We start from the raw sequence: 57,671 nt of genomic DNA, 5'->3' as shown, positions 1-57,671 counted from the left end.
TGACCCGGGTGTTTCGCGATGTGGCGCTGGCCACCGACGATCACGCCGCCATGGCGGCCCGCCTCGCCGCCCTGGCGGCATCCTATGCCGGCGCCCCGCCGCCCCTGTCCGAGAGGGAGGTGGCGGATGCCCGCGCCTTCCTGGCCTGGCTCGGCGAGGGCCACTTCACCCTGCTCGGCCTGCGCGAGCACGGCCTGGCCGGCGACGAGCACGCGCTGGTCGAGGGCTCCGGCCTCGGGCTGCTGCGCGATTCCGCCGTGGCGGTGCTGCGGCGCGGCGGCGCCCTCGTGGACATGACGCCGGAGATCCGCGCCTTCCTCGAAGGCCCGCAGGCGCTCATCATCACCAAGGCCAGCGTGAAGTCGCGGGTCCACCGCGCGGCCCATCTCGACTACGTCGCCTGCAAGCTGTTCAGCCCCGACGGCCGGCTCACCGGCGAGGTCGGTATCGTCGGCCTGTTCAACGCCAGCGCCTACACGCTGCCCACCCGCGAAATTCCTTATCTTCGCGAAAAAGTGGCGCGGGTGGCGGCCCGCGCCGGCCTCGACCCGATGAGCCATGCGGGGCGCGGCCTCCTCGACGTGCTGGAGACCTATCCGCGCGACGACCTGTTCCAGATCGATGCCGACCGGCTCTACCGCTTCAGCCTCGCCATCGCGCATCTCGCCGACCGGCCGCGCCTGCGGGTGCTGTCGCGGCCCGACCGCTTCGGCCGCTTCGTCTCGCTCCTGGTCTACGTGCCGAAGGATCGCTACGATTCCACCGTCCGGGCGCGGATCGGCGCCTACCTCGCCGCCGAGTATGGCGGCCGGCTCTCGGCGGCCTATCCGTACTTCCCGGACGGGCCGCTGGCGCGCACCCACTTCATCATCGGCCTGCCCGAATCCGGCGCGCCCGAGCGCGATCCCGCCGCCCTGGAGGCCGGCATCGCCGCCCTGGTGCGCACCTGGGGCGACGCGTTGCGGGTCGCGCTCGCCGAAACCCTCGACGGGCCGGAGGCCCGCGCCCTGGCGGCCCGCTACGGCGAGGCCTTCTCGGCGGCCTATCGCGAGAGCTTCGCCCCGCGCGTCGCCATCGCCGACATCATGACTCTGGAGCGCCTGAGCTCCGAGCGCCCGCGCGCCGCCGATATCGGCCGGCGCGCCTCCGACCCGGACGCGCAGATCCGCCTCAAGGTGTTTTCGCGCGGGGCGTCGCTGTCGCTCTCCGAGCGGGTGCCGGTGCTGGAGAATCTCGGCTTCCGCGTCATCAACGAGCGGACCTATCGCATCCTGCCCCCCGGGACCGACGAAGGCTCCCGGGTCTGGCTGCACGACATGCTGCTCGAGCGCGCCACCGGCGCCGCCATCGATCTCGGCCGCCTCGAGACCCTGCTGGAGGACGCCCTGCTGGCGCTGGGCACCGGATCGGCCGAATCCGACGGCTACAACCGCCTCGTGCTGGAGGCGGAGCTGCCCTGGCGCGCGGTGTCGGTGCTGCGGGCCTATGGCCGCTACCTGCGCCAGCTCCGCATCCGCTACGGCCAGGACTACCTCGCCGCCACCCTCGGCGCGCATCCGGACGTCGCCCGGTCCCTCGTCGCCCTGTTCGAGGCCCGGTTCGATCCGACGCTGGCGGGCGATCGGGAGGCCCGGCAGGCGGAGATCCGCGCCGAAATCGAGACGGCGCTCGCCGCCGTCACCAGCCTCGACGAGGACCGCATCCTGCGCCGCTTCGTCAACCTGATCGAGGCGACCCTGCGCACCAACTTCTTCCAGGTCGCGCCGGGGGGCGGACGCCGCGAGGCCCTGGCCTTCAAGTTCGCCTGCGCCCGGGTCAGCGGCATGCCGTTGCCGCGGCCGCTCTTCGAGATCTTCGTCTATGCGCCCCGCGTCGAGGGCGTGCACCTGCGCTTCGGCTACGTGGCGCGCGGCGGCCTGCGCTGGTCCGACCGGCCGGAGGATTTCCGCACCGAGGTGCTCGGGCTGGTGAAGGCCCAGCAGGTGAAGAACGCCGTGATCGTGCCGGTGGGCGCCAAGGGCGGCTTCTTCCCCAAGCGCCTGCCGCCGGCCTCCGACCGTCAGGCCTGGATGGAGGAGGGCACGGCGAGCTACCGGATCTTCATCCGCACGCTGCTCGAACTCACCGACAACATCGTGGGTGACGCCATCGCGCCGCCGGCCGACACGGTGCGGCACGATTCCGACGACGCCTACCTGGTGGTGGCGGCCGACAAGGGCACCGCCACCTTCTCGGACATCGCCAACGCCCTCTCGGCGGAGCGCGGCCACTGGCTCGGCGACGCCTTCGCGTCGGGCGGCAGCCAGGGCTACGACCACAAGGGCATGGGCATCACCGCGCGCGGCGCCTGGGAGGCGGTGAAGCGCCACTTCCTGGAGATGGACATCGACACCCAGAGCGACCCGATTACGGTGGCGGGCGTCGGCGACATGTCCGGCGACGTGTTCGGCAACGGCATGCTGCTGTCGCGCACCCTGCGCCTCGTGGCCGCCTTCGACCACCGCGACATCTTCCTCGACCCCAACCCCGACGCGGCCGCGAGCTTCGCCGAGCGCCGACGCCTGTTCGACCTCGGGCGCTCGTCCTGGCGCGACTACGATGCCGGCCTGATCTCGCCCGGCGGCGGGGTCTTCGCCCGCAGCCTGAAGACCATTCCGCTCTCGCCCGAGATCCGGGACGTGCTGGGAATCGCGGACGCCGAGGCGACGCCGGCCGACCTGATGCAGGCGATCCTGACGGCGCCGGTCGACCTGCTCTGGTTCGGCGGCATCGGCACGTATATTCGCGCCACCACCGAATCCGACGAGGAGGCCGGCGACCGGGCCAACGACGCGGTGCGCATCACCGGGGCCATGCTGCGCGCGAAGGTGATCGGGGAGGGCGCCAATCTCGGGGCGACCCAGCGCGGGCGCATCGAGGCGGCCCGCCACGGCATCCGCCTCAACACCGACGCCATCGACAATTCGGCCGGGGTCAACACCTCCGACGTCGAGGTGAACATCAAGATCGCCCTGATGAGCCCGGAGCGTGACGGCCGCCTCGGCGGGCAAGACCGCAACGCCCTCCTGGTGGCGATGACCGACGAGGTCGCCGCCCTGGTGCTGCGCAACAACCAACTCCAGACGCTGGCCCTGTCGCTGGCCCAGCATCGCGGCCTGTCCGAGACGGGCTTCGCCATGCGGACCATGCAGGCGCTGGAGGCGGACGGGCGCCTCGACCGCACTGTCGAATTGCTGCCGGACGATGCGGCGATCACCGAACGCATGCGCAAGGACGAGGGGCTGACCCGGCCGGAATACGCGGTGCTTCTCGCCTACGCCAAGCTCGCGCTCTACGACGCGTTGCTGGCGAGCACCGCCCCGAACGACCCCTATTTCGACCGCGAGCTGCAGCGCTACTTCCCCGCCGCCCTGCGCCAGCGCTTCCCCGACGCGGTCAACGGCCACCGCCTGCGGCGCGAGATCATCAGCACCGCGCTCTCCAACATCATCGTCAATCGCGGCGGCCCCTCGCTGGTCACCCGCCTCGTCGAGGAGACGGGGGCGGATGCGAGCGCCATCGCCAAGGCCTACGCCATCACCCGCGACGCCTACGGGCTGATGGAGCTGAATCTCGCCATCGACGGGCTCGCCGGCGCCATCGGCGGACAGGCGCAGATCGCCCTCTACGCCGAGGTTCAGGACCTCCTCGTCGGCCGCATCGTCTGGTTCCTGCGCAACCTCGACCTCTCGGGCAGCGTCGCCCCGATCGTCGCCCGCTACCGCGAGGGCATCAGCGCCCTACAGGCGGCTCTGCCGGCGGTGATGGGCGAGGCGGTGAACCGGCAACTCGCCGCCCGCGAAGCCGAACTCGTCGGGCTCGGGATGGCGGAGGCGCCGGCCCGGCGTCTGGCGGCCCTGACCACCCTGACCTCGGCCCCCGACATCGTACGCATCGCCGAGACCGGCGGCGGGGCCATGCCCGAGATCGCCGCGACCCACTTCGCCCTCGACCGGGCGCTCCAGCTCTCGGACCTAACCGGCGCGGCCCGGGCGGTCGCCACCGGCGACACCTACGACCGCATCGCCCTGGAACGCGCCATCGCCACCATCGCCACCGCGCACCGGCAGCTCACCGCCGAGATCGTCGGCACCGTGGGGGCCGGCGCGGACGCGGTGGAGGCCTGGAGCCGGAGCCGGGGCGCCGCCCTCGACCAGGCCCGCGCCACCCTGGAGGCGGTGACCGCCTCCGGCCTCACGGTCTCCAAGGCGACGGTGGCGGCGAGCCTGCTCGCGGATCTGGCGCGGCCGAAGGGCGGGGCGATGGCCGGCTAGAGTCTTTCGTTTTCGCGAGTCTTTCGTTTTCGCGAGTCTTTCGTTTTCGCGAGTCTTTCGTTTTCGCGAGTCTTTCGTTTTCGCGAGTCTTTCGTTTTCGTTTGTCTGGTCGGGATCACCGGTTTCCCCTGATCCCTGACCATTTCTAACGCGCGAGGACGCGCGCCGCGTCTTTCGTGGTCCCGACCGCGCGGGAGACGTCGCCGATGGACTGCGCGATCGCCTGGATGTTCTGGGAGATCGCCGCCACCGCGCTCGCGGCGTGCTGCATGTTGCCCGACATGTCCTGGGTGACGACGCTCTGCTCCTCCACCGCCGCCGCGGTGCTGACGACATAGTCGCCGATCTGGGCCACCGAGCCCTGGATGGTCTGGAGGGCGTCGCCGACCTCCTTCGAGACGGCCTGGACGTTGTCGATCTCGGCCGCGATCTGCTCGGTGGCGCGGGCCGCCTGGTTGGCGAGGTTCTTCACCTCCTGCGCCACCACCGCGAAGCCCCGGCCCGCCTCGCCGGCCCGGGCCGATTCGATCGTCGCGTTGAGCGCCAGCAGGTTGATCTGGCCGGCGATGCTCTGGATCAGGCCGACGATGCCGGTCATCGCGCTGGCGGCGTCGGTGAGCCGCCGGGTCTCGGCGGCGGCCGCCGCGACCTGGCCCTGGGCGGCCTCGGTGGCGGCGCGCGAATGCGTCATGCTCTGCGAGATCTCGGCGACCGAGGCGGCGAGTTCCTCGGAGGCCGCCGCCATGGTCTGGACGTTGTCCGCGGTCGTGCCGGCCGCCGTCTCGGCGTCCCGCGTCTGGGTGTTGGACAACAGCACGGCGCTGTCGATCTCGCCGAAGTTCTGGGCAATCAGCCGTCTCAGGTCGTCGAGGAGGGTGACCTGAGCGGTGATGTCGGTGGCGAACTTGACGACCTTGTAGGGGCGCCCGGCCGCGTCCAGGATCGGGTTGTAGGAGGCCTCGATCCAGATCTCCCGGCCGCCCTTGGCGATGCGGCGGTACTGCGCGGCCTGATACGTGCCGGCGCGCAGGCTCGCCCAGAACGCCGCATAGGCGGGGCTGTCGCGCTCCTCCGGCCGCACGAACATGCGGTGATGCTGGCCGACGATCTCCGGCAGGCTGTAGCCCACCGCCGCCAGGAAGTTCGGGTTGGCCTCGAGCACCACCCCGTCGAGGGAGAACGAGATCACCGCCTGGGCCTTGTGCAGGGCGGCGATCTGACCCTCGCGGTCGGCGTCCTGCATCTTCTGCCGGGTGATGTCGGTGGCGAACTTGACGACCTTGTAGGGCTTGCCGGCGCGGTCGAGGATCGGGTTGTACGACGCCTCGATCCAGACTTCGCGCCCGCCCTTGGCGATGCGGCGGTACTGCGCGGCCTGATAGGTGCCCGCGCGCAAACTCGCCCAGAACGCGGCGTAGGCGGCGCCGTCGCGCTCGCCCGGCGCGACGAACAGGCTGTGGTGCCGGCCCCGGATCTCGGCCAGCGGGTAACCGATCACCGCCAGGAAGTTCTCGTTGGCGGTGATGACGGTTCCGTCGAGATTGAATTCGATGATGCCATGAGACTTGTCCAGGGCCGCCAGCTTCGCGTCCGTCTCAACCGACGCCTTGTTCCGCAGACCCAACATCCGTCGCCCCAACGTGAGAACCCTGAAGGATTCATGCCGCAACTGCGCGCCGTCCCGTCCGAAGAGCGGCCGTGTTGCTCAAAGAATGTTGCATACAAAAATTAATTATTGGAAAATTGGGCCGGGTTTCGTGACGATGCAGCAACCAAAGGTCGGTTCCGAACCTCAACGTTCACTGCGGGAAAGCTGTGGGCGATCAATCCAAATCTTCATCCGCACGATAAAGGCTCCGGCGCAGCGATTCAGCACTGTCCTGTCGCCTGAGAACTGCGATCCTTCAGGATGTCCGGCGTCTGTTCTCAGCATCCCCGTGCCGTGCCGGGCGCGACCCGACGCCGACCGGCGGCGCACTCCGAGCGCCACAATGCCGTCGACCCGTCGCAAGGCGTGTTGGAACTCGCGGGCGGTTGGTGTATGAGCCTGCCCCAAGTGCAGTTTCTGCGCCGATTCGAGGCCGTCTGACGGACGTCCCGCCCGGGGTAATCCTGGGTCCGGGACGTTTTGCAGTTCGCGTCGCGGGGCTCCGTTCGGGTCTCAAGGGTCGGCGCCGCCCAACAAACACCGTTTCAGAGGATTGAAACCGTTGCAGGTACTCGTTCGCGACAACAACGTCGACCAAGCCCTCCGCGTCCTGAAGAAGAAGATGCAGCGTGAGGGCATCTTCCGCGAGATGAAGCAGCGCAAGGCTTACGAGAAGCCCTCCGTCCGCAAGGCACGTGAGAAGGCTGAGGCCGTGCGCCGCGCCCGCAAGCAGGCTCGCAAGACCGCGATCCGCGAGGGCCTGATCGCCGCGCCGAAGCCGAAGCCCCGTTTCGGTGCCGGTGCGCCGCGTCGTCCGGGTGGTTCGCCGTTCGCCCCGACGGCCCCGACCGTGCTGCCGCCCGCCGGCAACGCCTGACGCCGCAGCGCGGCGCGGCGGGACGTATCGCCCGCCCCGTGCCGTCGCCTTGCGTGTCCCATCGATCTGCAAAAAGCCCGGCCGCTCGGCGGCCGGGCTTTTTCGCGTGGGTTGACCCGTCCGGGAGGACCCGTCTCAGGCGGCCCGGGCTGCCTCGGCGGCGTGCTCGGCCTGGACCAGCACATCGAGGGCGCGCCACGGCTTCTGCATGTAGACCGCCTGGGCCGGCAGGCTGCCGCCGCCGCGCGCATCGCCACCCGAGGTGAGCACCACCCGGACGTCCGGCCAGCGCCGCTCGACGGTGCTCGCGAGGGCGATGCCGTCCATGCCGGAGCCGAGGCGCACGTCGGCGAAGAGTAGGGCGACGTTGCCGCCGGAGCGCTCCAGCACGGAGATCGCGGCCTCGGCCGTGTCGCAGGCGATCACGTCGAGGTCGCTCTCCTCCAGAACCGCGGTGGCGAGATTGCGGACGTCGGCGTCGTCCTCGACCACGAGGGCGATCGGGCAGGGGGTGTGTGAGCGATCCATGGAGTCTCCTCGTCGGGCATCTGGGTTTCTGAACGAAAGGGGCGCGGGAACGGGCGCCGGGCAATGAGCCGGGATGAACGTGACGCAGCACACGGTCGGCGGACGGCTTTCTGCGGCCCGTGCCGACGGAATTCGCGGTGATCCTGTCCGTCGCGACCCTGTCGCGGCGCTGATTCTTTCGCAGTGATGCTGCGCCGCCACGGTGTGATCGGCAAGAGTCCCAATGGCGAGCGTTTGAACGGCGAGAGGCTGATCGGCACAGTCTGACCGATCAGAATCCGAATCGCTGAGCCGGCTCTGTGGTTCCCGCGGTCGAAAAATCGGTCTTCGCCGTATTCCCGCCGGGCTCCCGTGATGAGGATGGGGGAGTGGATGGGGGCGGCTCGCCCCTCCCGGCGCGAGAGCGGTGCGTCTCTTGCATGGCTCGCCTCGCAGGAGGTCGAGACCGGTGCTCACGTTAACGATGCATTCACCATGTTCGCTCGAACCTGACCATCGAGCCTGTGGACGTGGTTGCATGAGACGGACGCTGCCCTAGGGGCGGCGGTCGGTTCGGCGGGTCATTGGGATCAGGGGGTGTTTGTCCGTCATGTGCCGCTTTCTCGCCTATTCCGGTGAGCCGGTCTTCCTGACCGACCTCGTCTGCGCACCGACGCACTCGCTGGTCTACCAGTCGCTTCACGCGGCCGAGGCGAAGACGGAGACCAACGGCGACGGGTTCGGCATCGGCTGGTACGGCGAGCGGGTCGATCCCGGCCTCTACCGCGACGTCTGCCCGGCCTGGTCGGACGAGAATCTGGTCAACCTCTGCCAGCAGGTGCGGGCGCGGATGTTCTTCGCCCATGTGAGGGCTTCGACCGGCACCGCCACCACCCGGGCGAACTGCCATCCCTTCGCCCACGGTCGGCACCTGTTCATGCACAATGGCCAGATCGGCGGCTACGGGCGCATCAAGCGCCGGATCGAGGCGCTGATCCCCGACGCGCTTTACGACCAGCGACGCGGCAGCACCGATTCCGAGGCGATCTTCCTGCTGGCCCTGGCCAACGGCCTCGCGGAGGACCCGGTCGGCGCCATGCACAAGACCCTGGCCACGGTGCGCGAGCTGATGCGGGCCGCCGAGGCGACCGAGCCCCTGCGCTTCACCGCCGTCGTCACCGATGGCGACACCCTCACGGCCTTCCGCTGGGCCTGCGACAGCAGCCCGCCCAGCCTGTATTACCGCCAGACCGACACCGGCCTCGTCGTCGTGTCGGAGCCGATCGACGGCTGCCGCGACGGCTGGACCGTGGTGCCGAAGGGCGCCACCCTGCAGGCGCGAATCGGCGGCTCCGTCGTCGTCACCGGCGCCAGCGCCGCCGAGCGCATCGCCGCCTGAAGGGACTCGGCCGCGCGATCCACGGCGGCGCGATCCACGGCAGGGTGAGTCGTCGGTGCAGCGTGATGCGTCCCGCGGCTTCCCGCGTCAGGCGCCCCAGCCATCGCGGGATAAGGGTTGCGGGCGGCGCGGGATGGGCGGACAAACCGGCTCCATCGCCATGCGGGAGCCGCCGATGACGTATCCGAACGTGACGCTGCACATCGCCGGGAGCTGGACCGACGGGTCCGGCGCCGAGACCCTGCCGGTGTTGAACCCGGCCACCGGCGAGACCCTGGGCACGCTGGCGGTCGCGACCCGCGACGATCTCGACCGGGCGCTGGCGGCCGCCGCGCGCGGCTTTGCCCTCTGGCGCAGGGTCTCGGCCTTCGAGCGCGCGAAGGTGCTGCGCCGCGCCGCCGATCTTCTGCGCGAGCGGGTCGAGGCCATCGCCCGCATCATGACCCTGGAACAGGGCAAGCCGCTGGCCGAGGCGCGGGTCGAGATCCTGGCCGGGGCCGACGTCACCGACTGGTTCGCCGAGGAAGGGCGCCGGGCCTATGGCCGCATCATCCCGGCGCGGGCGGACGGCGTCGTCCAGATGGTGCTGCGCGAGCCGGTCGGGCCGGTGGCCGCCTTCACGCCCTGGAACTTCCCGATCAACCAGGCGGTGCGCAAGGTGGCGGCCGCCCTCTGCGCCGGCTGCTCGGTGGTGCTGAAGGGACCCGAGGACACGCCGGCGAGCTGCGCCGCGATGATCCGGGCCTTCCTCGATGCCGGGGTGCCCGGCGACGTGCTCTCCCTCGTGTTCGGCGATCCGGCCGCGATCTCCGGCTACCTCATCCCGCATCCGGTCATCGCCAAGATGTCGTTCACCGGCTCGACTCCGGTGGGCAAGGAACTCGCCGCTTTGGCCGGGCGCCACATGAAGCGGGCGACGATGGAGCTTGGCGGCCACGCGCCCGCGATCGTGTTCGCGGATGCCGACGTGGACAAAGCCGTGGCCGTGCTCGGCGCCAACAAGTTCCGCAATGCCGGCCAGGTCTGCGTCGCGCCGACCCGGATGCTGGTGCACGATTCCGTCTACGACCGGTTTCGCGATGGCTTCGTGGCCTTCGCCGAGGGCCGCAAGGTCGGCGACGGGCTCGACCCCGAGACCACCATGGGGCCGCTCATCCATGCCCGCCGCCTGGAGGCCATGGAAACGCTCTGCGCCGATGCCGTGGCGCAGGGTGCCACGCTGCGCACCGGCGGCCAGCGCATCGGCAATCGCGGCACCTTCTTCGCACCGACCGTGCTGTGCGACGTGCCGGTGAGCGCCCGCATCATGAACGAGGAGCCTTTCGGCCCGGTGGCGCTGATCCAGCGCTTCTCCGACGACGCGGCCGCTTATGCCGAGGCCAACCGGCTGCCCTATGGCTTGGCCGCCTACGCCTATACCCGCTCGGCGGCCCGGGCCGTCGAAGCCGCCGCCCGGATCGAGAGCGGCATGGTCGGCATCAATCACCACGGCCTCGCCTTCCCCGAGACACCGTTCGGCGGCGTCAAGGAATCCGGCTACGGCAGCGAGGGCGGCTCGGAGGCGCTGGAGGCCTACCTGACGACGAAGTTCGTCAGCCAGGCGAGCGTCGGGGGGTAGGGGGCGAAGTCGCGGGTCGTCCCTGCCCCCTCTGTGGCAGGGAGACGATCCATGCGCGCCCCGACTTGCCCCCTCTCCGGCAAGCAGAGGGGCCCCGCGCAGCCTTCGGCCTCCCGAAGCGGACGTGGCCGGCCGCTGATGAGGCGACAATAGGGGCGACGGAGGAGGGAACGGTCGGGTGCCGCCCGACTGGGGGCGCGCTTTTCACAGGCAACGCAGCGGCAGAGGGCACCGCACCGTCATTCCGGGGCGCCGCAGGCGAGCCCGGACCCGAAGGGGCGCGCCAGCGGCGCGCAATCCAGAGCCGCTGACCGTGCAAAGTCGTGTATCACCTGCGTGTCTGGATCCCGGGCTCCGCTCCGCGGCCCCGGGATGACGGGGTGCTGCCGATTCTTTCTTGGCTGCCGTGGCCTGCGCGCGCCGGCTTTGCGCGACATCGACCCGCGGACTGCGCCCATGCCGTGCGGGCGGATGAGGTCGCCGGATGCCCGACCGCTCAATAATGCGGCGGCGGGGGTTCCGGTGCGCCCGAGCCGGGGCGGTGGGAGGCTTGCTCCACTTCCTCGACGAGCTTGGCGATCTGCCGGGTGAGGGCGTCGATCTGGCGCCACTGGGCGGTGATCGTGGTGTTGAGGTCGTCGATCACCACGTCCTGTTCGGTCAGGCGCATCTCCAGGGCGTCGATGCGGGCGGAGAGGTCGGTCATCGCAGGGTTTCCGGGGCGTGGTCGGGCCGCTCCACCAGGGCAGGCCCCAGGGCGATGCGGCCGTCGAAGACGAAGCAGTCGCCGGTCCAGCGGTTCTCGGCCTCCGGCACCGTCTCGAGGTAGCGCAGGATGCCGCCGGCCAGATGGCGCACATCGGCAAAACCCTTCGCGCGCATGTAGGCGCCGGCCTTTTCGCAGCGGATGCCGCCGGTGCAGAACATGGCGACCCGAGGATGCGCCGCCGGATCGAGGCCGGCGACGTAATCGCGAAAGGCGCTGAACCGGGTGATGCCCGGATCGACCGCGCCGGGGAAGCTGCCGAGGGCGACTTCGAAGGCGTTGCGGGTGTCGATCAGCAGCAGGCCGGGCGTGTCGAGAAGCGCGTTCCAGGCCTCCGGCGCCACGGGGGTGCCGGCGCCGGCGGCCGCATCGGTGGCGCCGTCGTCGAAGGTGACGATCTCGCGCTTGACCCGGACCTTGAGCTGCCGGAACGGCGGCGCCTCGGCCCGGGACAGCTTGCATTCGAGGCCGTGCAGGCGGTCGCCGAACGGCGGTCCGGCCTGGAGCGCGGCGAGGAAGCCCGCGATCGCCTCGGCCGAGCCCGCCACCGTGCCGTTCAGGCCCTCCGGCGCCAGCAGCAGGGTGCCGGTGATCCCGAACCCTTCGCACAGGGCCTGGAGCGGGGCCTGCAGCGCGGCGACGTCCGGCAGGGCGACGAACTTGTACAGGGCGGCGACGGTGAGGGGCATCGGGTCGGGCAATCGCGGGACTTCGGGAGGCGTTCGGGGCGGAAGAACTCGGGGCGGAAGAACTCGGGGCGGAAGAACTCGGGGTGGAAGAACTCGGGGTGGAAGAACTCGGGGTGGAAGAACTCGGGGTGGAAGTATCAGAGACGAGGACCTACGGGGCCGCGCCCTCGACCCGGCGCAGCACGAAGGTGGTGCCGACCTCCGGGTCGCGGCGCCAGCGCCCGTCGCCGGCGGCGATCAGGTTCACGGCGTGGCCGCGGCGGGCGTTGAGGGTCAAGTGTCCGTTGGCGAAGCGCCAGGAGACCGGATCGAACACCGTGAGGCCGCCGTCGCGGCAGGAATCGAGGATGCGGACCGGGGCCGGCGCGGTGCCGGGCGTCAGGGCGATGCGGCAGACGTCCTGCTCGCGGTAGCGGTCGAGGGCATAGATGCCGGGCGCCGGGGCGTCGCCGGCCGGCTCGGGCTGGGCCGGCGCGGCGCTGCGGGCGTCCGGGGCGGCGCTGCCGGCGCCGGGGCTGGTGGGCACCGCATCGGTCGGCGGCACCATCGCGACGATCTGGAGCGGCACGAGGCTGAAATGCTCCTCGCCCGCGGCCGCCACCAGACTGCGGGCATCGACCCGGGCGGCGAATTGCAGCACCGGCCGGACATCCTTGTCGACGAGCCGGAGGTTGCCGTCCGCGAACAGCCAGCCGGCGACGCCGTTGAGGATCGGCAGGGCGCGGCGGCACCCCGCCGGGAAGGACAGGCGTCGCCCGGCCGGCCCGCTCGCGCCCGACAGGGTCAGGACGCAGCGCCGGGTGCTGCCGTCGCGCGACAGGTCCCAGGTCCCCGGCACCCCGGCGATGTCGCGCGGCAGGCTCTCGACGAAGGGCGTCCCGGCGGCGGAACTCGCCTGTTCTGCCGGCGTCGCCGGCTCGGCCAGTCCGGGCGCCGTCTCCTGGCTCGCGGCGGGCAGGGCCGGGACGAGGAGCGTGGCGCTCAAGCCGGCGAGGCGCAGAGCGCGGCTGACCACGACGGCGCGGCTCATGCGCGGGTCCCCCCGGTCCAGGAGGTCTCAGGTAGGGGGGTCTCGGGCACGGGCGTCTCGGGCACGGGGGTCAGCGGCCCCCGGCCGTCGAAGAACGCCGTCAGGTTGTCGACCACGAGCCGGCCCATGGCGGCGCGGGTCTCGACGGAGGCCGAGCCCACATGCGGCAGCAGCACCACCTGGTCCATGGCCACGAGGTCCGGCGGCACGTGCGGCTCGTGCGCGAAGACGTCGAGGCCGGCGCCCAGGATCGTGCCCGCCTGCAGCGCCCGGATCAGCGCCGGTTCGTCGACGAGGCTGCCGCGGGCGACGTTGATGAGCAGGCCCTGCGGCCCGAGCGCCGCCAGCACCGCCGCGTCGACGATCCCGTGGGTGTCCGGGCCGCCGGGCGCCACCACCAGGAGCACGTCGGAGGCCTCGGCCAGACCCAGGAGGGTGGGGTGGTAGGCGTAGGGCATGTCGGCTTGCGGCCGCCGGCCGTGATAGGCCAGGGCGACGCCGAAGCCTTCCAGGCGGCGCGCGATGGCGCGCCCGATCCGCCCGAGACCGAGGATGCCGACGGTGCGCCCGCGCAGGGTCGGGGTGAGCGGGTAGGTCCGGCTCGGCCAGTGCCCGGCGCGCAGGTGCCGGTCGGCCTGGGGGATCTGACGGACGGTCGCCAGCAGCAGACCGACGGCGAGGTCGGCCACCTCGTCGGTGAGCACGTCGGGGGTGTTGGTCACCACGATGCCGCGTTCGGCCGCCGCCGCCGTGTCGATGGTGTCGTAGCCGACCCCGAAGCTCGCCACGATCGCGAGGCCGGGCAGGCGCGCCAGCAGGGTCCGGTCGACCGGACCCTGCGCGCCCGTCGCCAGGCCGCGGATGCGCGGGCCGATCTCGGCCAGGAACCTGTCCGGGTCGGGGGCGGTGTCGAGGCGGTGCAGGGTGAAGCGCTGCGCGACGGCGTCCATGACGTCGGGATGCATCGCTTTCAGCATCAGGATGTCGACGGGCTGCATGCGGCGGATCTCGGCGACGGTGTCTTGTGAGGGCGCGGCCCCCGGACCGGGGACGATGGCGACAGCTTTAGGCGCGCGGTCCGGACCGGTCCAGTGACCTGCCCGAACAGCACCGGGCGGGATCATCGCGCGCCGCGCGGGCTCTTTTCACGCTGCGCGGGCTTCTCGCGCGCTGCGCGGGCTTCATGCGGCCGCCTCCGGGCTGCCATCCGCCCGATGCAAGCAACGCCGCGGTTTCGCGCGAGGCACCTTTCGCTGCGCGCCTTGGAACACTACTAAAGGAACACGCCGATCCGTTTTTGACGAACAACCAGAACAGCCACGCCATGACCGCGCCGCGCACCCTGTACGACAAGATCTGGGACGACCACGTCGTCGATGTCGAGCCCGATGGCTCCACGCTCCTCTACATCGACCGCCACCTCGTCCACGAAGTCACCAGCCCCCAGGCCTTCGAGGGTCTGCGCGTGGCCGGGCGCCGGGTGCGCCATCCCGAGAAGACCCTCGCGGTGGTCGACCACAATGTGCAGACCTCCGATCGCCGCTTCGGCATCGAGGACCCGGAAAGCCGCATCCAGCTCGAAGCCCTGGCCGAGAACGTGCGCGACTTCGGCATCGAGTTCTACGACGCGCTGGATCGCCGCCAGGGCATCGTCCACGTGATCGGGCCGGAACAGGGCTTCACCCTGCCGGGCCAGACCATCGTGTGCGGCGACAGCCACACCTCGACCCACGGCGCCTTCGGGGCGCTCGCCCACGGCATCGGCACCTCGGAGGTGGAGCACGTGCTCGCCACCCAGACGCTGCTGCAGAAGAAGGCGAAGAACATGCGCGTCAGCGTCGACGGCACCCTGCCGCCCGGCGTGACGGCCAAGGACATCATCCTGGCGATCATCGGCGAGATCGGCACGGCCGGCGGCACCGGCTACGTCATCGAATATGCCGGCTCGGCCATCCGCGCCCTCTCGATGGAGGGCCGGATGACGATCTGCAACATGTCGATCGAGGGCGGCGCCCGCGCCGGCCTGGTGGCGCCGGACGCCACCACCTACGCCTATGTCGAGGGCCGGCCGAAGGCGCCCAAGGGCGAGGCCTTCGCCCGCGCCAGGGCCTACTGGGAGAGTCTGGTCACCGACGAGGGCGCATATTTCGACCGCGAGGTGCGCCTGGACGCCGCCAATCTGCCGCCCATCGTCAGCTGGGGCACCAGCCCGGAGGACGTGGTCTCGATCTTGGGCGCCGTGCCCGACCCGGCCCAGATCGCCGACGAGAACAAGCGCCAGTCGAAGGAGAAGGCCCTGGACTATATGGGCCTGACCCCCGGCACGAAGATCACCGACATCACCCTCGACCGGGTGTTCATCGGCTCCTGCACCAACGGCCGGATCGAGGACCTGCGGGCGGTGGCCCAGATGGTCGAGGGCCGCAAGGTCCACGCCAACGTCTCGGCCATGGTGGTGCCGGGGTCCGGCCTCGTGAAGCAACAGGCGGAAGCCGAAGGCCTCGACCGCATCCTCAAGGCGGCCGGGTTCGACTGGCGCGAGCCGGGCTGCTCGATGTGCCTCGGCATGAACGCCGATCGCCTGAGCCCCAACGAGCGCTGCGCCTCGACCTCGAACCGCAACTTCGAGGGCCGCCAGGGCCATCGCGGCCGCACCCACCTCGTCTCCCCCGCCATGGCGGCGGCGGCGGCGGTGGCCGGCCGCTTCGTCGACATCCGCGAGTGGCGCAGCGACGCCTGAGCCACAATCGAAGGGCCGGTCGAAAATCCCGCACAATCCGGATTGACGACCGGCCCCACCCCGCCTAAACGAAATCCGCGTCGGCGCCGCAAGCGGCCCCGACGAGCCCAGGTGGCGGAATTGGTAGACGCGCTGGTTTCAGGTACCAGTCTTGCAAGAGGTGAAGGTTCGAGTCCTTTCCTGGGCACCATCAGCTGGCTCAGCCGCTGATCCGCACAACACATGTGATCGATAAGGTTTGAGCGCAGGCTCGCTGTGAGACGGGGTCGGTCCGACACTCGCTTCGATCAAGTATTCCGATTTAGAACTCGTTATCGCTCTTGGCGCGCATCTGGCCGAGATAACTGAAACGCGGCCGGCAGGACGCTCGCGGATAGTCTTGGCGATGGACCTTGCATGCGCTCGGTCCGCGAGGGGCCGACGCCGGTCTGTCGCGATTGCGTTCCCAAGCCAGCGAAAAACCGCTTGGAGCGGCCACCCGGCGCCCTACCTTGCTTCCCATGACCGAGCCGCCAGACGACAATCTCGACCATTACGCCCTGGGCTTCTACGCACCCGGCAAGGGCCTGCGCCGTGAGGATTGCCCCTATGCGGAGGGCACCGAAGCGCATGGGCAGTGGACCGCCGGGTACGATGCGGCGCTCCAGGAGAAGGCGGACGGCGCGGCGCCGTAGCGGCCCCGTTCGAGGCGACGGCGCGCGAACACCCGAAAAGCAACCTTGTGCCCGGAACGTGGAACGGGGCGTGGCGAACTCTGTTGCCGCGCAGCACGCGACCCACGCCCCCCTTTGCGTCGCGTGCGGCACCCGCGTGGGTGTTCCTCCTTCGACTTGGGCCGCTCCTGTCCGGGGGCGGCCTCTTTTGCGAGGCTCGTCCGCGTGGCGGCAGGGCCGCGTTCGGCACCTCGGGGCATCGACCCGGGTGATGCGCGGCCATGGGGCCTCGGCGCAGTGGGGGCGGTGCCAGAACATCGCAGCTGGGCCGGGCGTTACCCTGGGCGTGCTTCACGCCAAACATCAGGGAGAGAGACCATGAAGGCCGTCGCGCTTGCGCTCGCCACCACGCTTGTCCTGTCCTCGGGGGCCATCGCCGCCGAAGGGGGCTCCGGGACCACCAGGTCGGGCACCCTCAACAGCACCGGCCCGAACGACGCCGGCGCCGGCGCCTCGCCCGGTGCGGCGGGAAGCGGCCCTTCGACCGGCGACAAGAGCCGCTCGGGCACGGCCAACAGCACCGGGGCCAACGATGCAGGCTCGGGAGCGTCACCGGGCGCGGCCGGCAAGGGGACCAGCGCCCCCACGCGCTGACGATTCAGCGGACCGGACAAGCACGGCTGGGCCGAAGGCTGGGGTTCGGCCGTGCCCATCCCCATCTCGGTTGCGGAGGCGGGCCACCCGGATGGTCTCGCGACGGGCAAGGGACGGGCTTCGCATGCAACGCTACTTCTTCCACACACATATCGGGGACGACGTGGTGGTGGACCCGGACGGCCGAGAGCTGGCGAGCGCCGATGCCGCTTGGGACGCCGCCCGGATTCTCGCCCGGCAACTGCTTCAGGGCGCCGACAGCGACCCCGCGCTCCTCACCGCCGTCCTGTTCGTGGAGGACGAAGCGCGGGAGATCATCCTTGAATTTCCCCTGAGCGAGGCGCTCATCGAGCAGCCGGTCCCCGAACCCGAGCGAGGGGGCGGCACGCTCCACTGACGGCGTCCGAATTCGGTCTCGTCCCCCGCGCCAGGGCGGAGTCCCGTCCGCCTGCGCGGTGCTCCGCGCCATCGCCACCGCCCGCCCGAACCTGAACGGATGCTGCCGGGGCGCTTCAGCCGCGATGCAGCGTGGATCTGCCAATGTCTTCCTCACGGCCGGGACATCCCCGGCTGGGCCGCAGGCCGGTTTTGGCGCGGGTCTCGGCGCGGCTTTGGGCGAAGCATCAGGGGTTCGGCGATGAACAGGTTTGCAGCGTTGACGGCCGCGGCGCTCGTTGCCGCCGGCGCCCTCGGAGCGCCGAAGGCTGAGGCCCGGGGCGGTGGGGGTGCCGTCGCGGCCGGCCTCATCGGGGGGCTCGCCGCCGGCGCCCTCCTGGGGGCCGCCGTCTCGCAGGCGGCCCCGGTTGACGGCTATGGCTATGCCCGTCCCGCGCCGGTCTACGGATATGACGACGCCGTACCCCCGGTGGTCCGCTATCGCCCCGCCCGGGTGGTCCCGCAAGACGACTTCGCCGACGCGCCGGTCTACCGGTATCCGCGTCGCGCGCGCTTCGATCACGATCGATTCGAGGGGTACGACCGCCCCGAGGGGTACGGCTATCGCCGCGCGGGGTATGGATACCGTTCCGAGGGATATGGCTTCGGCCGGGATTGCGACCGACCGCATGGCGACGGCCGCTGGTAGGCGGAGAGACGGGCGGGGCGCACCGAGCCCGAAGCCGTCGGGCACGAACCCGGCGGCTTCGTTCGGATTCGCGGAGTCTTCGCCCGCAGGGCATCGCCCCGCCGGCCGGGCCGGCGGGCGCGCCGCGCGCCTTCGGGACCGCTTGACCGCGCGCCCTCGCGGGCCGACACGGGTCCGATCTCACAGGAGCATTCTCCGCCCCACAGGAGCAATCATGGCTGGCCTCAAGGACAAGCGCGGCTTCATCGACAAGGAGCGCCTGGACCTCTCCGAGCGGAAGGCCGTGGATTTCTGGATGAAGCGCTGGGGCGTCACCCAGGACCAGATCACGGCGGCGCACCGCAAGGTCGGGCGGATGACCAAGGACATCGCGGCCGAACTCGGCAAGAAGCGTTAGAGGAAGCGCCGGAGTTTGTCGGGGATCCGTGGAAACCGGTCATCCCGACAAGACAAACGAAGACGTCTGGGCGCGCCGATCGCCGCCCCGAGGTTTGCGACGGCGCGGTTTCAGTATCCGCGCCCGCGGTCGATCCCCACCGGCACCTGTCCGGTCCGGCGGAATGCGGCGACCGTTTCGGCGACGATGGCGGCGGCGGAGTCCAGGCTGGTCGGAGCGGCGACATGGGGCAGGATCGTGACGCCGGGCTGCGACCACAGGCGATGGGTCTCGGCCAGCGGCTCCTCCGGGAACACGTCGAGGATCGCATGCGCGAGGGGGCCCGTCGCCAGGGCGGCGATCAGGTCGTCCTCGACCACGTGCGCGCCGCGCCCGAAATTCACCAGGGCCGCCCCCTCGGGCAGGCACGCGAAGGCGGACCGATCGAGGAGGCCGTGGGTCTCGGGCGTCAGGGGCAGGAGGTTGACCAGGATGTCGGCCTCCGCGAGGCACGCGGCCCATCCCTCCGGGCCGGATGAGACCGGGATCGCACCGGCGGGCCGGCCCGACCGGCTCCAGCCCTGGACCGGGAAGCCGATCGCTCGGAGCAATTCGGCCGAGGCCCGGCCCATCTCGCCCAGGCCCAGGATCGTCACCCGCCGGGCGCTGGCCGGTCGAACCGGGTGCTGGCGCCAGAGTCCGGCGCGCTGCTGGGCCGCGTAGCGGGGAAAATCCCGATGCCAAGACAGCACGGCCGCCGCCACCGCCTCCGCCATGGCGCGTGCCAGGGTCGGATCGACGAGGCGCCGGACCGGCACGTCGGGCAGGGCGGGATCGCGGAGCAGGCGGTCGACACCGGCCCACAGGCTCTGGACCCAGCGCAGATGCGGGAAGGCGCAGGCCCATCCGGGCACCGGGTTCGCCACGATGGCGATCTCCACCGCGCCCGCATCGGAGATCGCTTCGGGCTCGAGGATGCGCTCCGCCGGCATGGCCCGGGCGAGGCAGTCGCGCCAGGCTGCGTTCTCGTCCGGGGGCAGGCTGGTGACGAGGACCAGGGGAGACGTCATGGCCGGGGGCTTCTCTCGGGAGGCATCTTCACGGGCGGCATCTTTCCGGGCGGCATCTTTACGGGCGGCATCTTTACGGGCGGCTTGGCGCGGCGAGGAAGCTGGTATGATGCATGCCTCATGGCACGCGTCGCAATCTGACCGTCAGGGATACATGTCCATTTCTTCGTCCGTCTCCCGATTTTCTTCCATCTCCGGATTTTCTTCCATCTCCGGATTTTCTCCCATCTCCCGATTCTCCTCGGTCTTCAGGCTCTCGTCCCCTCGGAGACTGCCGATCGCCGTCGCGATCTGCCTGGCTCTGCCGGCCTCGCCGGCCGCGGCGCAGGGCGGACCGCCTGGGGCGTTCGCCGTCGAAGAGGCCTCCATCGCCGAGGTGCGGCAGGCGCTGGCCTCCGGGCGGATCACCTGCGTGGGCCTGGTCCAGGCCTATCTCGACCGCATCGCCGCCTACGATCAGGCCGGGCCGGCTCTGCGCGCGATCCGGGCGGTGAACCCGAACGCCCTGGCGCAGGCGCAGGCCTACGACGCCGACCGCGCTGTCGGGGCTGCCGGCGCCTCCAAGCCTCTCGGCTGCGTGCCCCTGCTGCTCAAGGACAATTACAACACCGCGGAGGTGCCGACGACCGGCGGCTCGGCATCCTTGGAGGGGGCGCAACCGGCGCGGGACGCGACCGCCGTCGCCCGGCTGCGCGCGGCCGGCGCCATCGTGCTCGCCAAGGCGAACATGCAGGAATTCGCCCTCGGGGGCGTCTCGGTCAGTTCGCTGGGCGGCCAAGTGCGAAACCCCTACGACCTGACCCGGACCCCCGGCGGCTCGAGCGGGGGCGTCGGCGCCGGCATCGCGGCCGATTTCGCCCTCGGGGGCCTCGGCAGCGACACGGTCAACTCGATCCGCTCGCCGGCCTCGGCCAACAACCTGGTGGGCCTGCGCGTCACGCAAGGACTGATCAGCCTCGCGGGCATCATGCCGGTCTCGAAGACGCAGGATGCGATCGGGCCGATCACCCGCACGGTCGCGGACGCGGCGGCGCTGCTGCAGGCCATGGCGGGCGTCGATCCGGCCGATCCGCTCACCGCGGCGGCGGCCGGCCGGGTTCCGGAGCGCTATGCCGATGCGCTCAAGCCCGATGCCCTGAAGGGCGCGCGCCTCGGGGTCGTCACCGCCCTGTTCGGCACGAAGCCCGAGCACGCCGAGGTCAATCGCGTCATGCGCCAGGGGCTCGATGCCCTCGCGGCGGCCGGCGCCACCCTGGTGACCGTCGACGATCCCGCCTTCGAGGCCGATGCGCTGAACCGCGACGACGACGTCCAGACCTACGAGTTCAAGGCTCTGATGAACGCCTACCTCGCCACCATCCCGAATGCGCCGCAGACGAATCTGGCCGGCATTCTCGCCTCGGGCCAATTCCATCGCGCCGCACTCGAAAAGTTCCTGACCGGCGCGGAGGCGCGGGCGGACGGAATGGCCGATCCCGAATACGCGGCGCGGCTCGGACGGATCGCCGCCTTCAAGGCGCATGTGGCAGCGGTGTTCGAGGCCCAGACCCTCGACGCCCTGGTCTATCCGCTGCAGAAGCGGCTGGTGGTGCCGATCGGCGAACTGAATCAGGCCGACCGCAACGGCATCGTCGCCGGGCTGACGGGCTTTCCGGCCATCGACGTGCCGGCCGGGTTCTCGGCCGCGAGCGCGACGGCGCCGGACGGCGTTCCGATCGGCATGGATCTGCTCGGGCGGCCCTGGAGCGAGGCGAAGCTGCTCGGCCTCGCCTACGCCTTCGAGCAGGCGACGAAGCTGCGCCGGGCCCCGGCCAGCACGCCGCCGCTGACGGCGTCGGATCGGCGCTGATCAGACCGCGACGGTCGGGGCCGGCACTCCATCCCGGAGCCGCCACAGCGACACAGCGAGATGGGACCGGTAGGGGGCGAAGGGGGCCGTGAAGGCCCGGGTATCGAAGGCTTGGGTAGCGGTGCCGTCGGTCAGGCGCCGGAGGCACCCCACGGCGGCAACGTCGCCGGCCGGCCAGATGTCCGGGTCGCCGTAGTGGAAGATGCCGATCATGTCGGCGGTCCATTGTCCGACGCCCTTGATGCTGCGCAGGATCGCGGACCGTTCCGGGTGGGGCAGGGTGGCGAGCGAGGGGCCGAACAGGCCCGCCTCGTCCGCCAGCCTGATCGCCTGGACGGCCCGGACCTTGGCGGCGGAGAGGCCGCAACTGCGCAGCGTCTCGGTGTGCTCGGAAACGAAGAGGTCGCGCGGGGCGAGGCCCTGGGCGGCGGATGCGGCCTCGACCCGGGACCAGATCGCGGCCGCCGCCTTGGTCGAGAGCTGCTGGTTCACCACTTCGAGGGCGAGCCGATCGGCGACCCGCGCGTGTGTCGGGGGCGTGATCGCGACCGGACCCAAGCCGGCGAGGGCCGCGTAGAGCGGCGTCGACAACCGCTGCGCCACGGCCAGCAGGTGCGCGTGGGAATCGGCCTCAGGCATCATAGGGGGCGGCGAGCAAGGAACAGGCCGGAGCCCCAGCCCCGCTCGGGGGCCGAGGCCGTTGGTTTCTAGCGGTCGCGACGCTCGCGGGTGATCGTGGTGCGCTCCTCGCGGCGCTCCATCCGGTCCTCGCGGCGATCCGGATCGACGCCGAGGACGCCCCCGACCGTGCCGGTGGCTGCACCGACGGCGCCGCCCACCACACCGCCGATCGGGCCGGCCGCGCGGTTACCGTCCTCGACGCCGCGTTCGGCGCCGCGGATGGTGCCCTGGGCCTGGGCCGTGGCCGACAGCGCGACGGGGCTGAGAAGGAGGGCGGTGGCAATGACGAATGACTTCATGAAGCGGTTCCTCGTGATGGTGCGTGAGGGGCCGATCGCGCTTTAGGCGACCGGTCCGGTCTGTCCCATCAACGGCCGAGAGCCGGAAAGGTCGCAATATTCGCGTGGAGACGTCCCGGTGAACCCTTCGGGTGCCGCATTCCTCAGTAGGTCGCGAACATCTCGGCGACGTCCGCCGGGTCGCGGCTGACGGTCAGCGCGAGGGCCAGCAGGATGCGCGCCTTCTGGGGCGTCAGGTTGTCGGCGCTGAGGATTCCGCGCTCCCGCAACCGCGTGGTGGCGGGCACCACGCCGCTGCCGGCCCGGGTCGACTGGACGACGATCACGCCCGCCGCGACGGCGGCCGCGAGCGCGTCGGCCTCGCCCGGCGGGGTCATGCCGGGCGCGAGGCCGGCCGAGACGAGGCCCTGCGCGCCGGCCGCCACGAAGGCGCGCACGGCCGTGCCGTCCGCATCCGCATAGGCGTAAGACACGTCGACCCGGGGCAGGGCGGGCAGGGCGCGAATGTCGAAGGGCGTGCCGGGACCGTGCCGACGCTCCGCGCGTCGGTAGTAGCGCACCGCCGGGCCGTCGACCTGACCGAGCACGCCGAAATCCGGTGTCCGGAAGGTCTGGAGCCGGCCGACCGAGGTTTTCGTCACCTCCCGGGCCGCCTGGATCTCGTCGTTGAGCACCACCAGAACGCCGCGTCCGCGCGAGGCCGGGTCGGCGGCGGTACGCAGGGCCGCCACGAGGTTGAGGCCGGCATCGCTCGACAGGGCGCTGATCGGGCGCTGGGCGCCCACCATCACCACGGGGCAATCGACCGCGAGGGTGAGGCTGAGCGCATAGGCGGTCTCCTCCAGGGTGGCGGTACCGTGCCCGATCACGATCCCGGCGAGGTCGAGATGCGCCCCGGCCAGCTCCGCGCAGAGATTGGCCAAGGCGCGCCACTCGGCGAACCCGATCGCCGGACTCGGAACTGCACGGAACGGCACGGCCACGATGTCGGCGATGGTCCGGGCCTCGGGCACCCGCGCGAGGATCGCCTCGGCGTCCAGGCGCTGTCCGGTGGCGGTGTAGTCGAGGACGTCGAGGGAATCCCACCCGAGCGACGAGATCGTCCCGCCCGTTCCGAGGAAGGCCACTTTGGGTCGTGCCGCCATGATCGTCCGTCTCCACCCGTTCCCGCTCGATAACGCCCGCGTATGCAGGAGGTTTGTTGAATTGGGTTCGGCACGCAATCAGCGCCGGGAGGTCGGCCGGGGTTTGAGGGCGTCGAGGGCGTCGGCATTGGTGCGGCCCCAGGCGTAGAGGAGTTCGACCGGCTCGACGAAGCGGTGGCCGAGCGCGGTCAGGCGATACTCCACGGCGGGCGGCACCGTGCCGGCCACATGGCGCGTGAGGAGGCCGCTCGCCTCCATGTCGCGCAGGGTCTGGGTCAGCATCTTCTTCGAGATGCCCGGCAGGCTGCGCTGGAGCACGCCGGTGCGCGCCGCCCCGCCGTGGCGGGCCTGGAGCGTGTGCAGCACCATGCTGGTCCATTTGGTGGCGAACAGGTCGAGCACCCGGCGCGGGGCGCAGTCCTCGCGCCATGCCTCGTCCGCACTTCCCCGCTCCATGCTGGTTACCTTCTCGTGCCTATGACCCCAAACGGTGCCGTCTGGTCGGGGCCGGACCCGCTCCATAGGTCCCTTTCGACGCAAAACGGAGACCCATCATGAGCAGGACGGCCCTCATCGCCGGTGTCAGCGGCATCGTCGGCAACAATCTCGCGCATCATCTCGTTGCGGAGGGCTGGTCCGTCGCCGGCCTCGCGCGCAAGCCGCCCACCGACCTGCCGGGTGTCACCCCGGTCCAGGCCGACCTTCTCGAACCGGACAGCCTGAAGGGCGCCCTGGCGCAGGTCCGTCCGACCCACGTCTTCATCACCACGTGGCTGCGCCAGGCGACGGAGGCGGAGAACATCCGCGTCAACGGCGCGATGGTGCGCAACCTCCTCGACGCCCTCCGGCCGAATGGCGGCGTCGAGCACGTCGCCCTGGTCACGGGCCTCAAGCACTATCTCGGGCCGTTCGAGGCCTACGGGAAGGGCACCCTGCCGGCGACGCCGTTTCGCGAGGATCAGGGCCGCCTCGACGTCGAGAACTTCTACTACGCGCAGGAGGACGAGGTCTTCGCCGCCGCCGAGCGGGACGGCTTCGGCTGGAGCGTGCACCGGCCGCACACCATCATCGGCTATGCGCTGGGCAACGCCATGAACATGGGCGTGACGCTGGCCGTCTACGCCACCCTGTGCCGCGAGACCGGGCGGCCGTTCCGCTTCCCAGGCTCGGCGGCGCAGTGGAACGGGCTGACCGACATGACCGACGCCCGCATCCTGGCGCGCCAGCTCGCCTGGGCCGCGACCACGCCGGCGGCGCGCAACGAAGCCTTCAACATCGTCGACGGCGACGTCTTCCGCTGGAGCTGGATGTGGGGCCGGATCGCTGAGTGGTTCGGCGTGGCGCCGGCGCCCTTCGACGGCGAAGTCCTGCCCCTGGAGCAGCAGATGGACGGGGCCGCCCCGCTCTGGGCCGAGCTTGCCGCCCGCCACGGCCTCAAGGAGGCCGATCTCGGCCGCCTCGCCTCGGCTTGGCACACCGACGCCGATCTCGGGCGGCCGATCGAAGTCGTCACCGACATGAGCAAGAGCCGGCGCCTCGGCTTCCTCGATTATCAGGCCACCGACGAGGCCTTCTTCGACCTGTTCGCGCGCCTGCGGGCGGAGCGGGTGATCCCGTGATCCCGACGCCGTCCCGTCCGCACCCAGGAGCCCCGATGACCGATCCCGCCGGAACCCCCGACCTCGCCCGCTCGGACATGCTGCAGCGGCCGCCCCACGGGGAGGCGGTCCGCTCCACCACCAAGCCGCTGATCGTGACGCCGACCTTCGTCTCGCGCAGCGACGACACCTCGCCATCCCGGCGCCCGCGCGACGACGGCGCGAATGTCGGCCGCGACGGCCGGCCCGTGATGCGGCCCGCGCGCCATCCCGAGGCGGTGGCGCTGGAGCCCGACCCCAACCTCGCCTTCGAGCATTGGGACGAATACTGGCGCAAGGTGCACGGGCCGAAATTCGCCTATGCGGAGCCCGGAACGCGGAACGACCGGGTGGTGCGCTACGATCAGGTCCACCGCGTCGCCTCGGGGCCGTCCTCCGGCTTCCGGCCACCCTACCGAGCGATGGTGGACGGAGCGGGCAAGCTGGTGCCCGATCCGGCGGCGCGGGTCCCGGCCTACCGGCGCCCGAGCTTCGACGGCTTCGCCTACATCGCCTACGCGGACGAGGACGACATCGCGGCCGTGCTCGACCAAGAGCAATATGCCGAGCGCATCGTCGCCGACGAGCGGACCGCCTTCCGCATGGTGACCCGCGAAGTGGCGCGGGAATACATCCTGATCCCGAGCGCGCGTCACCGCGATCCCGTCAGCTTGGTGAAGATCCACCGGCGCCGGCCGCACCTGTCGCGCGCCGCGTTCCAGGAGGCGTGGCTGCACGCGCAGGCCGACCTCGTCCGCGCGCAGGGCGCGACCGCGCAGTATGTCCGCCGCTACGCCCAGCTCCATCCGTTCGGCGCGACCCGGGCCGATCCCGAGGGCTCGAAGATCGACGGTATCTCGGTCCTGTCCTTCGATTCGCTGAACGACGTCGAAGACTTCCTGGTGACGGCCGACCATGCCGTGATCGAGGCGGCGGAGAACGCGATCGCCGATCCGGAGACGTCCGAGTTCTGGACGGCGATCAACTACAGCGTCATCAACCGCCTGATGCCGGAACGGGCGACGGAACGCTGAGGGCGACCGGCCGGGGCGGCTCCCTCACCTTGCTGCTCCGTCCCTTCGCCCATTCTTCGACTTGCACGCCGATTTGGCGACTTGGCGGCCCCGGCGTTTGTCTCCACACTCAGCGGACACCCTCCGATGCGCGAGACCCCGACCCGATGACGCCGTTCGACTGGACCACCGGCTATCCCACCGTGCGGATGCCGATCTTCGGCCGCAACATGGTTTCGACCTCGCACGCGCTGGCGGCCCAGGCCGGCATCCGCATGCTGTGGCAGGGCGGCAACGCCGTCGATGCCGCCATCGCCACGGCGGCGGCCAAGACCATCACCGAGCCGTGCAGCAACGGTCTCGGCTCGGATGCCTTCTGCATCCTGTGGGACGGCAAGGCGCTGCACGGACTCAACGCCTCGGGCGGGGCGCCCGCCGCCTGGACCGCCGACTACTTCACCCGGAAATACGGGGCGGCCGAGCGGCCGCCGATGCGGGGCTGGGATTCCGTCACGGTGCCGGGCGCCGTCGCAGCCTGGGTCGCCTTGAGCGAGCGCTTCGGAAAGCTGCCCTTCGGGGACCTGCTCCAGCCCGCCATCGAGATCGCCGAGCGCGGCTATCTGGCCCCGGTGGTGGTGCAGCAGAAATGGGCGGCCGCCGCGAAGGTCGCCGATCTCGTGAGCCAGCCCGGCTTCGCCGAGACCTTCCTGCCCCACGGCCGCGCACCGCATGTGGGCGAGCGCGTCACTCTGCCGGGCATCGCCCGGACGCTGCGGGCCGTCGCCGAGACGAAGGGGCGCGCCTTCTACGAGGGCGAGATCGCCGAGGCCATGGCGCGCCACGCCGCGGCTCATGGCGGCGCCATGACGGTGGCGGATCTCGCTGCCTTCCGGCCCGAATGGGTGACGCCGACGGCCAAGGACTATCACGGCTACACCCTGCACGAGATCCCGCCGAACGGGCAGGGCATCGCCGCCCAGATCGCCCTCGGCATTCTCGAATCCTTCGACCTCGCCGGCCTCGCGGTGGACGGACCCGAGGCGCAGCACCTCCAGATCGAGGCGATGAAGCTCGCTTTCGCCGATACCTACCGCTACGTCGCCGACGCGCGCACCATGGAGGTGACCCCGGAGGCGATGCTCGACCCCGCCTATCTGGCGTCGCGCGCCAAGCTGATCGATCCGCGCCGGGCCCAGGATTTCGGCGCCGGCAATCCGGTCCGTGGCGGCACCATCTACCTCACCGCGGCCGATGAATCCGGCATGATGGTGAGCTTCATCCAGTCGAACTTCATGGGCTTCGGCTCCGGCGTGGTGGTGCCCGAATGGGGCCTGTCGCTGCAGAACCGCGGCTACGGCTTCGTGCTCGACCCGCGCAGCCCGAACGGGGTGGCGCCCGGCAAGCGCCCCTTCCACACCATCATCCCGGGCTTCCTCACGAAAGCCGGCGCCCCGGTGATGAGCTTCGGCGTGATGGGCGGCAACATGCAGCCTCAGGGCCACCTGCAGACCCTGGTGCGGATGATCGACCACCACCAGAACCCGCAAGCCGCCTGCGACGCGCCGCGCTGGCGCTTCAACGCCGGCCTGGAGATCAACGCGGAATCGACCATGCCGGCCGCGACCCTGCAGGGCCTGCAGGCGCGCGGCCACCGGGTCGACGTGATCCAGGACAGCTACCAGGATTTCGGCGCCGGCCAGTTCATCTGGCGCATGGGCGACCCCGGCATCGAGGGCTATGTCGGCGCCAGCGATCCCCGCCGCGACGGACAGGTGGCGGTGTGGTGAAGCGTGAAGAACGCTTGAGTTTCCGGCAAGACCCGGAATGTCATCACCCGGAATGTCATCACCCGGAATGTCATCCTGGGGCCGCGAAGCGGAGCCCAGGATCCAGATCCATCGGGATCGCGAGGTTGGGCGCTGTCCGGCGGCTCTGGATCCCGGGCTCGCCTCCGGCGACTCGGAATGACGGTGCGTCACAGCTACGAATAGCCTTGGCTGCTTCAGGCAGGCGACCCTGATTGCTTGCGCCTCCCACATCCGAACGCCGCCTCCCGGCGCCCCAGCCGTTGCCAAGCGCTCCCCTGGCACGGATAATGTATGCACTTTCGAACGTCTTCCCGGCTCGCGCCGATCGGCCCTCCCGTGCGGCGGCTCTGCGATCCGGACCGATCCCTGTTCTGAAGGAAGCTTGATGCTGCGTCTGTTCGCTGCCGGTCTCGTTGCGGGCATTGCCACGCTGTCTCCTGGTCTTGTCGGGACGTCGCAGGCCCAGACCCTGCGCTTCGGCCTGATGGAGGACCCGGACGCCCTCGACCCGACGCTGGCCCGCACCTTCGCCGGCCGCATGGTCTTCGCGGCGTTGTGCGACAAGCTCGTGGATATCGGCCCCGACCTGAAGCCGGTGCCGCAGCTCGCCACCGGCTGGAGCCTGTCGGACGACCAGAAGACCCTCACCATGACCCTGCGGCCGGGGGTGCTGTTCCATGACGGCGAGAAGCTCGACGCGGCCGCGGCGAAGTACAGCCTCGAGCGGCACATGAAGCTGCCCGGCTCGCAGCGGCGCGGCGAGATCGCGCCGATCGACCGGGTCGAGGTCGTGGACGACCTGACCTTCAAGATCTTCCTCAAGACGCCGTTCGCGCCCCTGATGGCGCAGTTCACCGACCGGGCCGGCATGATGGTCTCGCCCAAGGCCGCCGAACGCCTGGGCGACAAGTTCTCGACGGCGCCGGTCTGCGCCGGGCCGTTCAAGTTCGTCGAGCGGGTGCCGCAGGACCGGATCGTGGTCGAGCGCTTTGCCGATTACTGGAACAAGGACCAGATCCACCTGCAGCGCATCGAGTTCCGGCCGATTCCCGACGGCACCGTGCGGCTGACCAACCTTCGCGCCGGCCAACTCGACCTGCTGGAGCGCCTGACGCCCACCGACCTGCCGCAGGTGAGCCGCGACCCGAAGCTCAAGGTCGGCTCGACCATCGAGCTCGGCTTCCAGTCCATCGTGTTCAACCCGAACAGGGCCGGCTCGGCCATCGCCGACCCGCGCGTGCGCGCCGCCTTCGACCTCGCCATCGACCGCAACGCCCTCAACCAGGTGGTATTCAGCGGCGAGTTCCTGCCCGGCAACCAGTGGGTTTCGCCCAAGCACCCGGCCTACGTTCCGGCCTATCCGATCCCCAAGCGGGATGTGGCCAAGGCGAAAGCCCTGCTGGCGGAGGCCGGCGTGCCGAAGCCGAGCGTGACCCTGACGGTCTACGCCAACAACGAGGCGCCCCAGGTGGGCCAGGTCATCCAGGCGATGACCCGCGAGGCCGGCTTCGACGTGAAGCTCCAGGCCACCGATTTCACCACGGCGCTGGACGCCGCCGACAAGGGCAATTTCGACGCCTACCTCTATTCGTGGAGCGGCCGGCCCGATCCGGACGGCAACACCTTCAGCTTCCTCGCCTGCAAGACGCCGCTGAACTACGCCCGCTACTGCAACCCGGAAGCGGACGCCGCCCTCGCCGCCGAGCGTGCCACGGTCGATCCCGGCCAGCGCGCCGAGGCCTGGAAGCACCTCGCCGACCGGGTGATGGCCGACCGGCCGCTGATCTACCTGTTCCACCGCAAGCTGTTCTGGGCCTACAGCACCAAGCTCACCGGCTTCACGCCCTATCCCGACGGCCTCGTGCGCTTCACCGGCCTCACGCTGAACTGAGGCGGGGGCCCGGCCGATGCTGCGCTTCCTCGTCCAGCGCCTGGCGCTCGCGATCCCCACCCTGGTGATCGCCTCGATGATCATCTTCACCCTGCAGCAATTGCTGCCGGGCGACACCGCGACGGCCCTGTCCGGTGAAGAGCGCGACCCCGAGGTCATCGCCTTCATCCGGCAGAAGTACCACCTCGATCAGCCCCTGCCGGTGCGCTACGCCCTCTGGGCCGGCGGCGTGCTGCAGGGCGATCTCGGCGAGTCGATCCGCCTGCAGAAGCCGGTGCTCGATCTCGTCGTGGAGAAGCTGCCGGTCACCCTCGAACTCGCCTGCCTCGCCATGCTGGTGGCGCTCGCGATCGGCGTGCCGATGGGCATCCTGTCGGCGGTGAAGCGGGGGCAGGCCGCCGACACCCTCGCCAACGGCATCGCCCTCTGGGGTCTGTCGGTGCCGAATTTCTGGCTCGGCATCCTGATGATCCTGCTGTTCTCGGTGCAGCTCGGCTGGCTTCCCGCCTCGGGCTACGTCTCGCCCTTCGAGAGCCTGTCCGAGAACCTGCGCGCCATGGCGATGCCGGCCTTCGTGCTCGGCAACGCCATCGCGGCGGTGATGATGCGCCACACCCGCGCGGCGATGCTCGGGGTGCTGGGATCGGACTACGTCCGCACCGCCCGGGCCAAGGGCGTCTCGCCGCTGCGCCTGATCCTGCGCCACGCCCTGCCCAACGCGGCGATCCCGATCATCACCCTGGGCGCCCTCGAATTCGGGCAGCTCCTCTCCGGCGCGGTGCTCACCGAGCAGGTGTTCTCGGTGCCGGGCTTCGGCAAGCTGATGGTCGATGCGGTGTTCAACCGCGACTACGCCACCGTGCAGGGCGTCGTGATCTGCACCGCCACCACCTACGTCCTGCTCAACCTCGCGGCGGACCTTCTGGCCGCCTTCGTCAATCCGAAGCTGAGGCGCGCGTGAGCATGGCGGCTTTTCCACTGCATCGGCATGTCTCGCATTCACACGCGGGTGACTTCCGTTTCGGGCAGCGTGATCGCCTCTGTGCGAGGTCGTCCGGGGAGACCTCATGCCGCACGGCGTCATCCCGGGGCCGCGCAGCGGAGCCCGGGATCCCGAAACACAGGTTCTGCAGGACGTTACACGGGTGCCGGCTCTGGATTGCACGCCGCTGGCGCGCCCCTTCGGGTCCGGGCTTGCCTGCGGCGCCCCGGAATGACAGCCTCGCGGCATCTGCGATCGCGCTGCCATCGCGGAAAGGGGGCCGGTGGAACCGCGTCCACAGGGAGGCCCCATGACCAAAGCCGCCCTCGCTCCCACCGGCGTCGCCCTGCCGGCATCCGCGCCGGTGCTCCGCGCCGAACCCGGCCCGGTCCGTGAATTCTGGGCGCGCCTCGCCGCGCGTCGCACCGCCATGGTGGGCCTCGTCATCGTGGTGGCGCTGATCCTGATGGCGATCTTCGCCGATTGGGTCGCGCCCTACGATCCCATCGCCACCGACTGGGGCGCGATCCGCTCGGCGCCGAGCTGGGCGCATCCGTTCGGCACCGACGAGGTCGGGCACGACGTGCTGTCGCGCATCGTCTTCGGGGCGCGCGCCTCGCTCGGGGCGGGCCTGACCTCGGTGGCGCTCGCGGTGGCTCTGGGCCTGCCGTTCGGGTTGATCGCGGGCTATGCCGGCGGCGTGGTCGACATGCTGATCATGCGCCTGACCGACGCGCTCCTGGCGATCCCGTTCCTGATCCTCGCCATCGCGCTCGCGGCCTTCCTCGGCCCGAGCCTGACCAACGCCATGGTGGCGATCGGCCTGTCGGCGACCTCGACCTTCGTGCGCCTGACCCGGGCGCAGGTGCAGGCCGTGGCGGCGGAGGAGTTCGTGGAGGCGGCCCGCGCCGTCGGCAACCCGCCATGGCGCATCGCGCTCCGCCACATCGTGCCCAACATCGTGCCGGCGATCCTGGTCCAGGCGACCCTGACCATCGCGGCGGCGATCATCGCCGAGGCCAGCCTGTCGTTCCTGGGCCTCGGCCAGCAGCCGCCCGAGCCGTCCTGGGGCTCGATGCTCAACGTCGCCAAGAACTTCCTCGAGCAGGCGCCCTGGATGGCGATCTGGCCCGGGGCCTCGATCTTCCTCGCGGTGCTGGCCTTCAACCTCCTGGGCGACGGCCTGCGCGATGCCCTCGACCCAAGGCAGAGGACCTGACGATGGCGCAGGCGATGGTTCAAGACAGCCCGAAGACCCTGCTGGACGTGCGTGACCTCGGCGTCGCCTTCGACAGCGAGGGCGGCGCGGTCCACGCGGTCAACGGCGTGTCCTACGCGCTCAAGGAAGGCGAGACCCTCGGCATCGTCGGCGAATCCGGGTCCGGCAAGAGCGTCCACGTGCTGGCCATGCTCGGGCTGATCCCGCGCCCGCCCGGCCGGATCACCGGCGGGCAGGTGCTGTTCGAGGGCCGCGACCTGCTCAGTCTTCCGGAGAAGGCCCTGCGAAATGTCCGGGGCGGCCAGATCGGCTTCGTGTTCCAGGACCCGATGAGTTCGCTCAACCCGGGCATGACCGTGGCGGCGCAGATCATCGAGCCCCTGCGCATCCATCTCGGGCTCGACGGGCGGGCGGCCCGCGCCCGCGCCCGGGACCTCCTCGACCTCGTGCGCATCCCGAATGCCGGCGCGCGCCTCGACCAGTACCCGCACGAATTCTCCGGCGGCCAGCGCCAGCGGGTGATGATCGCCATTGGGTTGTCGTGCCGCCCGAAGCTCCTCATCGCCGACGAGGCGACGACCGCCCTCGACGTCACCGTACAGGCCGAGATCATCGCCCTGGTGCAGGAACTGAAGCGTGAGATCGGCATGGCGATCATCTGGATCACCCACGATCTCGGCGTGGTGGCGGGCATCGCCGACACCGTTCAGGTGATGTATGCCGGCCGTATCCTCGAGCGCGGCCCCGTGGACGACATGTTTCGCGATCCGCGCAGTGCCTATACGCTGGGACTCCTGCGCTCGCTGCCGGACCTCACGCGCGGCCGGGCCGGACGCCGGCGCCTGCACCAGATCGAGGGTGCGCCCCCCGACATGCGCCATCCGCCGACGGGCGATCCCTTCGCGGCCCGCAACGCCTACGCCACCCCGCGCTGTCTGCACGAGGCGCCCCCGCTCGCCCAGGCGCCGGGGGCTGCGCCCGGCCACCTCGTCGCCGCCTGGTACGACCTGCCGGCGCTGCTCGCCGCCGAGGGCTCCGCCCGATGACGCCCGAACCGGTCGATCGCTATCCGCTGCTCTCGGTGCGGAATCTCAGCAAGCATTACCCGCTCCGCAGCTGGTGGGGCGGCAAGGGCTCGGTGTTCCGGGCGGTGGAGAATGTCAGCTTCGACATCCGGCCCGGCGAGACCCTGGGGCTGGTCGGCGAATCCGGCTCGGGCAAATCCACCATCGGCCGCGCCGTCACCATGCTGAATCCGCCGAGCGCCGGCACCGTCGCCTTCGAGGGTACGGATCTGGCCAAGCTCTCCGCCGGCGAGATGCGCCGGATGCGCGCCCGCATCCAGATGGTGTTCCAGGACCCTTACGCCGCGCTCAACCCGCGCATGAGCATCGGCGACTACGTGGCCGAGCCGTTCAAGCTCCACCGTCCGGCCATGGCACGGGCCGAGCGCCGCGACGAGGTCGAGGGCCTCCTCGCCCGGGTCGGGCTCGATCCGCGCTTCGCCCGGCGCTACCCGCACCAGTTCTCCGGCGGGCAGCGCCAGCGCATCTGCATCGCCCGCGCCATCGCGCTGAAACCCAGCTTCATCGTCGCCGACGAGCCGATCGCCGCCCTCGACGTCTCGATCCAGGCCCAGGTCGTCAACCTGCTGCAGGACCTCCAGGACGAGCTCGGCATCTCGTACCTGTTCATCTCCCACGACCTGCGCATGGTGCGCTACCTGTGCCAGCGCGTCGCCGTGCTGTGGCACGGCCGCATTGTCGAGATGGCCGAGGCCGACGCCCTCTACGAGGACCCGCGCCACCCCTATACCCGGCGCCTGCTCAGCGCGGTGCCGGTGCCGAACCCGGTGGAGGAGCGCGCCCGCCTGCGCGCGGCCTCGCTCCTGCCGCCTGCCGACCCGAACGCCACGGGCGGTCTGGTCGAGGTCGCGCCCGGCCACTGGGTCGCCGACACCCGCTATTCCTGACCCTTCAAGGATCGATCGCCGTGAGAGACTTCTCGAAGCCGGGGCGCTCGCCCGTCTATGCCCAGGAGGCCGCGGTCGCGACCTCGCACCCGCTCGCCTCGCTGGCCGCCATCGAGATCCTGAAGGCCGGCGGCAACGCCGTCGACGCCGCCATCGCGGCGGTGGCGGTGCAGGGGGTGGTCGAGCCAGCCATGACGGGCATCGGCGGCGATTGCTTCGCGCTCTACGCGCCGAAGGGGACGGCCGTCCCGATCACGCTGAACGGCTCCGGCCGCAGCCCGGCCGCCGCGCACGATGCCTGGTACGTGGCGAACGAGGTCGCCATCACGGCGACCTCGCCGCACGCCGTCACCGTGCCGGGCGCTGTCGCGGCCTGGGCGCGGCTGCTCGCCGACCACGGCACCCGCAGCTTGAGCGAACTGTTGCAGCCGGCGATCCGCTACGCCGAGGAGGGCTACGCGGTCCAGCCGCGCGTCGCCTATGACTGGGCCCGCAACCGCGACAAGCTGCGGGCCGATCCCGGCTCGGCCGCCGCCTACCTGATCGACGGCGAGGCGCCGAAGGTCGGCACCACCATGCGCCACCCCAAGCTCGCCGCCACCCTGCGGCGCATCGCCGAGCACGGCGCGTCCGGCTTCTATGAGGGACCGGTGGCGGAGGACATGGTGGCGCGTCTGCGCGCCCTCGGCGGCCTGCACACGCTCGAGGATTTCGCCGGCGCCGCCCCCGAATACGTGACGCCGATCGCGACCCGCTACCGCGGCTACGACGTCTACGAGTGTCCTCCGAGCGGCCAGGGGTTGGCCGCCCTGATGATGCTGAACGTGCTGTCGCAATACGACGTCGGCGCGCTGTCCGAGGTCGACCGGGTCCATCTCTTCGCCGAGGCCTGCAAGCAGGCCTACCACCACCGCGACGCGCTCTTCGCCGATCCCGTGGTCAACGCCGTGCCGGTGGAGCACCTGCTGTCCCAGGCCTGGCAGGCGCGGGCGCATGGCGCCATCGACATGACCCGGGCGCAGGAGCCGGTGCTGTGGCCGGAGATCCGGCACACCGACACGGTCTATCTCTGCGTGGTCGACCGCGACGGCAACGCGATCTCGCTGATCAACTCGATCTTCCAGGGCTTCGGCAGCGGCATCACCGCGCCGGAGAGCGGCGTGCTGCTGCACAATCGCGGCTTCTCGTTCCGGGTCGAGCCCGGACACCCCAACACCATCGCGCCGCGCAAGCGCCCGATGCACACCATCATCCCCGGCATGCTGATGCGCGACGGCGCCGTGGTGGCGCCCTTCGGCGTGATGGGCGGGCACTACCAGGCCATGGGTCATGTCGAGCTGCTCACCGGCATCATCGACCGGGGCCTCGACGTGCAGGAAGCCCTCGATGCGCCCCGCAGCTTCGCCTACGGCGGCGGCATCGAGCTGGAGGGCGGCTTCGAGGCCGGGCTCGCCGAGGCGCTGGCGGCCCGCGGCCATGTCACCGTGCCGGCCCCGGTCCCCATCGGCGGCGGCCAGATCATCTGGATCGACCCGCAGACGGGCATCCGCGCCGCCGGCTCCGACCCGCGCAAGGACGGCTGCGCCCTCGGCTACTGAGGCGCGGGAGGCCGGCTCACGGGTAGCGCACCGGGGCCGGCTGCTCGGGCAGGGGGATGAACTCGGACTCGCCCGGCACGGTGTCGAAGCGGGCCTGGCGCCAATCCTCCTTGGCCTGCTCGATCCGTTCGGGTCGCGAAGAGACGAAGTTCCACCAGAGGTGGCGCGGGCCGTCCATCGGCTCGCCGCCCAGCACCATGAAACGGGAGGCTTCCGTCGCCCGTACGCTGATCCGGTCGCCCGGCCGGAACACCAGGAGCTGGCCCGGGCCGAACCCGTCCCCGGCGATCGCGATGGCGCCCGAGACCGTGTAGATCGCGCGCTCGTCGTAGGTCGGGTCGAGGGGCAGCACCGCGCCGGCCTCCAGCATCACGTCGGCATAGACCATCGGGCTCGAGGTCCGCACCGGGGATTTCGCGCCGAAGGCCTCGCCGGCGATCAACCGGACGGTCTTGCCCTCGCCGCTGAGGATCGGCAGCGCCTCGGCCTCGTAATGCGCGAAGGCGGGCGCGGTCTCCTCGTCCCTGCCGCTCAGTGCCACCCAGCTCTGGAGGCCGAACAGGGTCGAGCCGGTCCGGCGCAGGTCCGCGCCGGTGCGCTCCGAATGGGTGATGCCGCGACCGGCCGTCATCCAGTTCAGCTCGCCCGGGCGGATCGGCAATTCGGTGCCGAGGCTGTCCCGATGCATGATCTCGCCCTCGAACAGGTAGGTCACCGTCGAGAGGCCGATATGCGGGTGGGGCCGCACGTCCATGCCCTGGCCGAGCAGGAACTCGGACGGACCCATCTGGTCGAAGAAGATGAACGGGCCGACCATCCGGCACTCGGTCGACGGCAGGGCGCGCCGCACCGCGAAGGAGCCGAGATCCCGCGAGCGCGGCACGATCAGGGTCTTGATCGCGTCGCAGGTGAAGCGGTCGCCCGGAATCGGATCGTCTGCACTGTGCCAGCTCATTCGACATTCTCCTGCGGGGCGATCCCCGCGCGGCGACGGATCATCGGCATGTGACGGCCGTCGCAAGGGCCACGATTGAAGAATACCGGCGTGGTTTGCTTCTGCGCCGCAAGCCGGACAGTCGCCTCAGCACGGCCGCCTCAGCGCTGGCGCGTCGCCGCGAAGCCGATCTGATCGGCCATGCGCACGAGGTCCGCTAGCGAGCGGGCCTGCATCTTCTCCATCACCCGCCGCTTGTGGACCTTCGCGGTGATCTCGGTGATCCCCAGTTCGGCGGCGATCTGCTTGTTCATCAGGCCGCCGATGGCGCAACCCATCACCGCCTGCTCGCGCGGCGTGAGGGATGAGAAGCGCTCCGACAGCGCGTCCCGGGTCCGGCGCGCGTCAAGGGCGGCCGCGTCGGCCGCCAGCGCCCGCTGGACCGCGTCGAGCAGCACGTCGGCCATCACGGGCTTGGTCAGGAACTCGACGGCACCGCCGCGCATGGCCCGCACCGTCATCGGGATGGTGCCGTAGCCGGTCAGGAAGATGACCGGCACGGTGCTGCCCGCCGCGCGCAAAGCTTCCTGCACGCTCAGGCCGTTCTCGTCGGCGAGGCGCACATCGAGAAGGATGCAGGCGGGGCCGCTCCGGGCCGGAGCCGCCACGAGGGCGGCCGCATCACCGTAGCCCACCGCGGCGAGACCGGCCGAGCGGCACAACCGGATGAGGGCGCCGCGCAACGCTGGATCATCGTCGACGATATGGACGGTTGCTTCGGGCATCTTGCATGAGGGCGCGAATACAGTCTCTCACGTACACAAGATACGGACCACCGTCGCGCGAAACCTGGGCGTTTGCAGCGGAACCGTCAGGACATCGGGGCACCACCGAGGACGGAGCGGAGACAACCCTCGAACTGCTCGGCGTCGAACGGCTTGGCCAGATAGGCGAAGGCGCCGGAGGCGAGGGCGCGGGCCCGGTTGGCCTCGCTGGGATAGGCCGTCATGACGATGACCGGCAGCGCCGGATGGCGGGTGTGCAGGATGCGCAGGAGATCGAGGCCGCTGAGGCCCGGCATCTGCACGTCGGTGATCACCACCGCGATGGTCGATCCGTCCGCCTCGGGCGAGAAGGGGCCGGCACGGAGCAGCGGTTCGGCCCCGGCGAACGGGGCCGGCGCGTAGCCGAGTGCCCGCGTCAGGCGGGCCAGGGCCGCGCGGATGGCCGGATCGTCGTCGACGATGGCGACGATGGGCGTTTGGGCGGGGAATTCGCGGGCGATCTCGGTCACGCGGCGACCGGCAGACAGAAGTGGAAGGCGGCCCCGCCGCCCGGCCCGGCATCGACCCACAGGTCGCCGCCATGGGCGTCGACGAGGTTGCGGCAGATGGCGAGGCCCATGCCCATGCCGCCCGCCTTGGTCGAGTGGAACGGCTCGAAGATGCGGGCGCGCCGCTCGGGGGCGATGCCCGGGCCGGTATCGATCACGTCGACCGCCACCTGGCTGCCGGCGGCCCGGATCGTCACCGTGATGTCGCGCGGGCCGTCCGCCTCCGCCATCGCCTGCGCGGCGTTGAGGAGCAGGTTGACGAAGACCTGCTGCAGCCCGATCGCGTCGGCCGCGATCGACGGGATCTCGCCCTCGGCGGCGATGTGGACGGCGGCGCGGTGCAGCCGCAATTCGCCCTCCACCAGCAGGTTGGCCTCGCGGGCCACCCGCAGGAGGTCGACCGCCGCGGAGGCGCGGGGGGCATTGCCGAGATACGAGCGGGTCCGGGCGATCACGTCGCGGGCGCGGCTCGCCTCGGCGACCACGTCGTCGAGCGCCGCCGTGGCCTCGGCCAGATCGGGCTGCGGGCGCCGGAGCCAGCGCAGGCCCGCCTGGGCGTTGGCCAGGATGGCGGCCAGCGGGGAATTGACCTCGTGGGCAATCGAGGCGCTGAGCGCCCCGACGGTGGTGATGCGCGAGGCCCGCGCCAGTTCGGTGTCGGCGACGGCGAAGCGCTTCTGCGCCTGCTTGAAGCCCGTCACGTCGAGGGCCGTGACCAGGATGTCGGCGAAACCGGCCCGGTCCCGCGGCAGCATGGCGGTGAACAGCATGTCGGCCTCGCGGCCGTCGGCCCGCACCACATGCGCCTCCGACCGGAAGAAGCGGTCGCCCCGGCCGAACGCCACCAACCACTGCACGAAGGTCTGGTCGGTGTCGGGCAGGAGCCGGTCGAGGGGGCCGAGATAGGCGTCCTTGCCGGCGGCGCCGGTCTCCTCCACGGTGAACCGGTTCACGTCCCGGATGATCACCCGCGCCCGCAGGGCGCGCAGCGCCTCGGGCCGCGCGGCGAAATGGGATTCGAGATCGACCACGCCGGCCCGGCGCAACGCCGCCACGGCGTCGCCGACGGCGCTCCAATCCTCGCGCCACATCGAGATGCCGGCCCGCTCGAAGATGGCCTCGAGGCCGGCTGCGCTGGCGGCCCGCGCCTGCGCCAGCCGCGCCGCCAGGATCGTGGCTCCAACGATCGCGAGCGCCGCGACAGCGCCGGCGAGGCGCGCGTCGGCATCGTCCCGGTTCGCACCCGCCACATAGGCCAGGGCGGCGGGCACCAGCACCAGCGGGACCGCGCGGCCGAAGGCCCGGAGCCACGCTCCGGCCCGGGAGTCCGGCTCGGCCAGCATCCAGGCGGGCAGGCGGTCATCGTCGATGCCCTGGGCGCCGGAATCGCGGCCGACGGCGCGCTCTACCCGGGCCGATGGCGTGGCCCGGCTCGGCCACCGCGAAAATACCTGCCGCATCCGCATCATCCACCTGGGCTCGCCAGGGTAGCGGGGCCCTGCCCACGGGTCTCCGATACACCTGTATAATGGCGCGATCGACGCATGGATTGCACGGTGCGCGCATGGATCTCCACCGGCATGGCGCGCACAAGTTTCCCAAGGCCGGGCTGCTCGCCTCCTCCCGCGGACGGCACTGGCAGGGCGTCGCGGCGGAGCTGCGCTCCCACCCGGCCGGCGACCTGCCGGCGATCGTCCCGACCCAGATGGAGATCACCCTGGCGACGCGGCGCAACCCGGGTGCCCGGGTCACCCGCAAGGGGGCCGGCCTCCGGCAGCGCACCGCCGTGGAGGCCGGCACGATCTGGCTCTGCCCGGTCGGCGTCGGCGAGGACGACATCAACATCTCGGCGCCCCTGACGGAGATCCTGCACATCTACCTGCCGGCGGAGCGCTTCAGCGCCCTGGCGAGCCTCTACGGCGATGCCCGCATCCGGGCCGACACGGTGCGCTACCTCGCCGATGTGCCCGACCCGCTGATCCGGCAGATTGGGCTGTCGATCCTCGGCGAACTGATGCAGGAAACCTCGGCCGGCCGCATGATGGTCGAGGCTGCGGCCCTCGCCCTCACGGCGCGGGTGGCCCAGGCCTACGGGCACGACCGGCCGGACGGAGCCGCCCCCCTGTGCGGTGACCACGACTGCCCCGAGCGCATCCAGCGGGCGATCGCCTTCATCCGCGACAACCTCGACCGCGACCTGACCGTGACCGAACTCGCCGCCGCCGCCTGCCTCAGCCCGTTCCACTTCGCCCGCCTGTTCAAGCGGGTCACCGGCCAGACCCCCTACGGCTTCGTCAGTGCCGAGCGCCTGGAACGGGCGCGCCGGCTGCTGGCCGAGCGCAAGCTGCCGCTGGTGGACGTGGCGCTGTCGTCCGGGTTCTCGAGCCAGGCCGCGTTCGGCACCGCCTTCAAGCGGGTGACGGGCTGCACACCCGGGGAGTACCGCCAGCGCGCCCCCTGATCCGGCCCGGCAAAGAGCAGGATCGCGCAACGGCCGAGCAATGTGGCGAAAGACCGTGCGGGTCGGCGGCGCCCATCCTCGCCGCCGAGACAGGCCGGCGTGAGGAGACGGGGATGCAACGGCTCGGAGGCTGCGAGATGCGACCGGCGGAGAGGGGTTCGCCGCAGGGGGGCGGGACCCGGCCCGCGCACCGGATGGCGATGCCGAGCGACGGCATCGCCCCCTCGGAGTTCCGGGCCGGGGCGGGCACCTCCGGTGCGCCCCGCCTCGGCGCTTATCGCGACGGCCTGGTGATCCAGGCCCAACTCGGCGCCGGATTGCCGGGGGCAGGCCCGCGAGGGGCGCCCGAAGGCCTCTGCGCCAGCACGGTGATCCTTCTCGACAACCGGGTCCGGTCGCTGGCCTCGAACCACGGCGCCGCCGTGCAGGTCTGGCTGTCGCGCAGACTTCTCGACGAGGTCGGCGCGAGCATGGGCCTCGCCGACCCGATCGAGGCCCTGCGGCCCATCCACGGCCGCGTCCTGGTCGATGCCACGATCCACGATCTCGTGGCGAGCGCGGTCGCGACCCTCGACCGGCCGGATCGCGGCGCCCTCGTCTTCCGGGACCAGATCGCGCGGGCGCTCGCGGCGCATCTCCTCGGCCTGCCCGTCGAATCGGCGGTGGCGGACCCGGTTCGCGGCGGCCTGGCGCCCTGGCAATTGCGGCGCGCGCAGGAGCGCATCCGCGCCGAACTCGGCGACGCCCCCCGCCTTCAGGAGATCGCGGCCGAATGCGGCCTCTCCGTCAGCCACTTCGCCCGCGCCTTCCGCCAGTCGGTCGGAGCCTCCCCGCATGCCTGGCTGGTCCGCCAGCGCATCGCCCGCGCCAAGACCCTGATGCGGACGCGCGGCCCGTCGCTGGCGGAGATCGCCCTGGCCTGCGGCTTCGCGGACCAGAGCCACTTCACCCGGGTGTTCGCCCGCGAGGAGCGCATGAGCCCGGGGCGCTGGCGCCGGATGGTCGAGCCCGAGGCCGGTGTCGAACGCTGCGCCGGTGCCCTGGCGTGAGCGTCCATCCGGGCGCATCGTGGCGGGACGACCGGCTCGCGCCGGGTCCCGGCCGACTGACGCCGGCCGAGCCTCCCTGGCCGAGACTCCCTGGCCGAGACTTCCAGACCGAGACTCGCCGGCCGTGAAACGCCGGCTCGAACCATGAGAGGCCACGAGGCGCCGACATGAACAGTCCCTCGCATCCCGAGGAGATCCGCCGTTTCGCGCAGGCGCCCCTGCGCGCGGAGATGCTCGACTGGCTTCTCGCCGGAACGCGCGGCGAACGCTACCTCGACGACATCTTCGTCGCCTTCTGCGGCCGCCTGCGCGCGGCCGGCGTGCCGGTGGCGCGCGCCACCATCCACCTGCGGACGCATCACCCGCTCTGGCTTGGAACCCGCATCCTCTGGCGCACCGGGGCCGAGGCGGCCGAACTGACGAATTACGAGTACGGCATCGTCGACACCGACAGCTTCAAGCGCAGCCCCGCGGCGGACATCCACAACGGTGCCGAGCAGGTGCGCAAACGCCTGGAGGAGCCGGAGCGGCCCGAGACCGACCATTCGATCTATCGCGACCTGCGCGCCGAGGGGCTGACCGATTACGTCGCCTGGCCGCTGCACTACACCCTGGGCAAGCGCCACGTGGTGACCTTCTCGGCCGACCGGCCCGGCGGCTTCGCGCCCGAGGATCTCGATCTCCTGTCCGCGCTGCTGCCGGCCCTGTCGGTGGTGACCGAGGTCCGGCACAAGAACCGCCTGACCCGCCTGCTGCTCGACACCTATGTGGGGCCGCATGCCAGCGAGATGATCCTCAACGGAGCGACGCGGCGCGGCAGCGGCGTCACCGTCGAGGCGGCCATCATGGTCATCGACCTGCGCGGTTTCACCGAGATCTCGGAGCTGTGGCCGCGCGACGACGTGATCGCGCTGCTGAACGACTATTTCGATGCGATCTCGCTGCCGATCGAGCGCCACGGTGGCGAGATCCTGAAGTTCATGGGGGACGGCCTGCTGGCGATCTTCCACCTCGACACACCCGTTGCCTGCACCGCCGCGCAATCCGCCGCCTGGGAGGCGCACGTCGCCATGCGGGCCTTGAACGCGGCCCGGTCGGCCAGGGGATTCCAGCGCCTGGGCTACGGCATCGGCGTGAACGTGGGCGCCGTCATGTACGGCAATATCGGCTCCCGCTCGCGTCTGGACTTCACCATCATCGGCCCCGCCGTCAACGTCGCGGCACGTCTCGAGAGCCTGACCAAGGTGCTCGACCGGCGGGTGCTGTTCTCCGGCGCCGTCGCGGCGCGCTCGGCCGACGGGCACCGCCTGACCCGCCTCGGCACCTTTCCCCTACGCGGGGTCGGCGACCCGCTGGAGGTGCTCGCCTTCCCCGACGACGTGTCCGAGGTGGAGCCTGCAGAGCCGGATCGCGATCCGGCGTCTTGAGCGGAGCGAGGGGCGCCGGAACGCAGAAGGCCAGCCTCGCGGCTGGCCTTCGGATCGTCGGTCGTCTCCGTGGTGACGCGCCTACTCGGCTGCGGTCATCTCGGGCGCGAAGTGGCCGCACCAATCGGCGGCGCCGACGACCGGCCACAGGCCGTGATCCTGCGGGCCGGGCTGGCTCACCGGCGGGTTGAAGCGGCACAGGCCCTCGTCGGCCGCTGCGGCGGCGCCATTGACCTTGTGCTCGTCGAAGAACTTGCAGCTTTCACACTTGGCGTGGGCCATGTCGGAGATCTCCATCCCGTGCGGCTCGGACGCCGCTCGCAGTTACGAATTAGAACAGATCCAATGTAGCAGTCAATCGGCTTTTCGCGGGTTGGTTCCGTCCTGGGTGCCATGGGGACCGAATTCGGCGTCGGCGCCGCGACGGTTGGCATTCAGGGAACCGAAAGGCGGCTTCGAAGCCGATCCGGGATCGATCCCCTTCTCTTAGGCCCCGATAGCGACCCGCATCCCTGGAGTTTGTCAGGGATCAAGTGGAAACCGGTGATCCCACCCAGACAAACGAAAGATGCTCGGATTGGCGGTGCAGCGGCCCCGGGGCCGCTCTTCGCATGGCGCCAGCCCGTCGGACGGCATTCGGCGGGGCCGAGACCCAGGCTTTCCGCGATCAGGCTCGCGCAAGGGGGGATGACGCCGGACAGGTCGGTCGGCCCCATCCGATGACGCGTGGACCGCCCCGCCAGCGCATCGCGAAAGCGGGATTGCCGAGTGCTGCCCCGGTGCATTTGCGCTGTCGCGGTCGGCGAGGTTCGCCTTGCGCGCCGGCAGATGCGCAAAGTCGATGTCGGCGTGGACCGGCTCGCGGCAAAGAGCGTGGGCAGACTCCGAACCAATGGGAAAGCGGTTTCGTGGATGCTGTCCCGGTAAAATCCGGTTCGGGCGCGAAAGACCGAGGCTTCGCCCGAAAGCGTGGATTGTCCATTTCGGGAAGTACGTAGTTCCTACGTCTTCTTTTCGGTCGGCCTGCCAATTGAATAACCCTGGCCGATATCAGCAGTCGCGAAAGGGGACGAGGAAAAAACCTTCACCATTGGGTTTTTCCTTTGGGGTTAAGGGTTTTTTTACCATCGCTATTTTCCGAATCTGTGCGAGGTTCGGCGCAAGGGCAATCGCAGCTCCGAACGACGGCAATCGTTACCCTCATCAACTTCGCGGGGAACGTTTCATGTGCGCCAAATCAGGGCCGAAGACCGCTCGGCAGGATCATCGAATGCGCCCGTCGTCATGGACGTGCATCACGCGCGCCTGACGGCCACGGGCGCGACCCAGGTCGCCGAGCCCCACGCACACTGACTCGACCCGTCCGATTCGACGGCATCCGTGCCGGCGCGCGCCGACGTGCCTCCTTCCCATTCGAACTCCGGGGCGGCGTCCGACGCGCGTCCCATCGCTGACCCATGAGCCGAGGATACCGCCATGTCCGTCACGTTCACCGTCGACACCAACGACCTCCGCCACATCCTGACGCAGATCCGCATCGCCGAAGAGTTCGCAGCTCCCGGCAACACGCGGACCCTGCAGGAGATCATCGGACCGGACGCGGCCCTGCTTCCCTACGGCCTGCGCGCCGTCGACGGGAGCAACAATAACCTCCTGCCGGGTCAGAGCCTTCTCGGGGCGGCGGACCAGCCCATGCCACGCCTCCTGTCGACCCAGTACACGACTGGCGCGGGCCAGTTCGACGTCAACGGGCCGGCCCCCGGCGGCGTTGTCACCAACAACGCTTACAGCGCTCCCGGCACGGTCATCGACACCAGCATTCGGACGGTCAGCAATCTCATCGTGGACATGAGCCCGCACAACCCGTCCGCGGTCGCGGCCTGGTTCGCCAATCCCATCGCCCAGGCCGCCTATGCGGCGGCTCACAACGGCGAGACGCCCCCCGCGGACTACGTCCCCACCGCGACCGAGATCGCCTTCATCCCGAACCAGTCGCCCGACATTGGCCTGTCGCCGCCCTTCAACGGCTGGATGACCCTGTTCGGGCAGTTCTTCGACCACGGGCTCGACCTCATCACCAAGGGGAACAACGGCTCGGTGATCGTTCCGCTGATGCCCGACGATCCGTTGATCGCGGGCGGCGACGGGGTGTTCGGCACCGTCGACGACCTGCCGGAGGCGCAACGCTTCATGGTCCTGACCCGGGCGACCCCCGTCGCGGGGCCGGGCGCCGACGGCGTGCTCGGCACGGCGGACGACATCCGCACCGCGGTCAACACCACGACGCCCTGGATCGACCAGAACCAGACCTACACCTCCCATCCCTCGCACCAGGTCTTCCTGCGCGAGTACGTCCGGGTCGACGTGACCCCAGGCGACGGCGTCGCCAATCCGGTCACCTTCGCGACCGGAAACCTTCTCAACGGCGGAGCGGACGGCAAGGCCATCGCGAACTGGGCCGAGGTCAAGGCCCAGGCCAAGATGATGCTGGGCATCGAACTCGTGGACACGGACATCCACAACGTGCCCGTGCTGATGACCGACCCCTACGGCCGCTTCATCCCGGGGCCCAACGGCTACGCGCAGATGCTCATGCAGCCCGACGCGACCCACGCCACCACGTGGTTCCAGGAGGGAACGGCGGAGGGCATCCGCACGGTCGGTGCGGTCAAGACCGGTCACGCCTTCCTCGACGACATCGCCCATTCCGCCAACCCCATCGTCCAGGGGCAGGCCGTGGCCGCCGACACGGATACGCTCACCGGCAACGCGGTCGGGATCAATCCCCTGACCGGGGCGAACCTCGCCTACGACAACGAGCTTCTCGACCGGCACTTCATCACGGGCGATGGGCGCGGGAACGAGAACATCGGCCTCACCGCGGTCCACACCATCTTCCACTCGGAGCACAACCGGCTCGTCGAGGCCAACAAGCAGACCATCCTGGCCTCGGGCGACCTCGCCTTCATCAACGAATGGCTGAGGGTCGACCTGACCTCCCTGCCGACCACACCGGACCAGGTCGCCGCGCTGCAATGGGACGGCGAGCGCCTGTTCCAGGGCGCCAAGTTCGTGACCGAGATGCAGTACCAGCACCTCGTGTTCGAGGAGTTCGCGCGAACGGTCCAGCCCAACGTCGACCCGTTCGTGTTCACGAACAGCGCCGACCTCAACCCGGCCATCACGGCCGAGTTCGCGCACGTCGTCTACCGCTTCGGGCATTCGATGCTGACGGACACCATCGACCGCATCGGCTTCGATATGCAGCCCATCGATGGCGACGTGACCGTCGCGGGCACCCAGGAGCTCGGCCTCATCGAGGCGTTCCTCAACCCGCTGGCCTTCACGGCGAGCGGCGTCGACACGGAAGCGGCCGCCGGCGCCATCATCCGGGGCATGACCCGCCAGATCGGCAACGAGATCGACGAATTCGTGGTCGATGCCCTGCGCAACAACCTGCTCGGGCTCCCGCTCGATCTGGCGACGCTCAACATCGCGCGCTCACGGGAACAGGGCGTCCCGACCCTGAATGAGGCCCGCGCCGAGTTCTACGCGATGACCGCCGACGCCAAGCTCAAGCCTTACACGAGCTGGGTCGACTTCGCCCAGAACATCAAGAACCCGGCCTCGGTGATCAACTTCATCGCGGCCTACGGCGACCACGCGCTCATCACGCAGGAAAGCACGCTCGCCGGCAAGCGCGCCGCGGCGACCGCCCTGGTCTTCGATATCTCGGTCGACGTGCCGGACGATCCGTCGACCCCGGTGAACGACGCGCACACCATCGCGCCGCCCACGGATCGGCTCGATTTCCTCACCGGCACCGGCGCTTGGAATGCCGCGAATTCCGGCTTGAACGACGTCGACTTCTGGATCGGCGGCCTGGCCGAGGAGAAGATGGAATTCGGCGGGATGCTGGGCAACACCTTCAACTTCGTCTTCGAGACGCAGATGGAGAACCTGCAGAACGGCGACCGCTTCTACTATCTCAGCCGCACGCAGGGCATGAACCTGCTCAACGAGCTGGAGGCCAACACCTTCTCGGCCCTGGTGCAGCGCAACACCGATCTCGGCGACGAGGGCTCCTCGCATCTCAACGGATCGCTGTTCGGGCGGGCCGACCACATCCTCGAACTCAATCCGGTCAACCAGGTCGGGGACGACCCGACCCAGGACGACCTGCTGCTGCAGATCCTGGACCCGAAGGTGGTTCGCGTGGCCCCGGGCGCCGATATCGACGGAGACGGGCGCGCCGATGGCGGGATGCTGAAGTTCAGCGGCGGCGAGCACGTCGTCCTCGGCGGCACCGAGGGCAACGACACCCTCATCGGCGATAAGGGCATCGACACCCTCTGGGGCGACGGCGGGGACGATTACCTCAACGGCGGGATGGAATCCGACCAGATCTACGGTGGCGACGGCGACGACGTCATCGAGGACCCCTTCGGCGACGAGTTCATCCGGGGCGGCGAGGGCAACGACGCCATCTCGGGCGGTCCAGGCCTCGACATCCTGTTCGGCGGCGGGGGCAAGGATTTCATCACGCATTCGACCGATACGGTCGAGGTCTTTGCCGGGCGCGGCGACGATTTCGTCCTGGGCGGCAGCGCCGCCGACGGCCTGATGGGCAACGAGGGCGACGACTGGATCGAGGGCGGCGAGGGCTTCGACAGCCTCTCGGGCGAGAACTCCCAGCTGTTCTTCAACAGCATCATCATCGGCCACGACGTCCTCAACGGACAGGGCAACGACACCGACTACGACGGCGAGTCCGGCGACGACATCATGGTCCAGGGCGCCGGCATCCAGCGCAACAACGGCATGCTCGGGTTCGATTGGTCGATCCAGAAGGGCGACCCCAACGACGGGATCATCGACCTCGGCATCTCCCGCTTCGTCAACCAGCAGGCCCTGACCCTTCGCGACCGCAACGACTCCGTGGAGGGCGCTTCGGGCTGGAAGCATAACGATACCCTGATCGGCACCGAGCGGCCGACCGGTGCGGTCGGCGACCCCGCCGGCGGCATCGTCGGCGGACCGGCGACCGACAGCATGCTGCTGTCCCAGAATGTCGCCCTGATCGACGGCTTTGAGGCGTTGCTCAAGCTGACCCCCGGCGCCGTACGCGGACAGACGGTGGGCAGCGACGCCACGCCCTTCGGGAGCCTCGCTCCCGACACGACCGTATTCGACCCCCAGAACGGTGGCGATATCCTGCTTGGCGGCGCCGGCAGCGACACCATCACCGGTAAGGCCGGCAACGACATCATCGATGGCGACCGCTGGCTCAACGTCAGGATCAGCATCCGTGACGCTGGTGGCACCGAGGTGGCGACCGCCGACAGCCTCGCGGGCCAGATGTTCACGACGCCGGCCGGGCTCGCGAGCGGCACCGGACCGCTCTACCTCGGCGGAATGACCCTGCAGGCCGCGCTGATGTCGCGGGCGGTGAATCCGGGCCAGCTCAACATCGTGCGTGAGATCCTCGACGCCGGACAAGGAGCCGACGTCGACACGGCGGTCTTCTCCGACGTGCGGGCCAACTACACCCTCACCAACCTCGGCGACGGCAGCTTCCGGGTCGACCACACCGGTTTCGCCGTGAGCCCGACCCTGAGGTTCTCGGACGGCATCGATACGTTGCACAACATCGAGCGGGCGCAGTTCTCGGACGGGGCCGTGTTCCTCACCAACGTGCCCGCGACGGGGGCGCCGACCGTCAACGACACGACCCCCACCGAACTGGCGACGATCAGGGCCAACGTGGCCGGAATCGCCGATCTGAACGGCCTGCCCACGACCTTCGCCTTCCAATGGCAAGCCCAGTCAGCCACCGGAGCCTGGACCGACATCGTCGGGGCGACCGGCCAGACCTTCACGCCGCAGCAGGCCCAGGTCGGGCTTCCGGTCCGTGTCGCGGTGAGCTTCACCGACCAGGGAGGCTATGCCGAGCGCGTCGTCTCCGCGCCGACCGACGTGGTCGGCGACAACATCGTCGACAACGGCCTGGGCAACAGTATCAACGGCACGGCAGGCGCCGACCGGATCCTCGCCAACGGCGGCAACGACACGGTGAACGCCGGGGCCGGTGACGACGTCGTCGACGGCGGGGCCGGCGCAGACACCATCAACGGCGCGGCGGGCAACGACACCATCCAGGGCGGCACCGGCAACGACACCATCGATGCCGGCGCCGGCGACGATGGGGTGACCTGGAACGGTGGAGCTGCGCTTGGGCCGGTCGCCCTCGTCCCCACCGATGGACGCGACGTGGTGAGGGGCGGCACCGAGGGACCCGTGGGAGACACCCTCGTGGTCAACGGCACCCTCGGTCTCGCCGAGACCTTCCGGGTCTACACGGTCGCCGCCTGGGGGCAGGTCGCCGGCAACAATGTCGCCACCCTGAGCCCCGGCACCGAGATCGTCATCACCCGTACCACGGGGGCTGGCATCGGCGCCGTCACCACCGTCATCGCCGAATTGCAGGAGATCGAGGAGATCCGGATCGGGACCGCCGCGGTCTCGGTGCCGAACCCGCCGACCAACGCGGGGGCAGGCGACAGCGTCTTCCTGATCGGCAACTTCTCGACGACCAGCCTGAACCTCAACACCGTCACCATCGACGGAACCGAGGGGAACGATACCGTCGACATCTCGGGCCTGACCTCGGCCCACCGGATCGTATTCCGCTCCAATGGCGGTACCGACACCATCGTGGGAACGCTGCGGCCCCAGGACGTCATCGAACTGGCGCCGGGCACGACCCGCGCGAACTACACGGAGACGCAGGCGAACGGGGTCACAACCCTGACGAACGGTTCCCACAGCATCACCTTCGCAAGCTCGGGGACCCCCACCTTCGGGACCGTGCCGGCCACCGGCGGGAATCCGCCGGACGGGGGTGTCGGGAATGGTGGCGGCGTCGGGAACGGTGGAGGCGGCGGCTTCGCGCTCACCGCAGCGGACATTGCCGGGATCAAGGCCCTCGTCACCGGGCAGCCCGTCGCCGGAGGCGACGACGACGCCAGCGGGGCCGCCGGCGTGCGCCACCTCTCGGGTGCCGGCAACAACCTCGATCATCCCGAGTTCGGAGCGGCCGACCAGCCGTTCATCCGGCTCACCGACGCCCATTACGGCGCCTTCGACCCGGCGACGAACAACAACGCCCTCAATCCGCTCTACGCCGGCCTCGATCCCCGCGCCATCAGCAACGTGCTGGGCACGCAGGAGGCCGACCTGCCGCACCAGGCCAACGGTTCGAACATCTTCTTCATGGCGTTCGGCCAGTATTTCGACCATGGCCTCGACTTCCTGCCGAAGAGTGCATCCAACGGCATTGTTCAGATCGACCTGCCCGGCTCCGGGCGCGCGCCCGGAACCAACAATCCGGCCGATCTGACCCGGGGCGAGGTCTCGTCCATCGTCGACGGCGTGCCCCAGCACCTCAACAAGACCTCCCCCTTCGTCGACCAGAACCAAGCCTACGGCTCGCACGAACTCGTCGGCCAGTTCCTGCGGGAGAGCGACGGCAACCAGGGCGTCGGTGCGCGCCTCCTCGCGGGTGTTCCGGACCCGTCCAATCCCGCCTTCAATCTGCTGCCCACTCTGCGGGAGCTCATCCAACATCATTGGGATGCGGACACGATCTTCCACGATGCCTCACTCCCGGGTGGAGCCGTCAGCTTCCGAAGCTACGTCTCGAATTTCCCCCTCTCCGAGACCAGGACCGGCTCTTTGTTCAATGCGGCCGGGGCGTTCGACCCGGAGGCGGTGAGCGCCTTCGCCTCGAACTTCATGGGAAGCGGCAACGCGCTGCTCCTCGACACGAACCCCTTCGTCAGTCTGCTCGACCACTACGTGGCCGGCGACGGGCGCGCGAACGAGAACGTGTCGCTCACCGCCATGCACACGATCTGGGCGCGCAACCACAACTTCCACGTGGAGAACCTCGTGGAGGCCGGTTTCCAGGGTACGCCGGAAGAGGTGTTCCAGGCCGCCAAGACGATCAACGAGGCGGAGTACCAGCGCGTGGTCTTCGACGAGTTCGCGGATCAGCTCATCGGCGGCATGAAGGGCAATGGCACGCACGGTCACGGCGGCTACAACCCCAACGTCGATGCCCGGATCTCCCACGAGTTCGCCTCGGCGGTGTACCGCGTCGGGCACTCGCTGATCGGCGAGACGCTGACGGTCATCGGTTCCGACGGAGCGCCTCGGCAGGTCGCCCTCTTCGATGCCTTCCTGAACCCCTCGAACGCCCCGGACGTCTTCACGGCACCCCTGCCGCCCGGCTACGTGCCGCAGCCGGGTTACGCCCAGCTCGGGGCCAACGCCATCCTGGCCGGCGTCGCGACGCAGCCCGCCGAAGAGGTCGACTTCAACATCGTCGATGCGGTGCGCAACGATCTGGTGCGGATCAACGCCGACCTGTTCGCCTTCAATGTTGCTCGCGGCCGCGACGTCGGCCTCGGCTCCTTGAACCAGGTCCGCTCCGACCTCATGGCGTCCGCGGACCCCTACATTCGGGAGGCATTGGAGTATGCGGGCAACCTGACGCCCTATGCCTCCTGGGAAGACTTCCAGGCCCGGAACGGATTGAGCGACACCGTTATCGCGCAGTTCAAGGCCGCCTACCCGGACCTCACCCTGACGACGGCCGAGCAGCAGGCGGCCTTCGTGGCGGCCAATCCCGACATCGCGATTCACCAGCGGGCGGACGGCACCCCATACGTGAGCGGCATCGACCGGGTCGACCTCTGGGTCGGCGGCCTGGCCGAGCAGCACATCAACGGCGGCGTCGTGGGCCAGACCTTCTGGGTCGTGCTGCACGAGCAGTTCGACCGCCTGCAGGAAGGGGACCGGTTCTACTACACCGACCGGTTCGACAATTTCGACTTTTACCAAAACATCGTCGATGGCCAGAACTTCTCCGACATCGTCGCGCGCAACACCGGCCTGACCGGCCTCCAGGAAGACATCTTCGCCGTCAGCGACGAGGACGAACCCATCGACGGAGGGGGCGGAACGGTCGGCGGGGGCACGGACGACGACGACGATGAGGACGGCGACACCCCGGGCGGTGGCAACCCCGATGACGGGGACGATGATACCGCGGGCGGCGGCGACTCCGATGACGGGGACGGCGACACCCCGGGTGGTGGCGGTTGCGACGATGACGGCGATACCGCGCCCGGGACGGGCGGGGGCGCGACGACCGGAGGTTCGACCGGAGGCACCACCGGCGGCGGGACAACCACGCCTCCGGCCGACCTTCCGGCAAGCCTGGTGGCCGGTACCGCCGGCGACGATGTCCTGCCCGGGACTGCGGGCGCCGACACGATCCTCGGCCTGTCCGGCGACGACAACATCCTTGCCGGCGAGGGGGCCGACGTGGTCCGTGGCGGCGACGGGAACGACTTCGTCGATGCCGGCGGTGGCCGCGACGTGGTCTTCGGCGGGGCCGGCGACGACGACATCCTCGCCGGCGGCGAAGACGACATGGTCTACGGCGATGGTGGTGCGGATCGCATCCTGGCTGGGGCCGGCAACGACCTCGTGACGGCGGGGGCCGGCAACGACTCGGTGATCGGCGGCGACGGCAACGACCTGTTCGTGGCCGAGGTCGGGGATGGCAGCGACAGCTACTGGGGCGACGAGGTCGGGGGCGGCATCGGCATCGACACGCTCGACATGTCGGCTATCACGGCCACCATCATGGCCGACCTCGGCACCGGTCTTGCCGGACGAGGCAGCGTCACGAGCAGCCAATCCGGTTCCGATACCCTCTGGGGCATCGAGAACATCGTGGCCGGCTCGGGCGACGACACCATCACGGCCAGCGACGCCGTGAACGTGATGGATGGCGGCCTCGGTGCCGACGTCTACCGCTTCCTCTCGGCGTCGGCGGCGAACGGCGACACCATCGCGAGCTTCCAGCCCGGCGACAAGGTCGACCTCAGCGGCATCGACGCGAACCAGGGCGTGGCCGGCAACCAGGCGTTCACGCTCGCGACCGGGGCGGCCTTCACCGGGGTCGGCGAGTTGCTGGTCACCCAGGAACACCGGGGGGACGGGGACTACACCGTCGTGGCGGGCAACACCGGCGGCGACGCAGCCCCCGAGTTCAAGTTCAGCATCAAGGGAGCCCCGGCCGCGACGGCCGCAGACTTCGCCCTCTGACGCCGGAGGGGGCCGCGCCAGGCCCCCTCCGGTTCCGCCGCGCTCATGGGGGATCGAGACATGCGCTCCAGGGATCAGAAACAGCTCGCCAAGAAGAGAAGCACCGAGGCGCTGACCCGGCATTTCGGGATGCCGTTCGTCTTTCTCGTCGCGATGTCGGGCATCATCAACATCCTGGCCCTGACCGGATCGTTCTACATGCTCCAGGTCTACGACCGGGCGCTGCCGAGCGGCAGCCTGCCCACTCTGGTTGGGCTCTCGACGCTCGCCATCGGCCTCTACGTCTTTCAGGGCATGTTCGACGTTCTGCGCCAGCAGATCCTCGTTCGGATCGGGGCGCAGCTCGACCGCCGGATCGCCCCTCTGGCGCAGCGCGTCTCCATCGATATGCCGCGCTTCGGCTTCTCCACCGCAGAGGCGATGGAACGCAGCCGGGACGTCGACACCGTCCGTGGCTTCCTGGGGAGCCCCGGGCTCGTGGCGCTCTTCGACCTGCCCTGGACGCCCGTCTTCCTCGTCTTCGTCTACATGCTCCATCCCTGGCTCGGCGCGCTGACCGTCGCGGGCGCCGTCCTCCTCACCCTGATCACCATTCTCACCGAACTGCTGACCCGGCGCTGGACCGGGGCGACCCAGCAGGCGGTGGTGGCCCGCAACGCCATCGCGGACTCGAACGCCCGCAACGCCGACGTCCTGAAGGCGATGGGGTTCGCCGAGCGGGCCGTCGACCGGTATCGCCTCGCCAACAACGAGCACCTGGAACTGCAGACCCGGACGACGGACATCACCGGGACCTTCGCGGCCATCTCCCGCGTCCTGCGCATGATCCTGCAATCGGCAGTGCTGGGGCTCGGGGCCTACCTCGTCATCGGCGGCGAGCTCTCGGCCGGCTCCATCATCGCGGCCTCCATCACTTCGGCCCGAGCACTGGCCCCCATCGACCAGACCGTGGGCAACTGGAAAGGCATCGCCGTGGCCCGCAAGGCCTTCGGGCGGCTGACGGAAACCCTTGTCGCGCTCTCGGGCGTCGAGCGGCCGATGCCGCTGCCGATGCCGCAATCGTCCCTCCGCGTCGGGTCGATCACGGTTGCGACGCCCGGCTCCGGGCGGGTGCTGCTGTCGGACGTCGCGTTCGAGTTGAAGGCGGGCCAAGCCCTCGGCGTCATCGGCCCCAGCGGCGGCGGCAAGACCACGCTCAGCCGGGCGCTGACGGGCATCTGGCCCATCCTGCGCGGCGGAATCCGCCTCGACGGGGCCGACCTGTCGCAGTGGGACGAAGACAGCCTCGGTCGCATCATCGGGTACCTGCCCCAGGAGGTCTGCCTGATGGATGCGACGGTCGAGGAGAACATCTCCCGCTTGGCCCAGGATGCCGACCCGGCCCTGGTGGTCGCCGCCGCCCGCGCCGCCGGAGTCCACGAGATGATCCTGCGCCTGCCCGACGGCTACCGCACCGAGCTCGGCCCGTTCGGGACCGCGCTCTCCGGCGGCCAGCGCCAGCGCATCGCCCTCGCGCGGGCGCTGTACGGCAACCCCTTCCTGCTGGTGCTCGACGAGCCGAATTCCAACCTCGACGGCGAGGGAGAGGCGGCGCTGGCCGCCGCCATCCAGGGCGTGCGCGCCCGCGGTGGGATCGCGGTCGTGATCGCGCACCGACCGAGCGTGCTGGCCGCCGTCGACACCATCGCGGTGATCCAGGACGGCAAGCTGACCGCCTTCGGGCCCAAGGATGCGATCCTCGGCAAGGCCGTGCGCGACGCATCGGTGGGAACCGATCCCGCAAAGATCGCAAGGGAGCGCTCCGTTCTGGAGCGGGTGCCGGCATGATCATCGAGACGAAGGGAACCAAGACCGGCGACGCCGCCCCGACCGGAGCGCAGACATACGCGCCGAAGGTATCCGCCAAGTCGTCGCCGACGCCCTACTACCTGGCCCTCGCGGTCGCGGCCGTGGCCGGGTACCTGAAGTCCCTGTTCCACACCTCGGTGCAGGCCGAGGTCGAGCCCAGCGTCGCCGGACACGAGACGAAGGCCGCGCCCAAGCTGATCGTCATCGCCGCGTCGGACGTGGATTCGGACGAGCCCCCCGCCGAGCATCGGCTGGTGGGATCATCCGGGATCGTCCCCCAGGCCGAGACGCCAGCGCCAGAGTACGATGCCACCCACTTCCCCGCGCATACGCTCCACTTCGCCAGGCACGACCCCCAACCGAACCTCAGCGACTTCAAGGCGTCACCGATCATCCCACGCCCCATCAACGACAATGCCGACCAGGGACCCGGCGTCCGGGGCGGCGGCGGGGGAGGCCGGGACAAGGGCCACGGCGACGAGGGAACGGGTTCCGACAACGCCGACAATCCCGCGACCCCGCCGCCCGGCGGGCTGGGCGGCGGCGAAGACCTGCCCGGCGTCAAGGACAAGCCTCCAGCCGAGGACCGTCCCTCGGGACAGGATACCGCCGGCCCCGGCAAGTCGACCGGGATCGACGGAGATAGGGGCGTCGGGCCTGGCGACCCTTCCGGGGGGGCTAAGGATACCGGAGATGGCTCCGGCGCCGTCGCGCCCCGTCCCGTGTCAAACGATGATGGGGACGGCTCGACGGGCCGGCGCAATCGCGCGCCGACCACCAGCGGCACGGTCCAGCTCGCCGATATGGCCGCCTGTGCGCTGCTGCCCATCGCGCTGGCGGACCTTCTCAGGAACGCCGAAGATCCGGACGGCGACAGCCTTTCGGTCCGCAACGTCACGGTCTCGTCTGGAGCGCTGACCCGAGACGGCGACGGCTGGGTGTACGACGCCGATGATCTCGGTCCGGTCACCGTCACGTACGAGGTCACGGACGGCGAGCTCTCCGTCACCCAGACGGCGGTCTTCAACGTCGTCGAACACGAGCCGATGGTGGGCACGGACGGCGACGACCTCTTGCTCGGAACGCTTTGCGCGGACGAGATCGACGGCAGGGGGGGCAACGACATCATCGACGCCCGTGCCGCGGCCGACATTATCGACGGGGGCGCCGGAGACGACCACATCCTCGGTGGCGCCGGGGACGACGTGATCCTGGGGGGCGACGGGAACGACGTCGTGTTTGCGGGGATGGGGGCGGATCGGGTTTCGGGAGGCAACGGCAACGACCGCATCTTCGGCGAGGAGGGCGACGACATCCTTTTCGGCGACGCCGGTGACGACCTGCTCGACGGCGGGGAAGGCAGCGACATCCTCGTGGGGGGGACGGGAAACGACCTGCTCCTCGGCGACAGGGGCGATGATCGCCTCGACGGGTCCGAGGGAGCCGACGTCGCGTTCGGCGGCGCCGGGCGCGACGTGATTCTGGGCGGCCTCGGGGACGACCGTTTGGAAGGCGGCGATGACGCCGACGTCCTTTCGGACGGTCGGGGTCGGGACGTGGTCTCGGGGCAGGACGGGGACGACGTCCTCGTGGCAGCCCTGGACGGCGAGGCCGACCTGTTCGAGGGCGGCGCCGGAACGGATACGCTCGACCTGGCGGGGGTGGCAACCGATGTCGTGGTCGACTTGGCCACCGGCACGGCTGTCGGCCAGGAGATCGGACGTGACACGGTCGCATCCATCGAAGTTGTGCAAGCCGGTGTCGGGAACGACGTCCTCATCGGAAGCTCGCAGGGCGATACCCTCATGGCAGGAGCGGGACGGGACACGGTGTCTGGCGGCGCCGGCGACGATCTCGTCGACGGCGGGTCGGGTGACGATACCCTCGCGGACGGTGCCGGATCGGACACGGTCCTCGGAGGTGCCGGCGACGACCTCGTCAGGGTCGCCCTCGATGGGGAAGCCGACATCTTCGACGGCGGCGCCGGGATGGATACGCTCGACCTGTCCGGGACGCGGACGGGCATCGCCGCCGACCTGCTCATCGGCATCGCGACGGGCGCCGAGACCGGGCGGGGCCACCTCAACGGGCTTGAGGCGCTGATCGGTGGATCCGGCGACGATACCCTGTCCGGCAGTGACGGGAGCAACCGCTTGACCGGCGGGGAGGGGCACGACCTCATCGCCGGACGAGGGGGCGACGATGTCCTGGATGGCGGTGCAGGGTGCGATACGCTCCTCGACGGAGCCGGGCGCGATACCCTGCACGCAGGTGCGGGCGACGACCGTATCGTCCTCGCGCTGGATGGCGATGACGATCTTGTCGACGGTGGCGAGGGCTCGGATACGCTCGACCTGAGCAGCGCGACCGGGGATCTGCTGGTCGACCTCGTCAACCATGTCGTGTCAGGCACCGAACTCGGGCACGACATGGTGGAGTCCATCGAGCGGATCGTTTCCGGATCGGGCGACGACCGCTTCGTCGTCGGTGAGGACGACGTCGTGCTCACGGGCGGCGGCGGGAACGATGGCTACGTGTTCCTTGCCCGTACCGGAACGCAGGAGACCACCCGCTCCGTGCAGATCACCGACTTCTCGGTCGGAGATTACGTCGATCTCCTGAAATGGTCCCTCTTCGAAAAAGGGGCGAGTGCCACCGGTCACTCGCTGTCCGAAGCGATGGACCGCGACGATGGCACCGTTTCGGGCATCCGCTACCGGGCCGCGCTTTTCGACGAGGGCGACGCGACCGTCATCTCGGCCGACCTCGACGGCGATGATTCCTTCGAGACGACCCTCGTCCTCGACGGGCACCACACCCTGCTGTTCGTCGAGAAGACGGCCGCGGCGACCCAGCCGACGACGCCTATCCATTGATGCAGCCTTCGAAGGAGCGGACCATGCGTACGCGCACCATCGGTGT

General features: G+C 70.2%; 45 protein-coding genes and 1 tRNA gene (2 of these 46 cut by a window edge). 29 read left to right on the top strand and 17 right to left on the bottom strand.

What is annotated here, in order from left to right:
* Positions 1 to 4,313: the 3' portion of an NAD-glutamate dehydrogenase gene (locus ACV7NL_RS01370; protein ID WP_463354712.1), read on the top strand. It extends 553 nt beyond the left edge of the window; only the last 4,313 of its 4,866 coding nucleotides appear in the window; the start codon falls outside the window, past its left edge; the stop codon is at positions 4,311 to 4,313.
* A 145-nt stretch (positions 4,314 to 4,458) separates the two neighbouring features.
* Here the strand turns inward: ACV7NL_RS01370 and ACV7NL_RS01365 are convergent, their stop codons facing one another.
* Positions 4,459 to 5,940, bottom strand: a complete 1,482-nt coding sequence (locus tag ACV7NL_RS01365) for a methyl-accepting chemotaxis protein (RefSeq protein ID WP_056182077.1) — start codon at positions 5,938 to 5,940, stop codon at positions 4,459 to 4,461.
* A 583-nt stretch (positions 5,941 to 6,523) separates the two neighbouring features.
* On the opposite strand from ACV7NL_RS01365, the gene rpsU reads away from it, so the two are divergent.
* Complete coding sequence (gene rpsU, locus ACV7NL_RS01360) at positions 6,524 to 6,838, top strand: 30S ribosomal protein S21 (protein WP_055957071.1); 315 nt, start codon at positions 6,524 to 6,526, stop codon at positions 6,836 to 6,838.
* Positions 6,839 to 6,973: 135 nt separating this feature from the next.
* Here rpsU and ACV7NL_RS01355 read toward each other — a convergent pair whose 3' ends face one another.
* Complete coding sequence (locus ACV7NL_RS01355) at positions 6,974 to 7,366, bottom strand: response regulator (protein WP_056182079.1); 393 nt, start codon at positions 7,364 to 7,366, stop codon at positions 6,974 to 6,976.
* 589 nt (positions 7,367 to 7,955) lie between these two features.
* Between ACV7NL_RS01355 and ACV7NL_RS01350 the strand changes: the two genes are divergently transcribed.
* On the top strand, positions 7,956 to 8,744 hold the full coding sequence (locus ACV7NL_RS01350; RefSeq protein WP_056182082.1) for a class II glutamine amidotransferase: 789 nt from the start codon (positions 7,956 to 7,958) through the stop codon (positions 8,742 to 8,744).
* Between the two features lie 175 nt (positions 8,745 to 8,919).
* Positions 8,920 to 10,362, top strand: coding sequence for an NAD-dependent succinate-semialdehyde dehydrogenase (locus ACV7NL_RS01345; protein ID WP_056182280.1), 1,443 nt, complete (start codon positions 8,920 to 8,922; stop codon positions 10,360 to 10,362).
* A gap of 496 nt (positions 10,363 to 10,858) precedes the next feature.
* Here the strand turns inward: ACV7NL_RS01345 and ACV7NL_RS01340 are convergent, their stop codons facing one another.
* Positions 10,859 to 11,068 carry a SlyX family protein gene (locus tag ACV7NL_RS01340; protein WP_056182084.1) on the bottom strand — a complete coding sequence of 70 codons (210 nt, stop codon included), beginning with the start codon at positions 11,066 to 11,068 and terminating at the stop codon, positions 10,859 to 10,861.
* Positions 11,065 to 11,817: an oxygen-dependent tRNA uridine(34) hydroxylase TrhO gene (trhO, locus tag ACV7NL_RS01335; protein WP_056182086.1), complete on the bottom strand. Its 753-nt coding sequence runs from the start codon at positions 11,815 to 11,817 to the stop codon at positions 11,065 to 11,067. Before trhO ends, ACV7NL_RS01340 begins: the two co-directional genes overlap by 4 nt.
* Here trhO and ACV7NL_RS01330 point away from each other — a divergent pair.
* The gene (locus ACV7NL_RS01330; RefSeq protein ID WP_156633916.1) at positions 11,743 to 12,087 is read left to right on the top strand and encodes a hypothetical protein; all 345 of its coding nucleotides are present in this window, start codon (positions 11,743 to 11,745) and stop codon (positions 12,085 to 12,087) included. The two genes, trhO and ACV7NL_RS01330, sit on opposite strands and share 75 nt — an antisense overlap.
* Here the strand turns inward: ACV7NL_RS01330 and ACV7NL_RS01325 are convergent.
* Both ACV7NL_RS01325 and ACV7NL_RS01320 read right to left on the bottom strand, forming a co-directional pair.
* Positions 11,969 to 12,847 (bottom strand): AprI/Inh family metalloprotease inhibitor, encoded by an 879-nt coding sequence (locus tag ACV7NL_RS01325; RefSeq protein ID WP_056182089.1) that lies wholly within the window; start codon positions 12,845 to 12,847, stop codon positions 11,969 to 11,971. The two genes, ACV7NL_RS01330 and ACV7NL_RS01325, sit on opposite strands and share 119 nt — an antisense overlap.
* Positions 12,844 to 13,845 (bottom strand): 2-hydroxyacid dehydrogenase, encoded by a 1,002-nt coding sequence (locus ACV7NL_RS01320; RefSeq protein ID WP_463354711.1) that lies wholly within the window; start codon positions 13,843 to 13,845, stop codon positions 12,844 to 12,846. Before ACV7NL_RS01320 ends, ACV7NL_RS01325 begins: the two co-directional genes overlap by 4 nt.
* A 326-nt stretch (positions 13,846 to 14,171) precedes the next feature.
* Here ACV7NL_RS01320 and leuC point away from each other — a divergent pair, with 326 nt between their 5' ends.
* From leuC to ACV7NL_RS01285, 7 genes are all read left to right on the top strand, one after another.
* Positions 14,172 to 15,587, top strand: a complete 1,416-nt coding sequence (leuC, locus tag ACV7NL_RS01315) for a 3-isopropylmalate dehydratase large subunit (protein WP_463354710.1) — start codon at positions 14,172 to 14,174, stop codon at positions 15,585 to 15,587.
* Positions 15,588 to 15,692: 105 nt separating this feature from the next.
* Positions 15,693 to 15,777 (top strand) — tRNA-Leu (locus ACV7NL_RS01310).
* 310 nt (positions 15,778 to 16,087) lie between these two features.
* Positions 16,088 to 16,261 carry a hypothetical protein gene (locus ACV7NL_RS01305; RefSeq protein ID WP_056182098.1) on the top strand — a complete coding sequence of 58 codons (174 nt, stop codon included), beginning with the start codon at positions 16,088 to 16,090 and terminating at the stop codon, positions 16,259 to 16,261.
* A gap of 357 nt (positions 16,262 to 16,618) precedes the next feature.
* Positions 16,619 to 16,894 (top strand): hypothetical protein, encoded by a 276-nt coding sequence (locus tag ACV7NL_RS01300; protein WP_056182102.1) that lies wholly within the window; start codon positions 16,619 to 16,621, stop codon positions 16,892 to 16,894.
* A gap of 124 nt (positions 16,895 to 17,018) precedes the next feature.
* On the top strand, positions 17,019 to 17,291 hold the full coding sequence (locus ACV7NL_RS01295) for a DUF6894 family protein (protein WP_056182106.1): 273 nt from the start codon (positions 17,019 to 17,021) through the stop codon (positions 17,289 to 17,291).
* A gap of 240 nt (positions 17,292 to 17,531) precedes the next feature.
* On the top strand, positions 17,532 to 17,978 hold the full coding sequence (locus ACV7NL_RS01290; RefSeq protein ID WP_463354709.1) for a hypothetical protein: 447 nt from the start codon (positions 17,532 to 17,534) through the stop codon (positions 17,976 to 17,978).
* Between the two features lie 214 nt (positions 17,979 to 18,192).
* Entirely contained in the window at positions 18,193 to 18,375 is a 183-nt protein-coding gene (locus ACV7NL_RS01285; protein ID WP_463354708.1) for a DUF3606 domain-containing protein, read from the top strand.
* 110 nt (positions 18,376 to 18,485) lie between these two features.
* Here ACV7NL_RS01285 and ACV7NL_RS01280 read toward each other — a convergent pair whose 3' ends face one another.
* Positions 18,486 to 19,424, bottom strand: coding sequence for a 2-hydroxyacid dehydrogenase (locus ACV7NL_RS01280; protein ID WP_463354707.1), 939 nt, complete (start codon positions 19,422 to 19,424; stop codon positions 18,486 to 18,488).
* A 144-nt stretch (positions 19,425 to 19,568) separates the two neighbouring features.
* Positions 19,569 to 19,832, bottom strand: a complete 264-nt coding sequence (locus ACV7NL_RS01275) for a hypothetical protein (RefSeq protein ID WP_463354706.1) — start codon at positions 19,830 to 19,832, stop codon at positions 19,569 to 19,571.
* Between the two features lie 4 nt (positions 19,833 to 19,836).
* On the opposite strand from ACV7NL_RS01275, the gene ACV7NL_RS01270 reads away from it, so the two are divergent.
* A complete protein-coding gene (locus ACV7NL_RS01270; RefSeq protein WP_463354705.1) occupies positions 19,837 to 21,273 on the top strand; it encodes an amidase family protein in 1,437 nt (478 codons plus the stop codon).
* Here ACV7NL_RS01270 and ACV7NL_RS01265 read toward each other — a convergent pair whose 3' ends face one another.
* The 4 genes from ACV7NL_RS01265 to ACV7NL_RS01250 form a co-directional block, all read right to left on the bottom strand.
* A complete protein-coding gene (locus ACV7NL_RS01265; protein WP_463354704.1) occupies positions 21,274 to 21,915 on the bottom strand; it encodes a DNA-3-methyladenine glycosylase family protein in 642 nt (213 codons plus the stop codon). It lies immediately after the preceding gene.
* A gap of 65 nt (positions 21,916 to 21,980) precedes the next feature.
* On the bottom strand, positions 21,981 to 22,253 hold the full coding sequence (locus ACV7NL_RS01260; protein WP_056182116.1) for a hypothetical protein: 273 nt from the start codon (positions 22,251 to 22,253) through the stop codon (positions 21,981 to 21,983).
* A gap of 143 nt (positions 22,254 to 22,396) precedes the next feature.
* Positions 22,397 to 23,398 carry an asparaginase gene (locus ACV7NL_RS01255; protein WP_463354703.1) on the bottom strand — a complete coding sequence of 334 codons (1,002 nt, stop codon included), beginning with the start codon at positions 23,396 to 23,398 and terminating at the stop codon, positions 22,397 to 22,399.
* Positions 23,399 to 23,476: 78 nt separating this feature from the next.
* Entirely contained in the window at positions 23,477 to 23,854 is a 378-nt protein-coding gene (locus ACV7NL_RS01250; protein WP_056182119.1) for a winged helix-turn-helix transcriptional regulator, read from the bottom strand.
* A 98-nt stretch (positions 23,855 to 23,952) separates the two neighbouring features.
* On the opposite strand from ACV7NL_RS01250, the gene ACV7NL_RS01245 reads away from it, so the two are divergent.
* The 9 genes from ACV7NL_RS01245 to ggt all read left to right on the top strand — a co-directional run bounded on the left by ACV7NL_RS01245 (position 23,953) and on the right by ggt (position 35,518).
* Positions 23,953 to 25,017, top strand: a complete 1,065-nt coding sequence (locus ACV7NL_RS01245) for an SDR family oxidoreductase (protein ID WP_056182122.1) — start codon at positions 23,953 to 23,955, stop codon at positions 25,015 to 25,017.
* A 35-nt stretch (positions 25,018 to 25,052) separates the two neighbouring features.
* The gene (locus ACV7NL_RS01240; RefSeq protein WP_463354702.1) at positions 25,053 to 26,069 is read left to right on the top strand and encodes an EthD domain-containing protein; all 1,017 of its coding nucleotides are present in this window, start codon (positions 25,053 to 25,055) and stop codon (positions 26,067 to 26,069) included.
* Between the two features lie 146 nt (positions 26,070 to 26,215).
* Positions 26,216 to 27,835, top strand: coding sequence for a gamma-glutamyltransferase family protein (locus ACV7NL_RS01235; RefSeq protein ID WP_463354701.1), 1,620 nt, complete (start codon positions 26,216 to 26,218; stop codon positions 27,833 to 27,835).
* A gap of 406 nt (positions 27,836 to 28,241) precedes the next feature.
* Entirely contained in the window at positions 28,242 to 29,747 is a 1,506-nt protein-coding gene (locus tag ACV7NL_RS01230) for an ABC transporter substrate-binding protein (RefSeq protein WP_056484757.1), read from the top strand.
* A gap of 16 nt (positions 29,748 to 29,763) precedes the next feature.
* Complete coding sequence (locus ACV7NL_RS01225) at positions 29,764 to 30,708, top strand: ABC transporter permease (RefSeq protein WP_056484755.1); 945 nt, start codon at positions 29,764 to 29,766, stop codon at positions 30,706 to 30,708.
* A 331-nt stretch (positions 30,709 to 31,039) separates the two neighbouring features.
* Complete coding sequence (locus ACV7NL_RS01220) at positions 31,040 to 31,948, top strand: ABC transporter permease (RefSeq protein ID WP_056182138.1); 909 nt, start codon at positions 31,040 to 31,042, stop codon at positions 31,946 to 31,948.
* A gap of 2 nt (positions 31,949 to 31,950) precedes the next feature.
* Entirely contained in the window at positions 31,951 to 32,994 is a 1,044-nt protein-coding gene (locus tag ACV7NL_RS01215) for an ABC transporter ATP-binding protein (protein ID WP_463354700.1), read from the top strand.
* Positions 32,991 to 33,920, top strand: coding sequence for an ABC transporter ATP-binding protein (locus tag ACV7NL_RS01210; protein ID WP_056484751.1), 930 nt, complete (start codon positions 32,991 to 32,993; stop codon positions 33,918 to 33,920). The genes ACV7NL_RS01215 and ACV7NL_RS01210 overlap by 4 nt, the downstream gene beginning before the upstream one ends.
* Positions 33,921 to 33,940: 20 nt before the next feature.
* Positions 33,941 to 35,518, top strand: a complete 1,578-nt coding sequence (gene ggt, locus ACV7NL_RS01205; RefSeq protein ID WP_463354699.1) for a gamma-glutamyltransferase — start codon at positions 33,941 to 33,943, stop codon at positions 35,516 to 35,518.
* 16 nt (positions 35,519 to 35,534) lie between these two features.
* Here the strand turns inward: ggt and ACV7NL_RS01200 are convergent, their stop codons facing one another.
* The 4 genes from ACV7NL_RS01200 to ACV7NL_RS01185 all read right to left on the bottom strand — a co-directional run bounded on the left by ACV7NL_RS01200 (position 35,535) and on the right by ACV7NL_RS01185 (position 39,245).
* Positions 35,535 to 36,473 carry a pirin family protein gene (locus tag ACV7NL_RS01200; RefSeq protein WP_056182149.1) on the bottom strand — a complete coding sequence of 313 codons (939 nt, stop codon included), beginning with the start codon at positions 36,471 to 36,473 and terminating at the stop codon, positions 35,535 to 35,537.
* Positions 36,474 to 36,613: 140 nt separating this feature from the next.
* Positions 36,614 to 37,237, bottom strand: a complete 624-nt coding sequence (locus tag ACV7NL_RS01195; protein ID WP_463354698.1) for a response regulator transcription factor — start codon at positions 37,235 to 37,237, stop codon at positions 36,614 to 36,616.
* An 86-nt stretch (positions 37,238 to 37,323) separates the two neighbouring features.
* A complete protein-coding gene (locus tag ACV7NL_RS01190; RefSeq protein ID WP_200935878.1) occupies positions 37,324 to 37,746 on the bottom strand; it encodes a response regulator transcription factor in 423 nt (140 codons plus the stop codon).
* Entirely contained in the window at positions 37,743 to 39,245 is a 1,503-nt protein-coding gene (locus ACV7NL_RS01185; RefSeq protein ID WP_463354697.1) for a sensor histidine kinase, read from the bottom strand. The genes ACV7NL_RS01190 and ACV7NL_RS01185 overlap by 4 nt, the downstream gene beginning before the upstream one ends.
* A 104-nt stretch (positions 39,246 to 39,349) precedes the next feature.
* Here ACV7NL_RS01185 and ACV7NL_RS01180 point away from each other — a divergent pair, with 104 nt between their 5' ends.
* The 3 genes from ACV7NL_RS01180 to ACV7NL_RS01170 all read left to right on the top strand — a co-directional run bounded on the left by ACV7NL_RS01180 (position 39,350) and on the right by ACV7NL_RS01170 (position 42,722).
* A complete protein-coding gene (locus tag ACV7NL_RS01180; protein WP_463354696.1) occupies positions 39,350 to 40,246 on the top strand; it encodes a helix-turn-helix domain-containing protein in 897 nt (298 codons plus the stop codon).
* A 113-nt stretch (positions 40,247 to 40,359) separates the two neighbouring features.
* Positions 40,360 to 41,295: a helix-turn-helix domain-containing protein gene (locus tag ACV7NL_RS01175; RefSeq protein ID WP_463354695.1), complete on the top strand. Its 936-nt coding sequence runs from the start codon at positions 40,360 to 40,362 to the stop codon at positions 41,293 to 41,295.
* A gap of 167 nt (positions 41,296 to 41,462) precedes the next feature.
* Positions 41,463 to 42,722 (top strand): adenylate/guanylate cyclase domain-containing protein, encoded by a 1,260-nt coding sequence (locus ACV7NL_RS01170; protein WP_463354694.1) that lies wholly within the window; start codon positions 41,463 to 41,465, stop codon positions 42,720 to 42,722.
* An 81-nt stretch (positions 42,723 to 42,803) separates the two neighbouring features.
* Here ACV7NL_RS01170 and ACV7NL_RS01165 read toward each other — a convergent pair whose 3' ends face one another.
* Positions 42,804 to 43,004 carry a hypothetical protein gene (locus ACV7NL_RS01165; protein ID WP_056182303.1) on the bottom strand — a complete coding sequence of 67 codons (201 nt, stop codon included), beginning with the start codon at positions 43,002 to 43,004 and terminating at the stop codon, positions 42,804 to 42,806.
* A gap of 1,194 nt (positions 43,005 to 44,198) precedes the next feature.
* Here ACV7NL_RS01165 and ACV7NL_RS01160 point away from each other — a divergent pair.
* The 4 genes in view from ACV7NL_RS01160 to ACV7NL_RS01145 are tightly spaced (at most 60 nt apart) and all read left to right on the top strand, a layout consistent with a single transcriptional unit that may run on beyond the window.
* On the top strand, positions 44,199 to 52,901 hold the full coding sequence (locus ACV7NL_RS01160) for a peroxidase family protein (RefSeq protein ID WP_463354693.1): 8,703 nt from the start codon (positions 44,199 to 44,201) through the stop codon (positions 52,899 to 52,901).
* A 60-nt stretch (positions 52,902 to 52,961) separates the two neighbouring features.
* Positions 52,962 to 54,728, top strand: a complete 1,767-nt coding sequence (locus tag ACV7NL_RS01155; RefSeq protein ID WP_056182164.1) for a type I secretion system permease/ATPase — start codon at positions 52,962 to 52,964, stop codon at positions 54,726 to 54,728.
* The gene (locus ACV7NL_RS01150) at positions 54,725 to 57,625 is read left to right on the top strand and encodes a calcium-binding protein (RefSeq protein ID WP_463354692.1); all 2,901 of its coding nucleotides are present in this window, start codon (positions 54,725 to 54,727) and stop codon (positions 57,623 to 57,625) included. Before ACV7NL_RS01155 ends, ACV7NL_RS01150 begins: the two co-directional genes overlap by 4 nt.
* A gap of 23 nt (positions 57,626 to 57,648) precedes the next feature.
* A protein-coding gene (locus ACV7NL_RS01145) for an HlyD family type I secretion periplasmic adaptor subunit (RefSeq protein ID WP_463354691.1) crosses the window boundary here: on the top strand, positions 57,649 to 57,671 show its beginning. The gene runs 1,324 nt beyond the window's last position; 23 of the gene's 1,347 nt are visible here — the first part of the coding sequence; the start codon lies at positions 57,649 to 57,651; its stop codon lies beyond the right edge, outside the window.

This window comes from Methylobacterium sp. Ger2507, from assembly GCF_055231875.1.
The sequence above is the reverse complement of the archived record's forward strand: the minus strand, read 5'-3'. Positions and strand labels throughout refer to the sequence as shown.

What these genes read in the sequence shown, in the direction of transcription:
- ACV7NL_RS01365 (WP_056182077.1), bottom strand. Translation starts at nt 5,940, where the DNA reads ATGTTGGGTCTGCGGAACAAGGCGTCGGTTGAGACGGACGCGAAGCTG.
- ACV7NL_RS01355 (WP_056182079.1), bottom strand. Translation starts at nt 7,366, where the DNA reads ATGGATCGCTCACACACCCCCTGCCCGATCGCCCTCGTGGTCGAGGAC.
- ACV7NL_RS01350 (WP_056182082.1), top strand. Translation starts at nt 7,956, where the DNA reads ATGTGCCGCTTTCTCGCCTATTCCGGTGAGCCGGTCTTCCTGACCGAC.
- ACV7NL_RS01345 (WP_056182280.1), top strand. Translation starts at nt 8,920, where the DNA reads ATGACGTATCCGAACGTGACGCTGCACATCGCCGGGAGCTGGACCGAC.
- ACV7NL_RS01340 (WP_056182084.1), bottom strand. Translation starts at nt 11,068, where the DNA reads ATGACCGACCTCTCCGCCCGCATCGACGCCCTGGAGATGCGCCTGACC.
- trhO (WP_056182086.1), bottom strand. Translation starts at nt 11,817, where the DNA reads ATGCCCCTCACCGTCGCCGCCCTGTACAAGTTCGTCGCCCTGCCGGAC.
- ACV7NL_RS01325 (WP_056182089.1), bottom strand. Translation starts at nt 12,847, where the DNA reads ATGAGCCGCGCCGTCGTGGTCAGCCGCGCTCTGCGCCTCGCCGGCTTG.
- ACV7NL_RS01320 (WP_463354711.1), bottom strand. Translation starts at nt 13,845, where the DNA reads ATGCAGCCCGTCGACATCCTGATGCTGAAAGCGATGCATCCCGACGTC.
- leuC (WP_463354710.1), top strand. Translation starts at nt 14,172, where the DNA reads ATGACCGCGCCGCGCACCCTGTACGACAAGATCTGGGACGACCACGTC.
- ACV7NL_RS01305 (WP_056182098.1), top strand. Translation starts at nt 16,088, where the DNA reads ATGACCGAGCCGCCAGACGACAATCTCGACCATTACGCCCTGGGCTTC.
- ACV7NL_RS01300 (WP_056182102.1), top strand. Translation starts at nt 16,619, where the DNA reads ATGAAGGCCGTCGCGCTTGCGCTCGCCACCACGCTTGTCCTGTCCTCG.
- ACV7NL_RS01295 (WP_056182106.1), top strand. Translation starts at nt 17,019, where the DNA reads ATGCAACGCTACTTCTTCCACACACATATCGGGGACGACGTGGTGGTG.
- ACV7NL_RS01290 (WP_463354709.1), top strand. Translation starts at nt 17,532, where the DNA reads ATGAACAGGTTTGCAGCGTTGACGGCCGCGGCGCTCGTTGCCGCCGGC.
- ACV7NL_RS01285 (WP_463354708.1), top strand. Translation starts at nt 18,193, where the DNA reads ATGGCTGGCCTCAAGGACAAGCGCGGCTTCATCGACAAGGAGCGCCTG.
- ACV7NL_RS01280 (WP_463354707.1), bottom strand. Translation starts at nt 19,424, where the DNA reads ATGACGTCTCCCCTGGTCCTCGTCACCAGCCTGCCCCCGGACGAGAAC.
- ACV7NL_RS01265 (WP_463354704.1), bottom strand. Translation starts at nt 21,915, where the DNA reads ATGATGCCTGAGGCCGATTCCCACGCGCACCTGCTGGCCGTGGCGCAG.
- ACV7NL_RS01260 (WP_056182116.1), bottom strand. Translation starts at nt 22,253, where the DNA reads ATGAAGTCATTCGTCATTGCCACCGCCCTCCTTCTCAGCCCCGTCGCG.
- ACV7NL_RS01255 (WP_463354703.1), bottom strand. Translation starts at nt 23,398, where the DNA reads ATGGCGGCACGACCCAAAGTGGCCTTCCTCGGAACGGGCGGGACGATC.
- ACV7NL_RS01250 (WP_056182119.1), bottom strand. Translation starts at nt 23,854, where the DNA reads ATGGAGCGGGGAAGTGCGGACGAGGCATGGCGCGAGGACTGCGCCCCG.
- ACV7NL_RS01245 (WP_056182122.1), top strand. Translation starts at nt 23,953, where the DNA reads ATGAGCAGGACGGCCCTCATCGCCGGTGTCAGCGGCATCGTCGGCAAC.
- ACV7NL_RS01240 (WP_463354702.1), top strand. Translation starts at nt 25,053, where the DNA reads ATGACCGATCCCGCCGGAACCCCCGACCTCGCCCGCTCGGACATGCTG.
- ACV7NL_RS01235 (WP_463354701.1), top strand. Translation starts at nt 26,216, where the DNA reads ATGACGCCGTTCGACTGGACCACCGGCTATCCCACCGTGCGGATGCCG.
- ACV7NL_RS01230 (WP_056484757.1), top strand. Translation starts at nt 28,242, where the DNA reads ATGCTGCGTCTGTTCGCTGCCGGTCTCGTTGCGGGCATTGCCACGCTG.
- ACV7NL_RS01225 (WP_056484755.1), top strand. Translation starts at nt 29,764, where the DNA reads ATGCTGCGCTTCCTCGTCCAGCGCCTGGCGCTCGCGATCCCCACCCTG.
- ACV7NL_RS01220 (WP_056182138.1), top strand. Translation starts at nt 31,040, where the DNA reads ATGACCAAAGCCGCCCTCGCTCCCACCGGCGTCGCCCTGCCGGCATCC.
- ACV7NL_RS01215 (WP_463354700.1), top strand. Translation starts at nt 31,951, where the DNA reads ATGGCGCAGGCGATGGTTCAAGACAGCCCGAAGACCCTGCTGGACGTG.
- ACV7NL_RS01210 (WP_056484751.1), top strand. Translation starts at nt 32,991, where the DNA reads ATGACGCCCGAACCGGTCGATCGCTATCCGCTGCTCTCGGTGCGGAAT.
- ACV7NL_RS01200 (WP_056182149.1), bottom strand. Translation starts at nt 36,473, where the DNA reads ATGAGCTGGCACAGTGCAGACGATCCGATTCCGGGCGACCGCTTCACC.
- ACV7NL_RS01195 (WP_463354698.1), bottom strand. Translation starts at nt 37,237, where the DNA reads ATGCCCGAAGCAACCGTCCATATCGTCGACGATGATCCAGCGTTGCGC.
- ACV7NL_RS01185 (WP_463354697.1), bottom strand. Translation starts at nt 39,245, where the DNA reads ATGCGGCAGGTATTTTCGCGGTGGCCGAGCCGGGCCACGCCATCGGCC.
- ACV7NL_RS01180 (WP_463354696.1), top strand. Translation starts at nt 39,350, where the DNA reads ATGGATCTCCACCGGCATGGCGCGCACAAGTTTCCCAAGGCCGGGCTG.
- ACV7NL_RS01175 (WP_463354695.1), top strand. Translation starts at nt 40,360, where the DNA reads ATGCAACGGCTCGGAGGCTGCGAGATGCGACCGGCGGAGAGGGGTTCG.
- ACV7NL_RS01170 (WP_463354694.1), top strand. Translation starts at nt 41,463, where the DNA reads ATGAACAGTCCCTCGCATCCCGAGGAGATCCGCCGTTTCGCGCAGGCG.
- ACV7NL_RS01165 (WP_056182303.1), bottom strand. Translation starts at nt 43,004, where the DNA reads ATGGCCCACGCCAAGTGTGAAAGCTGCAAGTTCTTCGACGAGCACAAG.
- ACV7NL_RS01160 (WP_463354693.1), top strand. Translation starts at nt 44,199, where the DNA reads ATGTCCGTCACGTTCACCGTCGACACCAACGACCTCCGCCACATCCTG.
- ACV7NL_RS01155 (WP_056182164.1), top strand. Translation starts at nt 52,962, where the DNA reads ATGCGCTCCAGGGATCAGAAACAGCTCGCCAAGAAGAGAAGCACCGAG.
- ACV7NL_RS01150 (WP_463354692.1), top strand. Translation starts at nt 54,725, where the DNA reads ATGATCATCGAGACGAAGGGAACCAAGACCGGCGACGCCGCCCCGACC.